This is a genomic window from Streptomyces sp. NPDC001568, assembly GCF_042893755.1.
In the GTDB taxonomy this organism is placed as follows: Bacteria; Actinomycetota; Actinomycetes; order Streptomycetales; family Streptomycetaceae; genus Streptomyces.
In genome coordinates, this window is sequence record NZ_JBIAVF010000004.1 from 396,507 (window position 1) to 452,724 (window position 56,218).

A 56,218-nucleotide genomic window follows, 5' to 3' on the forward strand; every position below is an offset into this window, starting at 1 on the left:
TGCGGCCCAACGATCGGCTCGGTCAGCCGGTCTTGCGACGCACCTTCTTGTTCTTGCCGCCGGCCCCGCTGCTGGACCCCTGCACCTTGGCCCGGCTCTGGTGGGACTGCTGGGACTGGGCATTGGAGGCGTTGCGCTCCAGGGCCTCGCGGAACTTCCGCTTCGCCTCCTCGGCCGGGGTCTCGTCCTGCGGTGCGTCGTTCTGCGCCGCATCGGCCTGCGGGGTGGCGTTCTCGTCTGACATGGCTGCCTCCTGGGGTGATCAAGTTGCCCCAGTCTGTCAGTCGGGCAGCGCTCAGGCCATCGCGTTGCCGCCCACCGCCCTCCCGGGCCGCCCGGCCGGGCCGGTGCGCCGGGCCGCTCAGGCGCCCGGACGGGGAGCTTCGGCCCCGTGGCCGGCGCGGATCGCGGCCAGCGCCGCGACGTGCAGCGCGGCCGGATCGCCCGCCGCGACCGGGCTGCCGGTCAGCGTGTACCACTCGTCCGCTTCCTGGTACTGGATCGCGAACCGGACCTCGCCGTCCGCGCCCGCGCCGGTCCGCAGGGTGAGCGGACCGGTGATCACCCCGACCTCGTCGGTCACGGCGCCGCCCGGTCCGGCCAGGACGTCGTCCTGCCGGCTCCACGGCTCGGGGGCCGTCATGCGGCGCAGGTGTCGATCATGGTGGTGAGGGTGGCCCTCTCGGCTTCGGTGACGGTCAGCCCGTAGTGGGACTTGACGGTCGTCCAGGCGCGCCCGTACTGGCACCAGCTCGACCGGTCCGTCGGCTGCCACTGGTCGGGGCTCTGGTCACCCTTGGAACGGTTGGAGGACGCGGAGACCGCCAGCAGTTGCGGGCGGGCCAGGTCGTTGGCGAACGCCTTGCGCTTGGCCGCGTCCCAGCCGGCGGCCCCCGAACGCCAGCCCTCCGCCAGCGGCACCATGTGGTCGATGTCGAGCTTCGAGGCCTCGGTGAAGGACGCCCCGTCGTACAGGCTCTTCCAATGGCCGGAGACGGCACGGCACTCGGCGTCCTGCGCGACATCCGTTCCGTCCCGCTTCAGGACGCTCTCGCGGGTGTCGCACTTGTTGCCCTGCTCGGCCCAGTGGGTGAACTTGTCACGGCTGTACCCGGCCATGGTGCCGGGCTTGCCGACCGTGAGCGCCGCCAGCTGCGTCCGGGCCACGGCCGCGCTGACCATGCCGGGCAGTACGTCGCCGGCGACCGGCTTCGCGTCGTCACCCGAGGGCGACGCCGGCGAGGCGGAGGGCGCGGCGCTCGGGGTCGCCGTCGCGCCCGGTCGGTCACCGCCCTTCCCGTCCCCGGGAACCTGTTCACCGCACCCGACGCTGCCGAGCAGCAGCACCGCGGTCACGACCGCGATGCCCGGACCTGTCTGACGCACCATGAAACCCCGCCCCGAGGAGACTCCGCCCACTGTCCGGTGCAGCCTACCCATAACCGGACATCCGACCCCCCCGACGGCGGCCCGGGTCGCGGCCCGATGCCGGCGGCCCGTCAACCCGGCCGGCGGGCGACCCCGTTCGGGGCGGTCCGGGCGCGGGTGCCGGGCCGCCGGTCAGCTCCAGGAGGCGGCGACCAGGGACCGTCGGGCCGCCTCCAGATGGGTGGCGGAGGCCAGCCAGGCGCGGGCGTACCCGTCGGCGGAGGGCTCGGTGAGGCGGCCGAAGGCGTTCCGGGGCCGCCGGTCCGCCTCCAGGACGAGCGCCCCCGCCAGGTCGGCCGCGGTGGCGAACCCGGCCCGGCGCAACGGCCCGTACGCGGGCAGCGGCTCCGGCCCACGGCCGGAGCCGGCCACCGCGCGGCGACCGCCCGCGACCCCCGCCTCCAGCAGTCGGCGCACCCGCCACAGGGGCGAGTCGGCCAGCGGGTCCGGGCCCGGCTCGCAGGCGCCGGGCAGCGCCACGGCGCCGCCGGCGTCCGGGAAGTGGCTTCCCTGGAGCCGGTCGTAGCCGAGGTCGGCCCGGTCCAGCCACTCCGGCGGCAGCCGCAGCGTGTGCTCCGCCCCCGGAACCGGCCCCACCGCCAGCGGGCGCAGCGTCGCCGCCCGGTCCAGGTCCGGGCGCCCGAGGACGCGTACGGCCAGACCCGGATGTCCGGCGAGACGGCGCAGGTTGGCGGTGTGCGCCAGCTCCGGATGCGGGTGGGCGGGGCGCAGCCGGAGCAGGGGCGCCTCCGGTCGTACGGCGCCGTCCGCGGACAGCTCCCGCACCAGGAGGTACTCGCCCGCCGCGCCGACCACCCGTACGTCACAGCCCAGCAGGGCCGTCCCCGACTCCGCGGCCCCGGCCGCCTGGTGTGCGGCGACGGCCTCGGCCGCCGGCCGGGCGAAGAGCGCCGCGAGGGGCTCCTGGCTCCAGGAGAGACCCGGCACCGGGGTGGCCCGGACGCCGCGCCCCGCGCCGAGCCGGCCGTCGGCGGAGACGGTCGCGCCGACGACGCGCAGGCCGCCGCGGGCGAGACCCGCGTGGTCCAGGACGCCTCCGCCCAGCGCGACGGACGCCGCCCCGGCACCCCGGGCCCGCGCGAGCCCGCCGGGGCGGACGTCGGACACCGAGTACAGGGCGCCGTCCGCGCCCAGCAGGTGGGTCACCACCCCGCCGTAGCCGGTGGCGCTGAGCACGGGCTCCCGGCACAGGCCCTGCACGCGCAGGCTGCCGCCGGCTCCGTACGCCCGCCGTCCGCCGTCGGTCACGCCCGGGCCGCCGGTCCCGGAGGCCAGCAGGGCGGCGACCCGCAGCAGCCCGGCGAAGGCCGCCGTCAGGTCGGTGAGTCCCTGCGCGGCGTCGCGGGCCCGGGCCGCGCGCAGCCCCCGTACGACGCGCAGCGCGGCGGCCTCGACCGCCGGCAGCCCCGCCACGCGCGCCGAGTGGGCGGCCCGCAGCAACTCGGCCTGGACCACCGCGCCCCCGGCCGTGACCCCGGCGGCGAGTGCTTCGGCCGACGCCGTCCACAGCGCGGCGCCGGCCGCCCGTGCGGCGGGCGTGAGCGGCTGCGCGACGCCGTCCGCGAGGGGCACCGCGCCGTCCGGCTCGGCTCCGCCGTCGGGATCCGGAGCCGCCCGCGGCTCTCCGGGCGGAGTTCCGGTTCCCAACCCCGGCGCGGCCGGGTCCGACGGCTCCGACGCGTCGGCCGGCTCCGACGCGTCGGCCGGGTCGGCGAGGGGAGCCGCGCCGAGCACGGCGGCCCGGTGCAGGCAGCGCGGCGCCAGCAGGCAGCCGCAGACGGCCTGCCCGGCCTCCGTGACCACCCCGGAGGCGCCCGGACGCAACGTCACCACCGCGTCCTCGCCGAACCGTACGGTGACGCTCCCGTCGGGCTCCGCCCGCGCCGAGCCGGCGCAGCCCGCCACGGCCGCGTCGAGCTTCTTGCGCAGGCGGGCGCTCAGGTCCTCCACGGCCTGCGCGAGGACCTCGGGGGCGACGGCCGGCAACGGCGCGGCGGTGCTGGTGGTGCTGCTCAACGGGGCTCTCCACGGAGTCGGTCGCCCACCCAGCGGGCGAGGGCGAGAGGGCTGAGGGCGGCCACCGGCATCCCGGCCGCCACGAGTTGCCGGGCCACCGGCACCGAGTACCGGGGCGCGCCCGCGTCGTCGAGCGCGGCGCAGCCCAACAGGTGGGCGCCGGAGGAGGCCAGGGCGCTCACCTCGGCGAGGAGCCCGCCGAGCGGCGCGCCCTCCTCGAAGTCGCTGACGACGACGACCAGGGTGCGGCTCGGCACGGTGATCAGCGAACGGGCGTGCGCGAGGCCCGCCGCGATGTGCGTCCCGCCGCCGACACGGACCTCCAGCAGCAGCGAGAGCGGATCCTCGACGCGGTCGGTGAGGTCGACCACCGAGGTGGAGAACGCGAGGAAGTGCGTGGACAGCGTCGGCACCCCGCCGAGGACCGCCGCCGTCAGCGCCGACCAGATGACGGACGCCTCCATCGAGCCGGAGACGTCGACCACCAGGATCAGCCGCCAGTCGCTCTCCCGGGACGCCCTCGTACGGAACACCGGACGCTCGGGGACGACGACCACCCGGCCGTCGTCCAACCGGCGGGTGTGCGCGAGGTTCGCCCGCAGCGTGCGGGCCAGGTCGAGCGCGCCGCCCGGACGGCTGGTCGGTCGCGGGGTCGACAGCCCGGAGAGCGTCGGTCGCAGCCGCGTCGCCAGCTCCTTGGCCAGCTCGTCGACCAACCGCCGCACCAGGGGCCGCAGCCGGGCCAGTTGCCCCTCAGGCATGCCGCCGGCCAGCGACAGCACCGAGCTGAGCAGCTCCACGGAGGGACGAACGGACGCCGGGTCGAGCTGCGCCAGCACGTCGGTGCGGCCCGCCCCGGCCGCGTCCGCGAGTACCTCCTCCCGCACGTCGGCGCCGAAGAGAGACTCCAGCTCGTGCGCCCATTCGCGGGCGGTGGGGAAGGAGGCCCCGTCCCCGCCGCCCCGACCGCCCCGGTCGAGATCGGTGGAGCCCTCGCCCCGACCCGCCCCGTACAGCTCGTCGAGGGCGCGGGCGTAGCGCCGCGCATCGGCCGGGAGCCGGTCGCGCTGCCGGCCGAGCAGCAGCCGCCACCGGTCGGCGGGGGCCAGGCGCCGTTCCGCCGGCGGCGCGGCACGCGGCGCGTCCGTCGCCTCCGGGCCCTGCGGCGGGACCTCGGCCGAAGGCGCGGGGAGCGGGAGCTCCTTGAGCGCGGCGGCGCCGGCGGCGTCGGCCGCCGCCCACAGGGCGAGCAGCGCGGGCGGCGCGTCCAGGGAGAGGTCGACCCGGTCGCCGAGCCGCTCCGTCACCGTTTCCAGCAGCCGCTCACGGGCGGCCGGCGCCAACGCGTCGAAACCACCGCGCAGCGCGGGCAGCCGCTCCAGGAACGCCTCGTCGCCGAGGCTGTCCACCCGGTCCAGGAGCGGGGTGAGGGCGGCAGGGGAGGAGTCCAGCAGCGGGCCGGCGGCGCTGAGCACCCCGGCGAGCCGTCGGGCCATCGCCCGGCGCCCCTCGGGGGCGGTCGCGGCGTCGACCCAGGCGGCGGTGCGCCGGCCGAGCTCCACCACCGGATCGAGGTCCAGCAGGACCCGTACGGCCAAGGCCGCGCCGCGCATCAGCGGCGACGCGGTGTCCGCCAGCTCGCTCAGGGCGGCGTCCATGCGCAGCCCCAGCCGGCGGGCCGCGGCCCGGTCGGCGAGGGCCACCAGCGCGCCGGCGTCCGCGAGGTCGTCGCTGCCGGCCAGCCCGGGCAGGGACCGTACGGCGGTCTCCAACAGATCCCCGACGAGCGTCCCGGCGGTGTCCCGGGCCTCGGCGCGGGCGCCGGGGAGGTGCCCGCGGCGCAGGGCCTCCAAAAGGTCGACGGCCTCCAGGAGCTCCGGTAGCCCGGCGGTGTCCGGGAGCACCTCCGCCGCCTCCGCGAGCCGTACGTCGACCAGCGCGGGCAGGTCGCAGCGCGCGGCGGCGGCCAGCCCGGCCAGCACCTGGGCGGCCGTCGGGCCGCCCGCGGCGGCTTCGCGGCGCGCGGTGTCCCGCAGCGTGCCGGCGGCGGCCTGGGCGGCGCTCACGCCGCGGACGCCCGCCAGGTCCAGGCGGGCCGGAACGGCAGGCGTCCAGGACAGCCGCCACTTGCTGCCCAGCGCGGTGCCGTCACCGGTCGCGGCGACGGCGACCGGCTCGCCGTAGGAGGCGCCGCAGACCAGCAGGCGCTGGAGCAGCACCTCGCGGCGCGCGTCCAGCGAGGAACGCAACGGGTCCAGGCGCACCTCGCGGGACGCGGGCTCCTCGGGCGACGGCAGCCGCAGCTCGGCCAGTTCCGCCTCCACGGACGGCCCGAGCCCCGAGCGGGGGGCGTGCGGGGTGGTCCGGCCGCGGCCCGCGCCGACGAGCACGGCCTCCAGGGCGCGGGCCAGCGCCCGCCCCCGACCCAGGGGTTCGCCCTGCCCGAGCACCGTGGTCACGGCCTCCAGCAACTCGCCCCGGCCGGGCGCGGGCAGCCCGCGCAACACCGCCAGGTCGCAGGCGAGGCGCAGGGTCTCCGACGCCTCCCCCGTGCCGGCCGTGTGCCCGGCGCGGCGCAGCTCCCGGCACACGCCGGTGACGGCGACCGACGCCGCCTCGCGCACCCGTACGGGGTCGCCGCCCGCTTCGAGGACGGCCTGCTGCCACAACGGGTCCCGGATCCCGGCCGGGTAGCCGGAACGGGAGTCGAGCAGGTCGTAGGAGTACGGCACGAAGGAGGTCACCACCTGCGCACTGCCCTCCCCGACGCCCGACGCCCCGCCCTTCGCGGACCGCCCGCCGACACCGACGGCCCGTCCCCCGGCCGCTCCGGAGCCCGTCGCGGGGGCCTGCGCGGCGGCGGTCGCGTCCACGGCCGCTCGGGGCGCGGGTAGCCCGGTGCCCGGTTCCGCGGGGAGCAGCGCGGGGGCGTGGAAGGCGCCGATCAGGGCGGCCACCCGGCGTCCTCCGGCGCCCGCCGCGGCGATCACCCCTCGCATGTGGGCCTCGCGGGCCAGGTCCGTCGCGGGTACCGTCCCCGCGTCGGACCGCAGGGCCCAGCCGACGCCGAGCGCGGCGCGCCGGACGGCCTCGGCGGAGCACCCGGGGGCCAGTACCTCGACGGCCCGGTCCCACAGGTCCTCACCCTCGCGCCCGGTGCCCGAGGCGACGAGGGCGTCCGCGAAGACCCGCCCAACGGCGACCGGGCGGCCGGCCCCCGCCCCCGGCAAGCGTCCGGCGTCCGCCGGCTCCGCGCCGGCGCCTGCCGCGCCGGCGCGGTCGGCTGCCACCGGCGCCGGTCCGGTCGGCCCGGTTCCCGGCGCCGCGGCTTCGGCGCGCCCGTCCCCGGGCGGCGCCGTCCCGTCGGGCCCCGGGCCGGCCTTCTGCGCGTCGCCGTGCTCGGCTGCCGGTCCCGGGGCCGCGTCGGACCAGCCCGGGTCGGTCAGCGGCAGGTCGCAGCAGACGACCTCCACGCCCCGCCCCCGCGCCCAGCGGATCGCCGCCAGCTCGGGGGAGAAGTCGGCGAACGGGTAGAAGGCCAGCCGCCCTTCGCGTCCCAGACCCGCCAGGGCGACCGGTGCCACGGTCTCCGGATCGGCGAGGTGCTCCAGCCACGGCTGGAAGTCGGCGGGCAGCTCCACGCACAGCACCTCGGGCTCCGCCGCCTCCAGCAGCGCCGGCACCACCGCCGCCAGGGCGGGGCTGTGGTGGCGTACGCCGAGCAGGTAGGGCGCGCGCGACGCGGCGAGGGCCTCCACCGCCGTCCGCGGTTCGGCCGCCGGACCGGCCGTCTGGTCGATGACCGTCAACGCAGGCTCCCGCGCAGGTCCCAGAGGCGGCGCCACATCGCCGAGCCGTCCTCGGCCCGGCGCCGGACCGGACCGTCCCAATACCCCAGCAGCCGACCGTGGTCGGCCGGATCGTCCTTGCGCACGACGCCCAACAGGTGCCCCGGCAGCAGGTCCAGCGCGTCACCGCCCGGCAGGTACGCGGCGGCCACCCCCAGCGACGCCGCCACCTGCACGGCCTCGGCGGTGGACATGACGGTGCCGGGCCGCTCCACGTCCCAGCCCTCGGCGGAACGGCCCGAGCGCAGGTCCCGGAACACGGTGACGAGTGCGTCGAGCACCGAGTCGTCCACCGCGAAGGCCGCTCCGGCCCGCTGGACGGCGGCGACGGCCTGGCGCCGGATCAGCGTGGCCTCCGCGTCGGCGTCCGCGATCGGATCGACCGTCTCGAAGTTGAAGCGGCGCTTGAGGGCGGCGGACATCTCGGAGACGCCCCGATCCCGCAGGTTGGCCGTCGCGATCACCGTGAAACCGGGGGCGGCCGAGACCAACGCGTCCTCCGTGGACGTCAGTTCGGGGACGGTGACCCGGCGGTCGGACAGGATCGACACGAGCGCGTCCTGTACCTCGGGCAGGCAGCGGGTGATCTCCTCGACCCGGACGACGCGTCCGGTGCGCATCGCCGAGAGCACCGGGGAGTCGACCAGGGCGCCGGCGGTCGGTCCCTGGGCGAGGAGCAGGGCGTAGTTCCAGCCGTACCGGAAGGCGTCCTCGGTGGTGCCCGCCGTGCCCTGCACGGTGAGCGCGCTGGTGCCGGACACCGCGGCCGCCAGCAGCTCGGACAGCATCGACTTGGCGGTACCGGGCTCGCCGGTGAGCAGCAGTCCGCGCTCACCGGCCAGGGTGACCACGCACCGCTCCACCAAGGCGCGTTCGCCGACGAACTTCGCCGCGATCACCAGCTTCGACGGCAGTCCGGCCCGACGCCCCGGCAGGGTGAGCTCGGCGCCCTCGCTGCCGCACACGAACGTGACGACGGCGCGCGGGGTCAGGGCCCAGCCCGGCGGCCGGGGGCCGGTGTCCTGCGCGGCGAGGAAGGCGAGTTCGGCGGCGTACCGCTCCTCGGCCGGCATGACCTGCCGGGCGGGGGCGGGCTGATCGGTGACGGTCATCGGGTCCTCTGTGTTCTGGAAGTCGAGAAGGGCGAAGAGGTGGAAAGAAGGAGGGGGAGGAGGTGGGAGAGAAAGACGAGGGCGGGGAGCAGGGCGAATCGAGGACGACACGGGGGCGCGCGCCGGCGCGCCCCCGTCCGGGCCGTCCGATCAGCGTCGGCGGCGGGCCGCCGTGCGCTTGACCTTCAGCTCCTCGAAGCGCGGTACGTCGCCCTCGCGGATCCGCGCCCACGCCCGCCGGTACAGGTCGGCGGCCGGTTCGGTCGGGGCCGGCAGGCCCAGCGTCGGGCGGCCCCCCGACACGACCGGGTACATCGGCAGTTTCCAGGTCTCCACCGGCAGCACCGGCGAGTCCATGTCGGACCAGCCGCCGGGCAGGAACAGGGTGCGGCCCGCCCGGCTACGGCCGGCCGTCACCACCAGCTCCGTGGCGGCCAGTTCGGCGCGGGCCGTCTTGAGTCGGGCCGGCTTCCAGCCCGTCCAGCGGGCCGTGTTGCGGTCCGTCGGGTCGGGCATCGCCAGCAGCGCCAGGTACAGCGCGGCGGCGTCGGCGCCCAGCCCGTGGGCCCCCTCCACCTCGGCCACCAGCTCGGGGACGGAGCGGCTCGGGTCCTGCGGCCACCACGTGCCGTCCTTGTCCCGGGCCCCGGCCGCCGGCGCCCCGGGGTCGGCGAGCAGCGCGGCGAAGCGCGGGTCGTGCGCCAGGCGCAGGGCCGTCTCGGCGGCCGAGGGCAGCTGCTCGGGCCCCCGGAGCAGCGGCAGGTACGGGTCGGAGCCGGTCGAGTCCAGCAGCGCCGGGCGCAGCGCGGGACGGGGCATCCCGTCCACGGTGGGCAGGACCACCGCGCCGTACCGTTCGTAGCCCTGCGCGGTCTCCGTCGGCGTGCCGGCCGCCTTCCGGAAGTCGTCCGCCCGGATGTAGTGGCCGATGCCCAGCAGTAGTTCGGGCGCGGCCAACCGCTGCCGTACGGCGGTGAGCGCCGGCGGCAGGCACGCCCGGAGCGGGTCACCCGCGGGCAACCGGTGCGCCAGCCACGCCGTGAGCGTGATCGCCCCCTGCAGCACGGAGGCGTCGAACGCGCCGTCGGTCGGCACGACGGGCTCCACGTGGTCGCCCTTGACGGCCCACGCGACATCGGCGGACAGCACCGGGGAGGCCGCCGGGTCGAGCAGCGCGGGCAGCGCCCGGTGCAGCGCCCAACTGCTGCGCACGTCCTTGCCGGCCTCGGCGGGCAGCCAGTCGGGCATCGGCGTACGACGCCCCACGCGGCGGATCCAGACCTGCGCGGCGGCCACCGCGTCCGGGCCCTCGGTCCACAGCAGCGCCGGATCGGCCGGCAGGAGCGCGGCGACCAGTTCCCGGCGTACGTCGAAGCCGAGTTCCTTCAGGTCGTTGCGGGCGTGCCCGGCGGCAGTGGCCTTGATCCCGAGAGCGGTCCGCAACTCGGCGGGCAGGAAGCCGCGGTCGTACGGGTCGAGGTGCGGCAGGCCCGCCAGCACCAGCCGGGCCGTCGTGGAGGAGACCCCGGTCAGCCGGGAGAACTCCTCGGCGGCCTCGGGGAACCAGGGGGCCGCGCCGCGGGCCCCGGCCTCCCGCAGGAACGCGGACAGCCAGCCCGCCCCGCGCTCCGGGTCGCCCGGGACCGTGGGGTCGCCGAAGGGCTCGTAGGGCTCGGGCACGGTGAACGCGCCGCTCGGATCGTGCAGGAGCGCGGCGAACTCGCGGTGCCCGGGCCTGCCGTCGATGGACTCGGCCATGCCGAGCGCGGCGCCGCCGCCGAGCGGCAGGACGCTGCGGTGTCGGCTGCCGCGGCCGCGCTCACGGCCGTCCGTCCCGTGCAGGCGACCCCGGTCGATGCGTACGCGGACCCGGCGCCACCGGGCCGCCGCCCGCTCGGTCGAGCCGAGACCCAGCGCGTCGACCTCGGCCAGCAGCGCGCACAGCGCGGTGCGCTGCGCGTCGGTGGTGCCGGTGACGACGGACCGGTAGGCGACGGCGGCGGGCCGTTCCAGGAAGGGACCGGTCCAGGGCAGCGGGGAGAAGGGGACGGCGGGCTCGTCGACGTGCAGGCGTCCGGGTACGGACTCGGCCGCGGTGTCGGCGGTGGCGGCCCGGAGCTGCCGCAGGAGCTGGAAGACCGTGTCGGACTCCTCGCCGTAGCGGTAGTGCCCGGAGCCGACGAGCCCGTTGAGCCCGTCGTCGAGGAGGCGGTCGGCCGGACCGCGTTCCACCGGCGTCCGGGGCTTGCGGGGCGCGGCCGGGGCCAGCGAGCGCGCCACCTGGTCCAGGGCCTTGCGCTGGGCGAGTGCGGCCCGCACCTGGTCGACGACGCCGCCGATCAGCACGGGGTCGGTGATCCGCGGCAGGGCCGCGGCGACCAGCGCCGGCACCTCGTCGGGCTTCGCGGCCTCGGCGGCGGCCTTCAGGAGGGTCGCCGCGGTGTCCCGGTCCATCGCGCGCAGCACGGCCGAGCCCTCGGGGTCGCGGGCGCGCAGGCAGTACCAGTAGGGCAGCGGAGGGAGTTCCACGCCCCGGGTGGCGAAGGTGCGGGTGCGGTGGTCGGCGCTGACCGAGGCGGTGACGACGCCCTCCGGGTCGATGAGCGACAGCGTCTGCCAATCGGTGGCCACGGCGCGTGGCCGCCCGTCGCCGGGCAGTTCCACGGCGTGCCGCGGGATGCGGTTGCCGACGGGGACGGTGACGGAACGCCCCGCGTTGTCGGAGCCGTGCCAGCCCTGGTCGGGGACGCGCACGGCGCGCCAGCCGAGCAGTCCGTCGACGGGAGCGCCGAGCACGGAGTCCTCGACGGTGGGCACCGGCCGCAGCCAGTTCTGACCGACGGCGTCGGGCAGGGTGCTGCCCCGGGGGTGCCCGTTCAGCGCGTCGGCGAGGAACCCGGGCGCGGAGCGCCTGCCGGTGGCGCCGGTGGCGGGGTCGTACTCGGCCCAGCCGGGCTCGGCCGGGTGCTGGGCGTGTTCCCACACCCAGTAGGAGGCGCCGTCGGAGATGACCTCCCGCTCCTCGGGGAGTCGGGTGTCCCCGGGGTGCAGGACGTTCGCGCCGGTGGCGCGGCCACCGCCGGGCAGTTGCACGGACACGTGCCCGGTGCGCGGGTTCCAGTAGTCGCCCTTGGACTCCAGCGTGAGGACGTCCCCGGGTTCGCTCAGCCAGTAGCCCTGGACGGGGCCGTCGTAGGAGGCCCAGAAGACCAACAGGTCGCCGTCGACGTAGTGGAAGCCGGTGACGTGGTTGTTCCCGGTGGGGACGCGCAGGTCGTGGGTCAGAACGGTCGAGTCGGCGTCGAGGACCCGGACCTGGCCGGCGTTGGCGACGATGAGGTGGGGCCAGGCGTCCATCACGACGCGGCGGTGGTGGCGGTGGTTGCCGGGCATGAGCTCGGCGACGGCCTCGTCCCAGGCGGGCCAACCCAGCTCGTCGAACAGGCCGCCGCGCAGCGTCCGGGCGAGGATCTCGCCCAGGTCGGTGGCGGCCGCGCGGGCCACCTCCTCCGGGGCCAGGGCCAGCGCCTCCGCGGGCAGCCAGGTCAGGCGCGAAATGGCGGCGGGCAGCTCCGGGAGCGCCGCGGCCCGCGACGAGTCGGCGACCCCGCGGACCCAGTCGGCGACCAGCGGCATGCTGCCCTCGGTGCGGGCGAGCAGACGTACGACCGTGCGCCCGACGGACATGTGCCCGTTGAAGCCGTCGAGGCCGCGCAGCAGGATCGGGCGCAGCCGTTCGTCGGCGCACAGCGCCCGCAGGTCACGGCGGTCGGGCGTGATCGCCCACTGCTCCAGGCCGAGGACGCCGCCGCGACCGCGGCGGCCGGGGTTGTCGTCCGTGGCGGGCACGGCGACGGGCACGTCCAGGGACAGCAGCAGGTCGACGAGGTCCACGTCCTGGAGGCCGATCCGCAGGCCGTCCTCCCGCTCCGGGGCGGCCAGTTCGGTACGCAACCGGTCGGCGCAGCGGGTCACCAGCGGCAGCAGCGACGGCAGGATCGGCGGGGTGCCCCAGCCGCTGTACCGGGCGGTGTGGAACCGCTCCAGCCAGCCGGCGGCGCCGTCGGCGCACCGCTCCTCCGCGGGCAGGTCGGCGTCGGTCAGCCCGGCGGTGGCCCCCGACTCCTCCAGCACCTCCAGCCACAGCGCGGCCAGCTCGCCGGCGTCGCCGCCGCCGGTCGGGGCCAGGCCCAGCAGGGTGCCCCGTACGGACGTAACGCGCCGGGCGAGTGCGACGAGGGCGGCGCGGTGGGACTTCCACCAGCCGGTCGCGGCGCGCATCGTGGCGGGCAGCGGCAGCAGCTCGGCCAGGTACTCCTGCTCGGCCTCGCCGCCCGTCACCCCGGCGGCGCGGGCCAGCCGGCGCAGTTCCACGGCGGCCTGCGCGGACGGCGGGAGCCCGCCCGCGGTACGGCGCACGCACAGCCGCCGGAACCGGTCGAGGGCCTCGGCGGGGGAGACCCGCAGCGCCAGTTCCTTCCCGTAGGCGGTGAGCACCTTCACGGGCAGGGCTCCGGCCAGGGCGAATTCGAGGAACACGGCGTCCAGCCGGTCCTCGTCGACGCTCAACCCGTACCGGCTCTCACTGGTCCGGGCGCGGCCGAACAGCTGGGCGGCGTACGTGGTGTTCTCGACGGCGAGGAACAGGCGGGCGGCCTGCTCGTGGAAGACGGGCAGGAAGTGCGGGACGGCGGCGGCGAGCCGGCCGGCCAGTTCGTGGCAGGCGTCCAGCGCGGCCTTGGGCTTCGTCTTCGCCTGCCGGGCGATCCGGTCCAGTTCGGGGACGACGGCCAGCGCGTGGTGGCCGTCGTCGGGGTGGTGCACCAGGACCCACTCGGGGAACCCGAGCGCCTGCCGGCGTCCGAGGCCCACGACCGGCGGCTCGGCGTCCTGCGGTACCAGGCCCAGGAACCCGGCCGCGAGGTCCTCGGCGGCGCCCAGCTCGGCCGCGGCGATCCGCACGACGACGCGCTCGTCGCCGAGCGCCGGGTGACGGTACGTCCGCGCCGTCAGCGGGACGGCGTCGGGACCCGCGCCGGTGGCGTCGGCGGGCAGCACGGCGCCCGCCCGCAGCAGTTCGGCGGCCCCGGTGCCGTTGGTGATGGTGGTGGTGTTCACGCGTCCCCGCCCTCTTCGATGTTGCGACCGGCGTACAGCGCCGCGGCCATCCTCATGCCCTCGGACCAGGCCACCGGCCCGACCTCCTCAAGCCGTACCGAACGGCCCTCCTCGTCGTGCCAGTTCAGTGATCCGGTGGCCGACTCGCTGTCCCAGTAGGGTTCGCCGATCCACACGGCCGCCTCGACGGCGCGTCCGGTGTCGCGGACCTTGCAGGTGGAGTAGCCGCCGGAGACCCGGTATCCCAGGGCGGTGGCCCGGGCGGCGAGGCTGAACCGGGAGGGGAACACGCCGCCCGCGTAGTCCCGCACCTCGGTCTCCGCAGCGGCGAGCCCTTCGGGCCTGACCCAGGTCGGCCGGTGGATCTGCTCGACCTTCTGCGTGATGCCGAGTTCGGCCGCGAAGTCCCGTACGTCGTCCAGGTCGGGCAGCAGCACCGGGTGCGGCAGGGTCACCGTGCGCGGCGAGAGGCGTACGGTCTCGCCGTCGAGGTTGACCACCTTCAGCTCGCCCGCGGCGGTGGCGTCGCGCAGGAACCCGACCTCGTCGGGATCGTCCCCGACGATCGCCAGGTCGCGCAGCGCCGCCTGCCAGGCCTCGTCGGGCCACACCCGGGCCAGCAGCGCGGTCGGCACCGGGAGCGAGGACACCATCCACGCGTCCACCTGCGCGACGCAGGACGCCTCGTGCCGGTCGAGCCACTCGGCGAGCCTCCGCAACCGGTCCACCTCGGGGTGATCGCGCAGCGCCTTCGGGAGCGCCTTCAACTGTCGCCCCGAGGGCCGCCGTGCGGTGACCCGCCCCTCCACGAGGGCGACCTCGTAGTCCTCGTCCACTGCCAACCAAGCCATCAGAACGTGCCCCTCCGCCTGTTCGCGTCCGTTTCCGCGCAGCCCTCATGACGGCGCCAACGCCTCTGAGCTGCGGTATGCGGGGAGACTAGCGAGAGCCACTGACAGCGCCCGCCACGGGTGCGGGGGCGGCGGGGGAGCGGGCGTGGACAATGAGGGCGGTTGAAGCGTCAAACGCACAGAACGGGGCGGGACAGTGACACAGGCACCTGTAGAACTCGACAAGGGCGGGAACGGCGAACTGCCCGCCGCACGGGTCACCGTGACCGTGCGGACGCCGGCGTCGGTGGACGTGTGCGCACTGCTGCTCACGGGTGAGGGCACGGTGCGCGACGACGCCGACCTGGTCTTCTTCAACCACCCCGAGCAGGACGGCGTTCGGGTCGCGGGGCAGGTCGTGGAGGCGGACCTGGACGCGGTCCCGGCCGACATCGAGACGGTGGTCTGCGTCGCGAGCATCGACACGGACGGTCCGGACGCCGCATTCGACGCGCACTCGACGCCGAGCGTGTCGGTGCACCACGGGACGCAGGACCTGGTCTTCGTCCCGCCGCCCCTGACGGACGGCGAGACGGTGTTGCTGCTCGTCGAGCTGTACCGCCGCGACGGCGGCTGGAAGGTCCGTGCGGTGGGGCAGGGTTACGCGAACGGCCTCGCCGGCCTCGCCGCGGACTTCGGCGTCGTGGTGGAGGGGGCGCGAGCGGCTGTGGGGCAGGCGGTCGCAGCCGTGCCCGAGCCCAGGTCCGAGCCCACGCCGGAACCCGATTCCCGGCCGGAGCCCGCGCCCGTTCCCGCGTCGGCGCTGGGCAGGATCGAGTTGGTCAAGAACGGTACGGCCACCATCGCGCTCGACAAGAGCGACCGGGGCGTCGTGGTGACCGCCTCCCTGGAGTGGGACGGCGCCGGCCGCCAGGAGGGTCTGGCCGACCTCGACCTGTACGCCCTCTTCGTGCCCGCCCGCGGGGTCCGCCGGGAGCTCACGCAGAAGGAACGCCGCGCGGCGGACCGGGAGTCGGGGAAGACGCCGGCGACCGGAGCCGTGTACTGGAACAACCGGGGTTCCCTGGCGGACGGGCCCCACCTGGCGCTCGACGGGGACGCCACGACGCCGGGCCGCGAGACGATCCGCATCCACCGCCCGGACACCCACGGATACGTGCTGATCTGCGCCTACAGCGCGTTGGACAACGGCACGGGCAGCTTCAAGAGCTTCGGCGCGAAGGCGGTGGTGACCGACGGACGGGGTTCGACCGTCGTCGTCCCGCTGTTCTCGGACCAGGAGAACGCCTACTGGGCGGCGATCGCCCTCATCGACTTCACCCATCCGGACGGCGTGATGATCAGCCAGGTGGAGAAGTACAGCGGGGCGAACGTCGAGAACCGTCCGATGCTCTACTCCGACGGCGTGTTCGAGATGGACCTGGGACCGGTGGAGTTCAAGGAAGAGGAGTGAGGCGAGGACGCCGCCCCCGGTCCGATGACCGGGGGCGGCGTCCTCGCGGGGCGTACGGGCTCAGACGGCCTCGGCCGGCTGCGCCTCCTTCACGGCGGCGGGGGCGGGCGCCGCAGCCGGGGCGACGCTGACGCGCGGGCCCTGCCCGCCGCGCAGGCCGAGCCAACTGATCAGGGCGACCAGCGCGAAGGCGACGGCCCCGATCGCGAAGGTCAGGGTGAAACCGGATTCCGCGGGCAGGGCGGGAACGCCCGGCGGGAGGTGCTCGATCGTCTGCGAGGCCAGGATCGTGGTGACGATGGCACTGCCGATCGCGCTGCCGGTCGAGCGCGAGATCGAGTTGATGCCGTTGGCGATGCCGCTCTGGTGGTGCGGGACGTTCGCCATGATGACGGCGGGCATGGCCGCGTAGCCGAAGCTGACGGCCGCGCCGACGACGAGACCGGCGCCGATCACCGAGGCGCTGTGGCCGTGGTCCAGGGCGAGCCAGCCGAAGCCGACGGCGCCGAGGGCGGCCGCCAGGCCGAGCGCGACGCGCGGCCCGCGGTGGCGCACCAACTGGCCGCCGATGGGGGAGGCCAGCAGCGAGACGATCGCGCCGGGCAGCAGGAACTGGACCGACGCGCGCAGGATGGACGCGTCGAAGCCGTAGCCGGTGATCGCCTTGGGCATCTGGACGAGGTAGGACACGCCCAGGAAGTTCGCGAACATCCCGAAGCCGACGAGGATGCCGGCCAGGTTGGCCATGAGCACCGGACGGTGGACGAACATCCGCATGTCGACCAGGGGTTCGCGCACCTTGAGCTCGGTCAGCACCCACACGGCCGTCATCACGGCGGCGCCGGCGAAGCTGCCCAGCGTACGGGCCGAGGCCCAGCCCCACTCGTGGCCCTGGGAGATGGGCAGCAGGAGCAGCAGCAGGGCGATGCCCAGGGTCAGCGCGCCCAGGAAGTCGGTGCGACCGCCCGTCTTGTGGCGGGTGGCGGGTACCAGGACGACGACGGCGAGCAGGGCCAGCGTCGCGAAGCCGGTGGCCATCCAGAAGGCGTTGCGGTAGTCCGCGTCGGCGCCCGAGGTCAGCAGACCGGTGGCGACGAGCGCCAGCCCGCTGCCGAACGCGAGGGTGCCGCTGACGAGTGCCATGGCGCCCGGCAGCTTCTGCGGCCGGACCTCCTCCCGGAGCACCGACAGGGCCAGCGGGAAGATCGCGGTCGCGGCGCCCTGGAGGACGCGTCCCAGGATCAGGAGGGGCAGCGAGGTCGCGAGGGCGGCCACGACGGATCCCGCGACCATGACGCCGAGGACGGCCACCAGGGTGGGCTTCTTGCCGTGCTGGTCACCGAAGCGCCCGAGCAGCGGGGTGAAGACGGCGGCGGAGAGCAGGGTGGCGGTGGTCACCCAACTGACGTTGGCGGTCGAGGTGCCGAGGTCGTTGCGGATCAGACCCAGGATCGGGACGGGCAGGGTCTGCATCATCGACACGACCATGGCGGCCAGGCTCAGGGCGAAGACGATGACCGTCTCGTTCCTCTTCCCGGCTTCGGCGGGGGCGGATGCGGCGGAGCTCATGAGGGGGAGGACCTACTTCAGGACGAAGATGTTTGATGTCATCAAGTACTTCGTCGAAGGTAGACGCGGATAGTTAAGGTGGTCAAGTAAACAATTGATAATGTCAACGATCCTGAGTAGGCTCCGGGGGTATGAGCGCCTCCATCACGCCCCGGCCCACCAAGCTCCAGCTGCTGGAGCTGCTCGCCGCGATCGGCACCGCGCAGTGGCGCGACTTCGCGGCCGCGGCCGCGCGTCACGGATTGACCTCCACCCAGGCCAAGGTGCTCGCGCAGCTGGAAGGACCCGTTCCGATGCGCGGCCTCGCCGCCCTGCTGGTGTGCGACGCCTCGAACGTCACCGGGATCGTCGACCGGCTGGAGGCGCGTGACCTCGTACGGCGCGAGCCGTCACCGGCCGACCGGCGGGTGAAGAACGTCGCCGCGACCGACGCCGGCCGCGAGGTCATCCGCCGGGTCCGCGAGGAGATGCAGGCCACGCACGGCGCCCTCGACGAGCTGGACGCCGAGGAGAGTGCGACCCTCCACGCCCTGCTGGAGCGGCTGCGCCCCACCCTGGAGCGCGACTCCGGAGCCTGAGGGGACGCCTGCGGCCCGGCGCCGGAGAGGTTCTGTCCGCCGGGGAGGTTCTGCTCCGGGTCGGTGTCCCGCCCTGGCGCTCAGTCCTGCGGCGCGGCGGCGTCGAGTGCGGCCGTCAGGCGGCCCAGGCGCGTCTGGAGATCACGGATCTCGGCCAGGTCGAACCCGGTGGCCGCCGCGATCCGGCGCGGCACCTCCACGGCGCGCGCCCGCAGCGCGGCGCCCTCGTCCGTGAGGACCGCGTGCACGGACCGCTCGTCCTCGGTGCTGCGCTCGCGCCGGATCAGACCGGCCGCTTCCAGGCGCTTGAGCAGGGGTGACAGCGTGCCCGAATCGAGGCGCAGGTGCTGTCCGAGCTGCTTGACCGGCATCGTGCCGTGCTCCCAGAGCACCAGCATGACCAGGTACTGCGGGTAGGTCAGCCCCAGATCCTTCAGGACCACCCGGTAGAGCCCGCCGAAGGCGCGGCTCGCGGCGTTGAGCGCGAAGCAGATCTGACCGTCCAGCCGCAGGAAGTCCTGATCGTGGACGCCTTGGTCCCGGACGTCCTGATCGCGAACGGGCTGGTGGCGAACGTCCTGGTCGCGGAGGGTGTCGGCGGGCTGCTCTGTCATGGGGCCAGTGTACCGGAGGGCTCCTTGTGAGCGATTGAGTTGTGCACAATTTAATTGTGTGCTCTAGTAGTGAGCGAGGGCCGGCCGCCGGCCCCGCCCCTGTGAAAGGACCTCCCGATGAACGCGCTGTACACCGCCGTCGCCACCGCCAACGGCCGTGAGGGCCGCGCCGTCAGCTCCGACGGCCAGATCGACCTCGCGCTCGCCATGCCGCCGGCGCTGGGCGGCAACGGGCAGGGCACCAACCCCGAGCAGCTGTTCGCCGCCGGCTACGCCGCGTGCTTCGCCAGCGCGCTCGGCCTGGTCGGCCGCCAGGCGAAGGTCGACACCGGCGACGTGTCCGTCACCGCGGAGACCTCCATCGGCCAGGACGACAGCGGCTTCGCGCTGGCCGTCACCCTGCGCATCGAGCTCCCCGAAGCCCTGGCGGGCGAGGTCGGCGCCCAGCTGGTCAAGCAGGCCCACGAGGTCTGCCCGTACTCCAAGGCCACCCGCGGCAACATCCCCGTCGAGCTCGTCATCGAGTAGTCACCAGCCGGGCCACGCCCTCGGCAGTCCGTCAGGCGGTGCGCCGCGCGGCCACCACCGCGCAGGCCACCGCCAGCGGCAGTTCCGCCCCGACCGCGAGGGTCAGCGCCGCGCCCTGGCCGCTCGTACCGGCCGAGGTCGTGACGTCGAACCAGGCGTCCATCGTGAGCAGCGCGGCCGTCGCCGCCGCCACCGGCGACACCCGCGGGTCGCCTTTGCGCAGCAACAGCCCCGTCGCCGTCAGACCGGCGGCCAGCGCCGCGTCCAGGCCGATCCACGCGGTGGACCAGTTCGACACCTGCGCGGTCTGCGGCACGGTCCGCGCCAGCACCACCATCCACGGCAGCAGCGCCAGCCCCGCGCCGGTGAACACCGTGGCGAGCCGCCGGGTACGCCGGTCCGCCCCGAGCGACTTCGTCGCCGACCGTCGGACGGCGGTCCCGCCTTGTGGACGGGCCGGGAACTGCGGGGTGAGGAGGGCCATGGCCGCGACTTCCTTCCTGCCCGGCGGGCCGTCCGCCGGGCACACCACCACCCTGGTTGCGCGCCCCGCGAAGATCACTGGCGCCCGGGCCCGATCCGGGGGTGGTGCCAGGTACACCCCCGACCGGGTGCCAGGGCGGTGGAAGCACCCCCCGCGTGTCCGATTACCGTACGGACCATGGCACTTCGCGGCGCACCGAGACGCACGTACAGCTGGATCGCGGCGCACACCCCCTGGTCGGCGTGGGCGCGGCGCAACACGGCCTTCTCCGTCTCGGCGATCCCGGCGGCCCTGCCCGTCGTCCTCGGCCTCGTGGCCCTGATCGCGACCCCGGCCCGCACCCCCGTCCCGCTGCTCCTCGCCCTCGCCTGCCGCCCGTTGCTGACGCTCCTCCAGCGCAACCGGCTGCGGACCCTCCTCGACGTGAACGTCCCGCCCGTCGTCCGGGATCACCCCTGGAACTCCGCCCGCGGTCAGGGCGAGCGGCTGCGTTCCGAAGCGACGTGGCGCCAGTACGGCTACCACCTGCTGGTCGGCCCGTTCGCCGCGGCCGCGGGCGCGCTGGTCGTCCTCGGCTGGACCGTCGGCGTCGTGGCGAGCACCGTGTACGCGTGGGAGTGGATGTTCCCCGCCGACGGATGGATCACCGGCTCCGGGGCGTCCCCGTACTACGACCTGATCACCGCGACCGGCCTGCTGGCCCTGCTCGTCACGCCGTGGGTGGCCGCACTCACGACCCGGCTGGACGCCGCCGCCGCGATCGCCCTCCTCGGCCCCAACCGGGCCCGCGAGTTGGAGCGCCGCGTGGAGGACCTCGCCGAAAGCCGGGCCGGCGTGCTGGACGCCGCCGACCTGGAACGCCGCCGCATCGAACGGGATTTGCACGACGGCGCCCAACAGCGCCTGGTCTCCCTCGCGATGAACCTCGGCATCGCCCGCGCCACCCTGCGCGACCTGCCGCCCGAGGCGAAGGCCGTCATCGACGAGGCGCACCGCGAGGCCAAGGAAGCCATCGAGGAACTCAACGACCTGGTAAGGGGCCTGCATCCGGCCGTACTGGAGGACCGCGGACTGGACGCGGCCCTGTCCGGCATCGCAGCACGCGCCCCGCTGCCCGTCGAGTTGACCGTGGAACCGAGCCGCCGGCCGGGCCCCACCGTGGAAGCCGTCGCCTACTTCGTGGTCTCCGAGGCCCTCGCGAACGTCGCCAAACACGCGCGCGCCGCACGCTGTCGCGTTCACGTCGCGCCCGTCACGGGCCCCCGCGGCGACCTGCTGCGGGTGGTCGTCACCGACGACGGCGCGGGCGGCGCGGACCCGGCCGGCGGCACCGGACTGGTCGGCCTGCGCAAACGCGTAGGGTCGGTCGACGGAACGCTGTCGATCAACAGCCCCCTCGGGGGCCCTACCGTCATCACCGTGGAGCTGCCGTGCGGGCCGTGATCGCCGAGGACTCCGTCCTCCTGCGCATAGGGCTGGTCAAAGTCCTCGAAATGGCCGGGTTCGAGGTGGCCGCCGAGACCGGCGACGCCGAAGGGCTGCTCGCCGCCGTCGAGGAACACCGGCCCGACCTCGCCCTGATCGACGTCCGGATGCCGCCCGCCTTCACCGACGAGGGCGTCCGCGCCGCCCTGATGATCCGGGCCCAGAGCCCCGGGACGGCCGTCCTGTTGCTCTCGCAGTACGTGGAGGAGCGCTACGCCGCCGACCTGCTGGCCGCGCCGAGCCGCGCGGGCATCGGCTACCTCCTCAAGCAACGCGTCGCCGACGTGGAGGAGTTCGTCGACGCCCTGCGCCGTGTCGCGGCGGGCGGCACCGCCCTCGACCCGCAGGTCGTCGCGCAGCTCCTGTTGCGCCGCGGCGGCCCGGACCCGTTGGAGCGGCTGACGCCCCGCGAGCGGGAAGTCCTCGCGCTGATGGCCGAGGGCCGCTCCAACGCGGGCATCGCGGCCGGGCTCTTCGTGAGCGAGAGCGCGGTCGCCAAGCACATCAACAACATCTTCACCAAGCTCGACCTGCCCCCGGCCGCGGAGGCCCACCGCCGGGTCCTCGCGGTGCTCCGCTTCCTGGACGGCGCGGCGTGACGGCCCCACGACCCGCGCGCCCCGGGCAGGACCGCTCCGTGCAGCGGCTCGCCTGGCTCGCGGCCTCGGCGCTGTGCGCCGTCCTCGTGGTGGCCGGGGTCGTACGGGAGCTACCGGCGCGCGCGGGCCTGCGCCCGGCCACCCAGTACGGCGGCAGTGAGGGCCGGCCGGTGACGGCGCTGGAGATCCTCGGTGGCGCCGCGGTCGTCACGGTGACCCCCGCCGGGGACCGTGACGTGGCCTATCGGGCCCGGTTCACCGACGCGCGGACGGCCCCGTCCGTCGAGGAGAGCCTGCTCGGCGGCACCTTGCGGCTGACCCCGCGTTGTCCGGGGGACCGGCAGGACGCGGGGGACGGCTCCCGCTGCTCGGTGGAACTGAGCGTCACCGTCCCCCGGGACGTACCCGTGAAGGTGTCGGCCGGGTCCGGCCGGGTCTCCCTCAGCGGCCTGGACGGCGCCGTCGACGCCGACGTCACCTCCGGCGCCCTCACCCTGGCCGGGCTGCGCGGCCCCCTGCGCGCCGCCGTCGGTTCGGGCACCCTGCGCGCCACCGCGCTGGGCTCCGCGCGGGCGGAGATCCGTACGGGTTCCGGGCGCGGGGAGGTCGAGTTCCTGGTCCCCCCGGAGCGGGTCACCGGGTACGCGGGCTCCGGGCGCCTGGACATCACCGTCCCGGCGGCCTCCCGGTTCCGCGTCGAGTGCCGCAGCGGCGCCGGACGGTGCGAGACGGACGCCACCCTCGCCGATCCGGCGTCCCCGCACTCCCTGGACCTCACCACCGGCTCCGGCCGCGTCCACGCGGGCCTGTCCGCTCCCTGACCGCGTAGAGGACGAGTTCGCCCGCCCGCCCGGCATCGCCGTGCCGTCCGGCTCCGCGTCGGCGGCGAGGTCGTCGCGGCGGACGCCGTCGGTGTTCAGGGTCAGGCGCCAGGAGCGGCCCTCGGTCGTGTGCAGGTCGATGGTCGCCGCCTCGGACGGCCGGGGGACGGGCGTCGCCGAGACGGTCATCAGGAACTCGTCGACGCCCTCGACCGCGACGTCCGCCGGCAGCGGCTGTGCGGTCCCCCGGGTGAGCCGGCCGCCGTAGGCGTGGACGGCGAACTCCTGGATCCGGCGCCGGGCCACGACTCCGCCGCTCTCCGGGGCCTGAGAGCGGCCCCACCAGCTCCAGCAGCCGCGGTCGGGCCGGCCTCGCGCCTCACGCATCGCATCGCGCATCGCGCATCGCGCATGGCACCTCGCGCATCGCGTCGAGCATGAGCTCGGTCGACTCGGCGGGCCGGGCGTCCAGGGCTCCGCGGTCGCGGGCGCTGTCGGGGCGCCCGTCGGGGCCGTCCTCGCGGGGGCCCGGTGCCCGGCCCCGCCGCGACGATGGCGGCCTGGCGGCGGCGGCCGTCGCCGAGGTGCTGCGCCGGCTCGCCCAGCCGTCCTGAGACTCCGCGCACCGCTCAACCGGGTTCCGCGCCCCGGTGGTGTCAGCGGCGTTGGACGGCTCCGCGGACGAAGGCGGCCTGGCCCGCGTGTTGGAGGTCGTCGGACAGGACGCTGACCAGCCGGACCGCCAGGGTGACCGGAGGGTCCCAGCGGTCGTCGACCACCCGGTCCAGATCGGCCGCGGCCAATCCGCGCAGGTGGCTCAGGGTCCGCTCGTGGACGGCGTCGTGATAGCCGAGCAGGAGCTCACCGGAGTCCACCCGGACCGCCGACACCTCCTGCGGGCCGTGCCCGTAGCCGGTCGCGTCGGCGGGCAGGTCGAGCGAGAACCGGTCGGCCCAGCCCCCGGTCGACCACACCTGGTCGGTGCCCGCCGCGTCGGCCACGTGGTCGTCCTGGACCCGGGTCAGGTGCCAGACCAACCAGGTGACCGAGTTCGCCTCCGGGTCGAGCCGGGCGTTGAGTTCCTCGGCGGACAGCCCCTCGACCACCTCGTGCACCACTTCGCGGACCCGACCGAAGCCGTCCGCGAGTACCTCGGTTGCCTTCATGCGCCGTCCTCCGCCGTGTCGCGTCGAGACGACCGCCGGGCCGGCGGCCGCCGCCGGGACCACCATGCAAGGCCGGCGGGCGGCGACGTCGCAGACACTCCGTCAGCGCAGTGAGCGGCGTCGGCGACGCAGCAGGACACCGGCGGCGGCGCCGGCCAGGGCGATGCCCGCGACACCCGCCGTGGTCCACCAACCGGTGTTGTCACCGGCGGAGTCGGACCGCGCCGCGGAAGGCGCGGGCGCGGACGGCCCGGGGGACACAGGCACGGCGGACCCGGCGGACCCGGCGACCGCCGGAGCCGGTACCGAGGCCGGCGCGGGCGCCGTCGTCGGGGCCGGGTCCACCACCGGTACGCCGACCTCCGCCTGGCCGTGTCCGAGCGCGGGGAAGCCCGCGTCGACGCTCACCGTCCAGGTGCCGGGCGGGAGCGATTCGGCCGTCGTCCAGCCGGCCGGCCTGCCCGGATCGCGGACCAGCCGCCAGGGCCCCTCGGTACGGGTGCCGTCGGCACTGACCGAGTTCACGGTGGCGGCGACCTGCTCGTCGACCGGGTCCCCGTCGTTCTCCCAGGTGACGTCGGCGGTGACGTGGCCGTCGCGTTGCCCCGTGACCACCACCTTCAGGGTGTCGCCGTGGGCGTGGGCGGGCCCGGCGAGGGCCACGCCCTGGACGAGGACCAGCAGGGCGAGGCCGAATCCGGCCAGGGTCGGGGAAACGGCGGCGCGCAGTCGCATCGGCACGGTGCTCCAGGTGATGAGGAGAGCGGGAGGGGAGCGGAACGTGTGGGGGGAGGAAGGCAAGGGGGACGCGGGGAGGTGAGGCATGGGGGGAGGAGTGGCGGGCGGCCGCAGGGGAGTACGGCCGCCCGCCCGTTCAGGAGGCGGTCAGCCCGCCTTGCGGGTCGTCCAGACCTGCGCCGGACGACCGTCCGCGCGCTGCAGTTCGAGCAGCCAGTCCCCGTAGTACGGGCGGTTGCTCACGGCCAGCGCGAAGCCGCCGCTCGGGTCGGAGACCGTCACCGCGCCGTCGCGCGAGGACACCTTCCAGCGCTGCGCGCCGGCGCTGCCGCAGGGCTGCTGCGCGACCCACATCCCGGCGGCGGGGGCGCCGCCCGGCTGGAGGCACTTGCCGGAGACCGCGGACCGGATGCGGACCAGCCCGTCACCGGCGTCGTCGAAGTACCACTGCTGCTGCGCGTAGCCGTTGCTGCGCCCGGCGACGAGGACGGTGCCGTCGGCGGTCCGACCGCCCCACAGCTCGGCGGCCATGCCGGTGCTGCCGTTGCCGAGCACGTAGCGGGTGCCCGGCGTGGTGGTGGCCCCACCGTTCTTGTCCGCCGTACGGAACGAGGCGGCCTTGCCGGCCCCGCTGTCGCGCCCGGCGGTGTCACGGACGGAGACGGCGGCCGTGTACGCCGTTCCCGGCCGGAGGTTGTAGACGCGCAGCGACGTCGACTGGACCCAGGTGAGGTGCTTGCCGTTCAGCATGACCTGGTACCAGGCCGCGCCCTCGGTCCTCGGCCAGCTCAGCACCACCGAATCTGACTGGATCTGGCCGGCCGTCACGGTCGGTCCGCCGGTGGGCTTCCCGGTCTGCGTCGGGCTCGGCGACGGCTTCTGCGTCGGTGTGGGCTTGCCGGTCTGCGTCGGCGTCGGCGTCGGCTTCGGGCCGGGGTCCGTGCCGCCGCCCCCGCCGCCGGCCGCGCGCATCAGGAACTGGTTGTCGGCGATGTTCCAGTGGGTGGCGAGGTAGCTGCCCGCCTTCGGACTGGTGTGGAAGTAGTCGTCGTGGTTGCAGTCCAGGATGTTCTCGGCCGCCTGGTTGGTGCAGACGTTGCGCATCTTCGGGTAGTACGGGGTGTCCGAGTAGCACATGACGTCCCACTCGTCGGTGCAGTGCGCGCCGCGGCTGGTGTTCGGGGCGCTGTTGTTGACCGCGCCCAAATTGTGGCCCAGCTCGTGGGCGGCGGTGTGGCCGCCCCAGCAGCCCGAGTCGGTGCGCCCGTAGGAGGGACCGAAGTTGCTCAGGTTGTTCTGGCCGGGGCGCTCGTCACCGTTGAAGGTGCCGATGCCGCAGTAGACCTTGGCGTCCGCGAAGATCATGTACTTGCGGTCGCGGCGGTCCAGCCCCTTGGCGGCGAGCGCCTTGTTGGTGGCGCTGAACTCGGCGAGCGCGGACTGCGGCAGCTCGATGCTGAGCACCGAGGGCGTGCAGTCGGCGGCCGTCACGTAGCGGATGTGACGGACACCGCCCGTCTCCTTGGCGCTCGCGGAGTAGATGACGTCGGCGTCGGCGGCCCACTTGCGGAACGAGGCGAGGTATTCGGCGTACCGGTCCTGGCCCGGGGCGTGCACGTACACGACCTGGACGCGGTTGCCGGTGGTGCCGTCCCCGTCGCACTGGACGGTCTGTCCCGCCGGTCCGGCGGCGACCGCCTGGCTTCCTGCGGCGGGCGGCGCGGGCGCCGCGGCGGCCTGGGCGCTGCCGGCGTCGGCGGCAGCGGGCGCGTCCTGAGGACGCCCGCCGCCTTCCGTGGCGGCCGGGTCGCCCGCGGCCGGGGCGGCGGGGTCCGCGGCCGGGGCCTTCGCCTTGACGGCGGGCTGGATGTCCTTCTTGATGTCGACGCCGCCGGGAGGGGCGTCGGGGCCGTGGGTGCAGTGTCCGGCGCCCGTGCGGTAGACACCGGCGCAGGTGTCGCCCTTGGGCGCCGCCTCCAGGCCGTCGTAGACCATTCCGCGTGTGCCCTCGTTCGCGGGTTTGGCCGCGATGGGGGCGGGTTCCGCGTCCCGGGCCGGCGCGGAGGCCGGTTCGGGGGAGTCCGTGCCGGGTCCCGCGGCCATGGCGGGCGGGACCGCTTCGGCCTGGTCGCCGAACCCGGAGTAGGCGAGGCCTCCCGCGATCACCGCCGCCGCGGCAACGGCGGCGGTGACGAGTATGAGTCGCCGGGGTTTGGGCCGGTCCTCACGGGGTCTGCGGCGTCGGCCGCCCGTGCGTCTGGCTGTCATGCGCACCTCAAATCGATGTGAGGGGGGTGGGTGCGCGGAAGCTTGCCAGAAGGACGCCGAGAAGAATTCGGACAAACGGGAATGGGGGCCGAGAAATCTATCCGTTACCTGGTGGTTGAATCTGATGAACAGTCAACGTGCTTAAAAATAAACGAAGTTACGCGCGTTGAGCCCAATTGGTCCAGGCCAATAAAGGGATCTCGTTATCAAATCGAGATATGAGGCGGAATCTTGTTGACGGGAATTCAGTCAGGTATTCATGCAAAAACTACCTGCCGAATCTCCACGGTCACGAGCGGTGAACCACGGCACCGGTCCTGGGTGCCCAGGCCGCCCGATCGTTCCGGCGGCGGCAAGGGCACCCGTACGGACTACCTGCTCGCGTCCCGCTCCCAGCGGTAGAACCGGTGCGCCATCGCGTCCTTGGGGCCCCGCCAGGTCTGCGGGTCGTGCGGACTGATGAACGCCGAGAGCCGGTCGCTGAGATCGCGGAACTCCGGGTGCCCGGTGACCTGGGCGATGGCCGGACCGGGATCCGTCTCGGACTCGATCAGGTGCAGGTACACGTCCCCGAACTGGAACAGACTGCGGCGCCTGACCCCCACCAGCTGGGGGAGTTCACCCGCGTCCGAGGCGGCGAACAGGCCGGCGATGTCGGGTGCCGAACCGGGCGCCATACGGGCCACGATGAGGGCTTGGTGCATCGGGAGGGTTGCCTTTCGTCTCGGGAGAGAAGAGGTGGTGCGGGGCGGGCGCGGCGCGCCCGCCGGCTCAGCGCCGGTCGGCGGCGGGGGTGCGTGCCGCGCGCCGGCCCTGCTCGATCTTGTCCCGGATCAGTTCCATCTGGATCCGGGAGTTGTGGTTGATCCGCTTGGTCATGCCGTCGTCGTCGATGGGCGCGTCCGGCTTCATCGCGAAGTCCTGCACCCAGCGCATCCGGGTGCCGCCGCCGGGCACCTCGCCGTACTCCCAGTGGATGTTCATGTGGGCGAACGGTCCGGTCTCCACCCGGCGGGCCTTCACGGTCAGACCCGCGCGGTCGACGGTGCGCTCGGAGACCCAGCTCCACACCACGCCGTTCTCGTCCGGGTGCATGGCGAGGCGGAACCGCGTGGTGTTCCCCGCGTTCTCGAGGATCTCGATCGACGCGTACTCGCTGAAGAGCTCCGGCCAGTTCGGCAGGTCGTTCGTCACGTCCCACACGACGTCGACGGGCGCGTTGACGTGGATCTCGTTGTCGGTGTGTCCAGGCATGTCAGGCTCCGGTCATGAGGCTGTTGTTCACGAGGTCGAGGAACTCGTGGGGGCTCTTGCAGCGGTCGGCGTCGGTGGGCAGTGCCCGCCCGCGCCGGTTCTCCAGCTCGCCGACGATGCCGAGCAGGCCCAGCGAGTCGAGTCCGTACTCGTCGAACCGCGACTCCGGACGGTTGGCCATCTCGGAGGGGTCGACGGTGATGCCCGCGGTCTTCATCAGGGCCGCGAGCTCTTCCATGGTCAGTCGGTCGGACATGGGTGCCTTCTCTCTTTCCTGCTTCCGGAGTGCCGCGCCGAGGAGGCCGCGGCCCTGACGAGCGGGTCCCGATCCCTACGCGGGCGATTCGGGCCCTTTGCGGAGGACGACCGCCGCGTTCGAACCCATGAGGCCCCGGCTCAGTACGAGCGCGGTCCGCACGGGTGCGACCCGGGCGTCGCCGGTCACGACGTCGAGGTCGTGGCAGACCTCGAAGACGTTCGGCGTGGGGGGTACGACGCCGTGCTCCAAGGCCATCACGGCCGCGGCGACGTCGAGGGTGCCGGCCGCGCAGTACGCCCGTCCGGTACCGGTCTTGGGGGCGGTCACGGCCACCCGGGCCCCGTGGGGGCCGAGCGCGTCGTGGATCGCCCGGACCTCGGCGGCGTCCGCCTCCGGCGTGCCCAGGGCGTCCGCGAAGACGACGTCCACCTCCTCGGGAGCCACGCCGGCCTCCGCCAGCGCGCCGCGGATCGCGTGGGCGAGGCCCTCGGCGGACGCCTCCCAGCGCCCCGGCCCGGTGAACGTCGCGGCGTGGCCGGCCAGTACGGCCCGCACCGTCGCGCCCCGGGCGGCGGCCGCGGCCGCCTCCTCGACGACGAACATCGCGCCGCCCTCGGCCGGGGCGAACCCGCACGCCTTCGAGGTGAAGGGGCGGTAGGCGCGCTCCGGTTCCTCCCGGGTGCTCAGGCCCGGGTACCCGAGCTGGCACACCATCGAGTACGGGGCGAGCGGCGCCTCCGTCGCGCCGACCAACATCGCCCGGCTGCCCCGGCGGATCTGTCGGGCGGCGTGGGCGAAGGCGTCGAGCCCGCCCGCCTCGTCGGAGGCGACGACCCCGCACGGGCCCTTGAACCCGCGCCGGATGGACACCTGGCCGGTGCTGGCCGCGTAGAACCAGGCGATGGACTGGTACGGGCCGACGTAGCGGGGGCCCTGCCCCCACAGCCGTTGCAGCTCGCGCTGCCCGAACTCGCCGCCGCCCGAACCCGCGGCGGTGACGACGCCCACCGCGTACGGATCGTCCTCGTAGTCGGCCCGGCCGAGCCGGGCGTGCTCCAGGGCGAGGTCGGCCGCGGCCAGGGCGTAGTGACTGAAGCGGTCGGTCTGCACCAGGAACCGGTCCTCGACGAGGGACCCGGGCTCGAAACCCCGGACCTCGCCGGCGACCCGCAGCGGCAGGTGCTCGCACCCCTTGCGGGTCACCCGGTCGAGGACGCTGACGCCCGACTGCGTGGCCTTCCAGAAGGAGTCGGCGCCGATCCCGTTGGGCGCGACGACTCCGATGCCCGTGACGACCACCGACGTACCGGCTTTGGCAGTACGGCTGTTCACGCGCGCACCTCCTTGGGCTGGGTCAGGACCACGGCGGACTGGAAGCCGCCGAAGCCGCTGCCGACCGACAGCACGTTGCGCAGGGTGTGGTTGCGGGCCGTGCGCGGCACGTAGTCCAGATCGCACTCCGGATCCGGGGTCTCGTAGTTCGCCGTCGGCGGCACCACGTGATGGGTCATCGCCAGTACGCAGGCCGCCAGTTCGATCGCGCCGATCGCGCCGAGGGAGTGCCCCACCATCGACTTGATGGAGCTCATCGGCGTCTCGTAGGCGTGCCCGCCCAGGACCCGCTTGACGGCCGCCGTCTCGTGCCGGTCGTTCTGCTTGGTGCCGGAACCGTGCGCGTTGACGTAATCGATCTCCGCGGAGTCGACCTCGGCCTCGTCCAGGGCCGTCCGGATCGCCCGGGCCATCTCCAGGCCCTCCGGGGTCAGACCCGTCATGTGGTGGGCGTTGCCGAAGGTGGCGTAACCGCCGACCTCGCAGTACACGGTCGCACCGCGGGCCCGGGCGTGCTCCAGCTCCTCCAGCACCAATATCGCGCCGCCCTCGCCGAGCACGAAACCGTCGCGGTCCGCGTCGAACGGCCGCGACGCGTGCGCCGGGTCGTCGTTGTTCGCCGAGGTCGCCTTGATCGCGTCGAAGCAGGCCACGGTGATCGGGGAGACGGGGGAGTCGGAGGCGCCGGCGATGCACACGTCCATCCGGCCCTCCTGGATGGCGTGCACGGCGTACCCGATGGCGTCGAGCCCGGACGTGCACCCGGTGGAGACGGTCTGCACCGGCCCGCGCGCCCCGGTCTGTTCCGCCACCGCCGAAGCGAGCGTGGCGGGAGTGAACGCGCGGTGCAGGAACGGCGAGGCGAGCCGGTGGTCCACGTCCCACCAGTCGCCCTTCTGGCTGACGGCGACGTAGTCGTGCTCCAGACGGGTGGTCCCGCCCACGGCGGTGCCCAGGGAGACCCCGGTGCGCCACGCGGCCTCGCCGTCGAGGGTCAGTCCGGCATCGGCCATCGCCTCACGGGCGGCGACCAGCGCGAACTGGATGTACCGGTCCGCCCGGGCCGCGTCATCGGGGCCCAGGCCGTGTGCGGTCGGCTCGAAGTCGACCTCGGCGGCTATCCGGGAGCGGAACCCGGCCGGGTCGAAGAGGGTGATGCCCCGCGTCGCCGTCCGGCCGTTGGACAGCAGGTCCCAGAACGCGGCGGTGCCGATCCCGCCGGGCGCCACGACACCGACGCCCGTGACGGCCACCCGTCGGCGGGTCAAGAGACCACGCCCGTACGCTCGGGCGGGCGCTCCGCCCACCCCGAGGCCTCCGGGTTCGGAGCCTCCTCGGTGTCCACGTGCCCGAGCTCCGGGCGCGGTGCGAGCGGACCGAGGTGGAACACCATCCGGGCCTCGGTGCTGCCGACGTTGCGGAAGCGGTGCCGCACGTTCAGCGGGACCAGGAGCCCCTGGTCCGTGCGCAGCGGGTGCGGTTCCCCGTCGAGGTCGACCTCCAGGGAGCCACTGACCACGTACACGAACTCCTCGGAGTACGGGTGGTAGTGCTCGGCGATCGACTCCCCGGGGGAGATCAGGGCCAGCCCCATGAATCCGCTCGTCGAACCCACCGAGGTCGGCGTGAGCACGGCGCGCAGGTCACCTCCGCGCCTGGTGTTGGGCTGCGTCTCGCTGAGATCGACGATGCGCGGGTGATGTTGCGTCATGACTGACTTCCTCCTGGCGGTGCGGAGCCCGACCGTGGGCTGCCGTGGGTGGGAAAGTGCTGCTCGGAGCCGCGCGGCGGACGCCGCGGCCCGTCCGGATCAGGACTGCGCCGGAGCCCGACGGTCGGTGATCAGGTCCATGGGGTGGGGAGCGCCGTCCGGTACCGCGCCGGGCTCCCCGGCCAGCAGCCGGCGGAGCACCGCGGCCTTGCGGGGCCCGTCGATGCCGAACCCGGCCGCGAACCGGCCGTCCGAGGGCCCGGAGACGTCCAGGAGCCGGACCACGACGTCGTCGCGCTGGAAGACGCTGCTGCTCACCACCGGGCTGGTGGGGCGCTGCGCCGCGGCCTCGTCCTGCCGGGCCAGGAAACGGGCCAGCAGCGGACCGCAGCCCGCCTTGGCGGGGTAGAACAACGCGTGCCGGCGCACCTCCTGCGGCTCCCGCCGGAGAGCGGCCACGTGGTGGACCGCCGGCAGCGCCGCCCGCATGAAGAACATCCGGGCCGACTCCGGGTCGGTCAGGTCCCGCTCCTGCTCCAGGTAGGGGTCCATCTGCTGCTCGACGGCGCGGATCTCGGGCTGCTTCGCCACGTGGCGCAGCGCCGCCGTCAGGTCGCCCTGCACCTCCACCGCGCGGACCACCCGGTTGCCGTACATGAACAGGGACGTGCGCAGCAGCCGGGTGTGCTCGTCGACCTGCGCGGCCGGCGAGGAGTAGGAGGAAAGGATCTCGGCGACCTTCGCCTCGGTGCCCGGCTTCACCGTGAAGGTCAGCGCGTGGCGCACGACGCCCGTGCCCAGCCGGGGGGTGGTCTGGAGCCGGCCGCCGAAGCCCTTGGCGGGGGCGTCGTAGCGTCGGCCGGTCTCCTTCAGGACGGTGAACTGCATCGGCCGCATCGTCCGTACGCAGGCGCCCAACGGGCGGACCTGCTCGGTGTGCTCCTCGCTGTTCACCCAGGCGAGGTACTGCGGGGCGCTCTCCCACTCGCTGGTGATCAGCCACTGCTCGGGGTTCTCGAACGACTGGCAGAGCTGGTCGCCGAGATGGCCGGGGACCGAGGCGATGTCGTGCCGCAGTTGCTCGTAGGCCTCGAAGAACTGCTGCTGGACCCCCTCGTGCAGGTCCATCAACAGGACGACCCGGAGCATGGAGCCGTCGAAGGCCGACTGCGACACCCGTTCGGACAGTGTGGTTGTCATCTGCTCACTCCTTCGTGAGGGCCCGGAGTCCGGCGCGAACGCGCTCAGGTGCGTCATCGGCGGCAACTGCCCGGGTCGATGGGGCCGGCGCCCCGCGCGATCGGGGACGGCGGGGCCGGGGGGCCACCGCTGTCGCTCATCGTCATCCGGCCGGGTACGGATCGCTACATCTCCGGATCAAGCGGGTGACAACCGGCGAATCTCCAGGGCATCGGGGCTCATCGGGGGCATAAGGCGACCACTGCCCCCAAGACGAAACAGGAGCCCGCAGCTGATGGAAGAGCATGCCGATGTTCGCGTTCCGGTCCTGGTCGTGGGCGGCTCCCTCGTGGGCCTGTCCACCTCGCTTTTCCTGAGCCGTCACGGCATCAGGCACCTGCTGGTCGAGAAGCATTCCGGTACCTCGGTCCACCCCCGCGGACGAGGGATCAACGCGCGCACGATGGAACTGTTCCGGACGGCGGGCGCCGAGCCCGCCATCCGCAAGGAGGCCTCCGCGCTGGAGGCCAACCAGGGAATCCTGCAGACGCACGCGCTGATCGGCGGAGAGCACAAGTGGCTGATCAAGGCGGTCGACCCCTCCGGGGCCCTCGCCCGCTTCAGCCCGACCGGCTGGTGCCTGTGCAGCCAGAACAACATCGAGCCCGTCCTCGCCGCCCAGAGCCGCGCACAGGGCGCCGACGTGCGCTTCTCCACCGAACTGATGAATTTCGACCAGGACGCCACCGGAGTGACCGCCCTGGTCAAGAACCGCGAGACCGGTGAGCACCTCACCGTCCGGGCCGACTACCTGATCGCCGCGGACGGCCCGCGCAGCCCCGTCCGCGAGGCCCTCGGCATCCGCCAGACGGGCAACGGCGAGCTGTTCCACAACGTCAGCATCGTCTTCCGGTCCGAGAACCTCGCCGGTCTCCTCGGAGACCTGCGCTTCATCGTCTGCTACCTGATGCGCCCCGGCGCGGACGGCGCCCTGCTGCCGGTCGACAACGCGACCCAGTGGGTCTTCCACGCCCCCTGGCACCCGGAGACGGGCGAGACCCTGGAGGACTTCACGGAGGAGCGCTGCGTGGCGCAGATCCGCGAGGCCATCGGGGTACCCGACCTGGACGTCGAGATCGGCGGAAAGGCCCCCTGGCACGCCGCCGAACGGGTCGCCGAGCAGTACCGCGTCGGCCGCGTCTTCGTGGTCGGCGACGCGGCGCACGAGATGTCCCCGACCGGCGCTTTCGGCTCCAACACGGGCATCCAGGACGCGCACAACCTCGCCTGGAAGGTCGCGGCGGTGCTGAACGGCTCCGCCGGCCCCGACCTCCTCGACACGTACGAGGCCGAGCGACTGCCGGTCGCCAAGGCCACCAGTGAGCGGGCCTCCGCCCGTTCGGCCGAGCACAGCCACCCCGGCTACGTACCGCCCCCCACCATGGGCGGCGGCCCCGGCAGCGGCGTCCTCACCACCGCCATGGGCTACGCCTACCCGGAGGGCGCCGTCATCGGCGGCGACCGGGATCGTCCGATCATTCCCGAGAAGATGCGCCTCGCCGGCGACGTCGGCACCCGCGCACCGCACATGTGGCTGACGCGGGCGGGGGAGCGGATCTCCACGCTCGACCTGTACGAGACCTCGTTCGTGCTGCTCAGCTCCCCGGGCACGCCCTGGCAGGAGGCGGCCGGGAAGGTGGCGCGCGAGCTGTCCGCCCGCCTGGACGCCTGGACGATCGGCTCGGCGCCCGACGCCGACCTCGTCCAGGCGGCGGAGGCCGACTGGGCCGCGCTGCACGAGCTGCCGGCCGACGGGGCCGTCCTCGTACGCCCGGACGGGTTCGTGGCCTGGCGGGCGGAGGGCGCCGCGGCGGACCCGCGGGCGGCGCTGCTCGAGGCGATGACGCACCTGCTCGCGCGGTCCTGACCGACGGCGGGAGTCAGGCGCAGGCCCAGCACCCCGACCAGCAACCGTGGCCCGTGGGCCGCGGACGCGGGCGGCGGTGCCGGGCCTTGCCGGTGTCGGCGGTCGGCGTGGCGGCCCGCCCCGCGAGGCAGGCGAACACGACCGCGATCGCGGCCAGTTCCTCGGGTTCGGCGGTTCCCCGGTGGACCCGGAGCAGGCTGGATATGGGGGCGTCGTTTCGCATCGACACGGCCTCTCAGCAGGAGAGTTCACCTGGGCCGGGGCCCTCGGGGCCCCGACGCTCACGACGCTACGAGCCCCCCGCCGGCCTGTCGTGCCGGGGGGCTCCGTCCACACCCATCCGTGCGACACGCCAGGGCCGCCGGGCCGTGGCGGACCGCCGCCACGGGGGTCAGCGCCGGGGGTTTTGGCGCACGCCGAGTTTCACCCACTTGGCGGCGCTGGGAACGCCCCGCCCGTCGAGCAGGAACAGCATGTAGTAGCCGGGCGGGGCGTCCGCGGCCGACGGCGGGGTCCGCAGCCCCAGGACTTCGCCCCGCACCCCGGTGAGGCGCAGTTCGAGGTGGCGCTGGCTGGTGTTCACCGCGTGGGTCACCGTCGTCGGGGCCAGCAGCACGGCCCGCCGGACCGTGGCGGCGTTCGCGCTGCGCACCTCGAACGCCGTGTCGTGGGCCAGTTCGCCGCCGGGAACCCGGTCGAGGGAAGGGCGGGGGCCCCGGTGCAGGTAGGCGGGTTCGTAGAGTTCGACGCTGCCGTCCATCGCGTCCCCGATGTCGGGGTCGTTGGCGATCTGCTGGAGCTCGTCGCCCGTCACCATGACCCGGCCGTCGGGCATGACCAGGGCGTTCGAATGGTAGCCGCGGGGCAGCCGTTGGGCCGGGCCGAGCCGCCAGTGGCCCCTCGCGTCGCGCAGTTCCGTCTGCCGGTACTTGAGGTCGGCCTTCGGGTTGAACGGCCCGTTGCCGTAGTCCCGCGTGCTCAGGGCGCCGTTGACCGTGAGCAGCGTGGCGTCCGGGAGGATCAGCGTGTCGTCCTGGGTACGGCCGAACGCCCTCGGTTCCTCGGTGGTCCACCGGCCTCCCGCGAGCCGGTAGGTGTGGGGGTCGTGCGGGTCGCCGCCGAGGACGAGCACGGAGTCCGGACCGCGGAACCCGGCCGGGAGCGGTACGGCGGACCCGTAGCCGCGGAAGTCCGCCGGACGCCGCGGCAGGTCCCGGCGGGTCTCGGCGACGGGGTCGAACAGCCACTGCTGGTCGGCGTCACGGCCCAGGCCGTAGACCATGCCGTCCCGCAGCGAGAACAGGTGGGGATAGTCGTTGCGGAAGGGTGCGTCGACGCCGAACCGCTCGGCGGCGACGTCCAGCGGGATGTCGTACGGGCGCCAGGGCACGGGCAGGCGCTTCGCCGGGAAGCGCTCCACGACGGGCGTGGGGGTGCCCGTACCGCGCTCGGACTGGCCCGACATGATGAGCTGGCGGCCGTCCGCCCCGGTGACCACCGAGGGGTACCAGCGCCCCGCGGCCATGTCGCGGTTGCGGTACCAGGTCTCCGTCCACGGGTCGAAGACGAAGGACAGCTTCGCGCCGCTGCCCCCCTTGCCGCCCGTGTTGCCGCCGAACACCGCGAGCATGCCGTTCGGCAGGAAGGCGTGCCCGGCGCAGAAGAACGGCGCGGGGCGCGGGACGTGCGTGCCGTCGGGCATCAGGACGGTCGGCGGCCGGACCTCCTTGAAGGCGCGGGCTCCCGTCCCCCGGGCCGGGTCCCACAGGAACGCGCGGCCCGCGTTCGTCGGACCGATCCGGTCGGTGGGGCCGGTCTCCTTGGTGGGGTCGGTCTCGACGCGCTCGAAGGAGAACAGCAGTACCTTGCCGGTCGGCAACTGGGCGAGGTGGACGCCGAAGTCGGGGGAGGGGAAGAAGTCCGTGAACCGGCCCGCCTCCGACGGCTCGAACGAGGCGTTGGCCCGCGCCTGCGACTCCCGCAGGGACTCCAGGCTCGCGGTGCGGGTGGCCTGCGGATACCCGACGGCGCCCCGGGCCGCCGCACGCCGGCCGGCGTGGGCGCGGGCGTGTTCCTCGCCGAGCAGCGCGACCTCGTCGGCCGCGGGCTCGGCCGCAGCCGCCGCAGCCGCCGCAGCCTCCGAGGTGCCGAGGGGCCGGCCGGGGGAGCGGTCGTGCGGATGCGCGTGGGCCGGGGTGCGCCGGTGGTCGCCGGGGTCGGCCGAGGCCGGGAGGGCCGGCGTCGCCGCGAGCGCCAGAGCCGAGAGGAACACGCCTGCGGATCGTGTGGCGGACCGTGTGGCGGACCGGTGTGCTCGGGACATGCCTCTCCTCGGTGCGACAGCCGGGACGGGACGCCCATGCTAGAAGAACCGGGGCAAACCACCCCATCCGACGCGAGGTCACTTCGCCGGGGACGTCCGGCCGGAGGGTCGGGTGTCCGCTCCTGCCGGGACCCGAACGCCGCTCGCTAGGCCTGTCGACCCTCCCGCGCGTCCCGGATCGCGTTCACCAGCCCGGCGACGAGGCGGGCCCGTTCGGGCATGGCGTCGACGACGAGGTACTCGTGGTCGGCGTGGGCGCCGCCCCCGACCGCGCCGAGGCCGTCGAGCGTCGGCACTCCGAGCGCCGCCGTGAAGTTGCCGTCGCTTCCGCCGCCGACGGCCATGCCCTCGATCCCGGGCAGCAACGTCCGCGCCAGCGCGAAGAGTTCGACCGAGGCGGACTCGGGCATCGGGGGCCGGCCGATACCGCCGTCGACGGCGATCAGCGCCCCGTCGAGGTGGGGTGCCAGTGCGGCGAAGGCCGACTCGACCCGCTCCTTCTCGCCCTGCGACTCGACCCGTACGTCGACGATGACACTCGCCTCGGCGGGTACGACGTTGTCCAGGGTCCCGGCGGCGGCGACGGTCGGGGTGACGGTCGTACCGACCTCGGGCCGGCCGAACGCCGAGATCTCCAGGACCTGATGGGCCGCTTCGACGAGGGCGTTGATCCCCGCGGCGGGTTCCAGGCCGGCGTGCGAGGCGCGGCCGGTGACGGAGACCCGGAAGGTGCCGCAGCCCTTGCGTCCGGTCTTGAGGCCCCCGCCGTCGGCGGCGCCCTCGAACACGAGCACGGCCCCACAGGCCAGGGCCCGTTCCTCGATGAGTGCGCGGGAGGAGTGGGAGCCGACCTCCTCGTCGGCGGTCACCAGGACCTCGACGCCCGAGAGGTCGTTCAGCGCGGCCAGTCCGTGCACGGCCTGTACGAGGCCGCCCAGCATGTCGAATACCCCGGGGCCGGTGGCGTGTCCGTCCACGACGGTGAACGGGCGGCGCGCGAGGGTGCCGTGCGGGAACACCGTGTCGTGGTGGCCGAGGACCAGCACGCGGGGCGCGCCGCCGCCCGACCAGTGGACGTGGGGGCCGGCTTCGCTCTCGACGAGGACGGCGTGCCCGCCCAGGCGGCGCTCGAGGAGGCCGGCGACCGCTTTGGCCGACGCCGCAAGCGCCTCGGTGTCGCGGGAGGGGGACTCGATCTCGACCAGTGTCCTGAGGTCCTCGAGCATCGCGTCAACGTTCACATCGACGGGGTTCTGCGTCGTCATCCCGCAAGAGTACTGCGGCCCGTGCGGAGCCCGGTGGGCTCGCGGCGCAAAAAAATAGCCCCGGACGAATTGACGTCCGGGGTATGCGCCTGCGTATATTCGTTGTTTCACGTCTCGCTCGCGCGGTGTTTATGGCGAAGGCGTGAAGAAGCTTTGCAGTGGCATCGTATCGCGTCGGGAGTGGAATTGTCAAACGTGGAACTTGAAAATGAGCAGCAATTCATCACCCGGCTGTACGCGCGTCTCGAAGACCTCCGGGACCAGGCCGAACGGGCCGTTCGGGCGGCCCTGAAGGAGGGCGGCAACGGGTTCCAGGCCCGTATGGAGCGCGATGTCGTCGTCGCCGAACAATCCGGGGCGCTTTCCGCACTGAACTCGGCCGAACATGGTCTCTGTTTCGGTCGGCTGGAGTTCACCGACGGCCGCGACCACCACATCGGCCGTATCGGAATCAGGCAGGACGACGCCGAACGCACGCCGCTGGTAATCGACTGGCGGGCCGAAAGAGCACGCCCGTTCTACCTGGCGACGGGGCACGTCCCCATGGGGCTGCGCCGCCGCCGTCACCTCACCACCAGGGGGCGCGAGGTCACCGCCCTGCACGACGAGATCCTCGACCTCTCCGACACCGAGCGCACCGGCCACGAGGGCGCCGACGCGGACGCCGTCCTGCTCGCGGCCCTCGACGCCGCCCGGACCGGCCGCATGCACGACATCGTGCGGACCATCCAGGCCGAGCAGGACCGCGTCATCCGCTCGCCCCACCAGGGGGTCCTCGTGGTGGAGGGCGGCCCCGGTACCGGGAAAACGGCCGTCGCCCTGCACCGCGCCGCCTACCTCCTCTACGCGTACCGGGACCTCCTCGCCAAGCGCGGCGTGCTCATCGTCGGGCCGAACCCCGCCTTCCTCGGCTACATCGGGGAGGTGCTGCCCTCCCTCGGCGAGACGGGCGTGCTCCTCGCCTCGCCCGGCGACCTGTTCCCCGGGATCCGCGCCACCGGGACCGACCGCCCCGGCGCCGCGGCCGTCAAGGGCCGCGCGGCCATGGCGGAGGTCCTCGCCCGGGTCGTCGCGGACCACCAGACCCTGCCCGAGGGAATCCCGGCGGGCAGCGGCGAGGACAACGACGTGGTCCCCGAGCCCGCCCTGGAGATCGACCACGACGACTACGGCACCCTCCTGCTGGACCGCGCCATCGCCCACGAAGCCCGCGACCGGGCCCGCGACACGGGCCTGCCGCACAACCTCGCCCGCCCCTACTTCGCCTTCTCCGTCATCGACGCCCTCACCGCGCAGCTCACCGACCGGCTCGGCGCCGACCCCTACGGCGGCCCCAACCTCCTCGGTCCGGACGACATCGCGCAGCTCGGCAAGGAGATCGCCACCAGTACCGAGGTGCACGCGGCCATCGACAGCCTCTGGCCCCCGCTCACCCCCCTCGGCCTGATCGCCGACTTCCTCGCCGACCCGACGCACCTCCCGACGGACGAGGCCGAGCTGATCCGACGCACCGGCGGCGACTGGACCCCCGCCGACGTCCCGCTCCTGGACGAGGCCGCCGAACTCCTCGGATTCGACGACACCGCCCAGCGGGCCGCCGAGGACCGCGACCGGCTGGAACGCATCGCCTACGCCCAGGGCGTCCTCGACCTCTCCCAGGGCTCGGACTCCTACGAGTTCGAGGACGCCGAGAACGAGTACCTCGCCGCCCACGACATCATCGACGCCCGGCGCATGGCGGAACGCCAGGAGGAGGCCGACCACCGCACCACGGCCGAACGCGCCGCCGCCGACCGGACGTGGGCCTTCGGCCATGTCATCGTCGACGAGGCGCAGGAACTCTCCGAGATGGCGTGGCGCCTGCTCATGCGCCGCTGCCCCACCCGGTCCATGACCCTCGTCGGCGACCCGGCCCAGACCGGCGACGAAGCGGGCTGCGGCTCCTGGCGACGGATCCTGGAGCCGTACGTGGGCGACCGGTGGGAGCGCGTGCGCCTGGGGGTCAACTACCGCACGCCCGCCGAGATCATGGAGGTCGCCGCCGACGTGCTCCGCGCCCACCGGCCCGACTTCGAGCCGCCGCGCTCGGTGCGGTCCACGGGAACGCCGCCCCGGATCCGGTCGACGGACGACCTCGCCGCCGGCGTCGCCGAGGCCCTGCGCACGGCCGCCCCCGCCGAAGGGCGCCTCGCGGTGATCGCGCCGCGCCCGCTGCACGCCGCGCTGACCGCGGCTCTGCCCGGCGTACGGGCGGGGGAGGAGCCGGATCTGACCCGCCCGGTGGTCCTGCTCGACCCGCGCCAGGCCAAGGGGTTGGAGTTCGACACCGTGATCGTGGTCGAGCCCGGCGACTTCCAGCCGAGCGACCTGTACGTCGCCCTCACCCGCGCCACCCAGCACCTCGACGTGGTCCACACCGGCCGCCTTCCGCAGGGTCTGCCCGCTCCGGAAGCAACGGTGTAGGCGTCAACCGGCCACCGCCATCCGGGGCAGTGGCCGGTTTCCCGCGGCTTCGGAGGCCCGTGCTCTCGTAGTGTGGCGTGATGGTTGTAGTAGACATCAGGACCGCCGCGCGGGACTTCGACGCCGACCCCCACTCCTTCTACGCCGAGTTGCGTGCCGCCGGGCCCGTGCACCAGGTCAGTGGCATGGCCATGGTGGCCGACACGAACTGGCTGGTCGTCGGCTACGAGGAGGCCCGCCAGGCGCTGAACCACCCCGACCTCCTCAAGGACTGGCGGACCTCCGGGATGTACCCGGAGCTCGTGGCCACGAGCGCGGGCACCAACATGTTGGAGTCCGACCCGCCCCACCACACCCGCCTGCGCCGCCTGGTGGCAAGGGAGTTCACCGCCCGCCGGGTCGAGGCGATGCGCCCGCGCGTCCAGCAGATCACCGACGAACTGCTGGACGCGATGGCCGCCCGCCCCGAACGGTCCGCCGACCTGATCGAGGCGCTCGCCTTCCCGCTGCCGATGACGGTGATCTGCGAACTGCTCGGCGTACCGGACCTCGACCGCGAGCGCTTCCGCCAGTGGTCCAACGCCGTCGTGGCGCCCGTCGCCCCCGACCTGAACTCGACCGTCCAGCAGCAACTCGGCGCCTACCTCGCGGACCTCATCGAGGCCAAGGCCAAGGCGCCGGGGGACGACCTCCTCAGCGCCCTGATCCGCACCCGCGACGAGGACGGCGACGCGCTCTCCCCCGACGAACTGATCGGCATGGCCTTCCTGCTGCTGATCGCGGGCCACGAGACCACCGTCAACCTGATCTCCAACGGTCTGCGGGCCCTGCTGGACCACCCCGCCCAACTGGACGCGCTCCGCGCCGACTACGACGGGCTGCTGGGCGGCGCCGTCGAGGAGATGCTCCGCTACGACGGTCCGGTGCAGAACGCCACCTACCGCCATGCCGCGCGGGACGTGGAGCTCGGCGGGGCGGTCATCCCCGCCGGCGCCGTGGTGTTCGTCTCCCTGGCCGGAGCCGACCGGGACCCCGCCCGGTACCCGGAGCCCGACGGATTCGACATCCACCGCGCCCCGCAGGGCCACTTGGCGTTCGGCCACGGCCTGCACTTCTGCATCGGCGCCCCGCTGGCCCGCATGGAGGGGCGCATCGCCCTGCGCGGCCTGTTGGAACGCTTCCCGGACCTGGCCCGTGACACCCGCGCCGACCCCCTGGACTGGCTCCCCGGCATCCTGATGCACGGGACGACCCGTCTCCCGGTGCGCTGGTAGTCCGGACCCGACCCACCACCCCCCGCAGGGTGAACGGCGGCCGCCGCGGACCGTTTTGGATTGGTGCGGGATCCTCACTACGATCCGGCGATGATCACAACAAAACGGCTGGCGGCCGCGGCCTGCGGCCTGCTCGTCGCCCTCAGCGCGGGTCTCCTCCCGTCGACCGCGGCCGCGGCCGACGGACCGCGGAAGGAACCGCCCAAGGTCGAACTCGTCCTCGACGTCAGCGGTTCGATGCGGGCGACCGACATCGACGGACAGTCCCGGATGGCCGCCGCGAAACAGGCCTTCAACGAGGTCCTCGACGCGGTGCCCGAGGACGTGCGGCTCGGCATACGGACCCTGGGCGCCGGCTACGCGGGCGAGGACAAGGCGCTCGGCTGCAAGGACACCGCGCAGCTCTACCCCGTCGGACCGCTGAACCGCACCGAGGCCAAGACCGCCGTCGCCACCCTCGCCCCCACCGGGTGGACCCCCATCGGCCCCGCCCTCCTCGGAGCGGCCCAGGACCTGGAGGGCGGCGACGCCACCCGCCGGATCGTCCTCATCACCGACGGCGAGGACACCTGCGCCCCGCTCGACCCCTGCGAAGTGGCCCGGGAGATCGCCGCGAAGGGCATCCACCTCGTCGTGGACACCCTCGGCCTCGTCCCGGACGCCAAGACCCGCGCCCAGCTGACCTGCATCGCCGAGGCCACCGGCGGCACCTACACCTCGGTGCAGCACACCGCCGAACTCTCCGGCAGGGTCAGACAACTCGTCGACCGCGCCGCCGACCCCGTCGTCACCCCGGTGGCAACCGAAGGTGCCAAGGAGTGCGCGAACGCCCCGAAGCTCGGGGCCGGCCTGTACTCCGACCGGGAGACCTTCGGCGAACACCGCTGGTACCGGGTCGACGTCCGTCCCGGCCAGGAACTGCGCGCCTCCGTGAGCATCGGGGCCGACCGCGCCGTCAACCGCGACTACGGGATCCTGCTGCGCGCGACGACCGTCCACGGTCGGGAGATCGTCCGCGGATCGGAGTCCGGGGACGGCCGCACCGACGTCATCTCGACGGGCCTGCGCCACCCCAAGGCACCCCTGGAGAACACCGACGGGGACGCCGGGACGGCACCCGAGACCGTATGCCTCCAGGTCAGCAACTCCTTCTCCGCGGGTCCGGCCGTCAAGACCGCCCCGGGCATGCCCGTCGAGCTGACCATCGACGTGGTCGACGGTCCCGACGACGCGTCCGACGTGGCGTCCTTCGGGCTCGGCCGCGGCTGGTGGCTGCTGGCCGTGCTCGCCCTCACCGGCCTGCTGGCGGGCCTGGTCTGGGGCTGGATCTCGCGCTGGCGCATCTCCGTCTGGAGGACCAACTGATGCGTACTGCAAGGACAACGACCGCCGCGCTGCTGGCCGCGCTGGCCCTCGCCGGGGCCGCGGGCCCGGCCACCGCGGCCCCGAGCCCGACCCCCACCCCGAGCGCGTCCGGCGACTCCGCCGGCCCGACCGAGGCCGGCACCGGCTTCCGCACCGCGACCGCCTTCCGGCCGGGGGAACGGGCCACCGCCGCCGCCTCCACCGGGGACTACCTCTACTGGGTGCTCCCGATCGACGCCGGCCAACGGGTCACCGTACGGGCGACGGTGACCCTGCCCGAGCCGGCCCTGCGGCACGGCCCGGCCACCTGGCAGCTGGACGTGTACGACGGACTGCGCCGCCGCCAGGCCTGCACCTACGGGACGCAGACGAAGGCGGCGGCCAAGGAGGCCGGGACCGCCGAACTCTCCTGCACCCTGCGCACGGTGCGTTCCGGCGCCGAGCCCTGGGCCAACGACCCCCTCCCGGGCAGCTACTACGTACGCCTGACGGTCGTCGGACTGCCCGAGGAGGACCTGGGCCTGCCGGTCAAGGCGCAGGTGGAGGCCGACGTCAAGGACGTGGGCGGGGCCGTGGCCGTGGACGCGGCGCTGTCCGAGCCCCTGGTACCCGGCATCGCGGGCGCGTCGCAGGAGCAGCGGGCGGCGCGCGCGCCCGAGGGCGGGTGGTCCGGTGGCTGGTGGTCCGACCGCTGGATCTGGACGGCCGTCGGCGGGGTGCTCGCGGCCCTCGCGGGGGTCTTCGGGTACACCCTCACCCGGGGCCGGGGACGCCCCGCGGACTCCCGGCCCGCCGCCTGAGCGGATGCCGCCGCGCCCCCGGGCGCGGCGGCGTGCGACCAGGGAGTTGATCACCGGACACGGAGCGTGGGCTATGTTGGAACACGAGTGACGTGAGAAGGAGGCCCGCCGGTGTCATCGGGGCAGCAGGCACGCGCCCAGGCGGCTGCGATCACGCCGGGCGGACGGGCGCCGGAGCAGGTCAGGCCGCCGGCCGACCGACTCCTCGCGCTCTTCGACGGGCACCGGCTCTCCCCGGGCCAGCGGCGGATCGCCCAGTACCTGATCGACCACCTCACCGAGGCGGCGTTCCTGTCGATCACCGAGCTCGCCGAGCGGGTCGGCGTGAGCCAGCCCTCCGTGACGCGCTTCGCCGCCTCCCTCGGCTTCAGCGGCTACCCGGCCCTGCGCGACGTCCTCCAGCCGATCGCGCTCAGCGCCGTCGCGGGCACCCCGGACAGCCGGGAACAGATCCGCCAGAACGAACTCCAGGCGGCCGTGGACGCGGAGATCGAGAACCTGGAGAACGTGCGCCGGCTGCTCGCCGACACCAACCAGGTCCTCGACATCGGCCGTGAGCTGGCCCGCTCCGTCCCGCTGACCGTGCTCGGGCTGCGGATCTCCGTCTCCCTGGCCGAGTACTTCGCGTACGCGGCCCGCCGCATCCACCCCGACGTCCGCCTGGTCACCCGGGGCGGCAGCGTCGCCTACGACGCCCTCCTGCAATCCCGGGCGGCGGGCGGCACCTGGGTGCTGGCCTTCGCGATGCCCCGGCACGCGAACGAGACCCTCGCGGCCCTGCGGGCGGCCCGCAGCACCGGCCTGCGCGTGGTCCTGATCACGGATCCGACCCTGGGTCCCCTGGTCGACGAGGCCGACGTGGTCCTGAAGGCCGGTACGGGTTCGCGGCTGGTCTTCGACTCGTACGCCGCCCCCGGCATGCTGTCGGCCGCCCTGCTCCAGGCGATGGCCGACGCCGATCCCGAGCGGACCCAGGCCCGGCTGGAACAGTACGAGCAGGTCGCCGACCAGCACGGCTTCTTCCTCTAGGCGCCCGTCCGACCGGAAATATTCAATGTCGGTAGGTGCATGAAATTTTTCATACCCTTGCTTACTCGACGGTATATATGTTTACTGACGGCGGCGCTCCGGATCCATCAGATGCCAAGGGTGACGTCCCCACGTCCCCCTCGAACGGACACCCGGTACACCGCTCCTCCTCACGGTGCGACCGGGTGTCGAGTCAGGCTTTCGGATCCCGCAGGGCGCCCCTGGCGGCCTCGGTCAACCCCTGGGCCGAGGCCGCCCCCAGCACTGTCTCGATCAGAGTTCGACACCCCTCGGAAGTGACGAGAATGTCCCAGACGGCCACCCTCACGCGCAGCCCGGACTGGCCCCTGCAGGTCAAGAGCCCCGGTACGCACGACTGGGAACGCACCGCCACCCGATGGCTGCGCGACCTCCTTCCGGCCCGCTACGGCGGCTATCTGACCCTGACCCGTCACCACGCCCTCCTCGCCCGCCACGTGCAGCTCCAGCTCCAGCACGAGATGCGTGCCGTGCGCGTCGCCCTCCACACCAGCCGGGCGGAGCTGCCCATGATGGGCATGGCCGAGGCGGTCATCGAGAACACGATCCGGATGTACGCGATCGAACTCGAACAGCTCAGCCGGCTGGCCCGGGGCGTGCGCCTGGTCTCCGAGGCGCTCCTCGTGAACACCCCCGCCCAGCGCAAGCGCTAGCCGGTCGCCCACCCCGGGCCGCCGTCGGTCAGGCCTGGCAGACGCCGCGCGCCCAGTCGTACGTCGCCGTGGCCTGCGAGTAGCGCCACTGGGGTGCCAGCAGTCCGCTCGCCAGCCGGCGCGCCGCCGCCGGGCTCTCCACGACGTAGCCGAAGTCCTGCAGCCATGACGGGTACAGGTTCTTCGAACCGATGTAGAAGGCCGAGTCGTCCACCGAGACCAGCTTGTGGTGCTGGGCGTACGGCTTGCCGTCCGCCCAGGTCGGGCTGTCCGAGGAGCGGAACGTCGCCAGCTGGAGGTTCTGGCACATCGCGGCCTTCGCCCGGCCCTCGTCGCCGGTCAGCGCGGTCAGTCGGCCGCGCAGGGCGTCGCTCACCTCGTTCAGGGACTTGATCTGGGAGTAGCCGTTGCTGCCGACCGGCCCCCGGTTCGCGGGGTCGCTGACGACGATGCGGACCTTGACGCCCGACGTCAGTTTCCGCGCGAGCGCGTCGTAGAGCCGGACGTCGTAGCGGGGCAGCGGCGGGCAGGTCGCGTGCACGTCCTGCTGGGAGATCTCGATGTGCTCGGTGGCGCTCGCCACCAGCGCGCGCAGGGCGCTCTCCTCCGGGTTGACCGTGTCGTAGTCCCGGTCGGCGTTGGTCCGGTCGGGCAGGCCGATGCCGCACCTGGTGTCGGGCGCGATCGGCAGGACGGGGCGGAACGTCGAGGACGGGTCGTTCTGCCGGATGCCCACGCCGAGACCGCCGACGGCGAGGACGGGTACGTCGCCACCCGCGGGCGGCGAGGCGGGCCGGGGCAGCGTGGTGAGGCACCCGGCGTTGTTCGACGAGGCGAACCAGGCGGCGCTCCATCCCCAGTTGCCCTTGTTGCGGCAGGTCCAGTCCCACAGGGTGTCCAGGTATCGACCGGCCGAGCCCGCGGCGGGACCGGACAGGGCGAGGTCGACGTCGCTCACGGGGTGGGCGGTGTCGAGGTAGGCGTCCTTCCAGCTGTTGATGCCGCCGGTGATGACCGACTCGCCGTCCACGACGAGCAGCTTCGAGTGGTTCCAGGAGAACGCCGTCTTCGAGGTCGTCATCGACGCCACGTTCAGGGTGATGTTCGCGGCGTCCGGACCGAGCCGGCCCACCAGCTCGTCGCGGTACGCGGACGGCAGCACGGTGGCGTGGTAGATCGGCGCGGCGCCGACCATGACGCGGACCTGGAGCCGGTTGCCCTTCCGCGAGGCCTCCTTCAGTCCGGCCACGATCGCGTCCTGGAAACCGCCGTCGGGGAAGGGCGCCAGGGTTGATATGTCGACGCTCTGGCGGGCCTGGGAGATGTCCTCCCGCGTCTTGTCGAGCAACCTGCGGGTGCCGGAGCGGTCGGCGCAGGACGGATCGCCCCAGCAGCCGGGCGTCTGGAGCAGCCAGTCGGCGCCGTCGGGTGCGGAGGAGCCCAGCCGGTTGCCGGAGGTGCGCTCCCACACGGAGCCCTCCAGGCCGGGGGACACCTGGCGCAGGGTCTGCTCGATGGAGTCCAGGTGGGGTGTGGGCGCGTCGGAGGCGAAGGCCGGGGCCGCGGGGAGGAGGGCGGCTGACAGGACGAAGGCGAGGGCCGTCGTGCGGACGGTGCGGGCCAATGTGGTTCCTTGCTCGGGGGGTGGCTCTGCCGGGCGGCAGGGTGCAACCGGGCCCCCCGGCCTTGATCAACTCGCGCAAGTTACCAGCCCGTAGCCGAGCGTTCACACGGATGGGTCTGCTTCCGGCCACCCTCGCCGGGCGGCCTCCGCCGGGCTGGTCCATTCGGATGGGACTCGCTGCCACGCGGTCGGGCGCCGGGACAGCCGGGCCGCGGTTGCCTACCTTCTGTCCTTGTTCCCTCCCTTTCGAAAGGTGGATCCATGCGATCTGTCCGTACCGCCCTCACGGTCCTCGCCACCGGCGCCCTCCTCTTCGCCGGTGCCTCCGCCGCGAGCGCCGACGTGACCGTGACCGTTCCGGAAGGCCCCAGCTACAACCTCGTCTTCGGCGACTGGCTCCAGTTCGCCGCGGACGACGTCTTCAACGCCGGTCACGACAACACCGTGGGCTCGAACAACTGACGAGGCCGCACCGGCTCCGGCCGGTCCCGCACCCCGGGTGACCGGGGCGCGGGACCGGCCGGCGGCCTTTCACAGCCACGGGATCTGCTCGGCCCCGTACCGGTAGGCGCGGAACACCGAGTTCTGGGCGCCGCGCGAGGACTCCAGACCGGTGCCCCGGCTGAACGCACCGAACTCCGGGACGACGAACTCCCACACCACGTCCCCCTCCGGGGTCACCTCGAAGAGCCGCCCGAAGGAACCCTCGGCGATGAACGTGTTCCCGTTCGGCAGCCGCTGCGCACTGGACATGTACGGGCTGTAGAAGTTCTGCGGCGGGTTGTCCTCGTACGCCCACACCTCCTCGCCCGTGACCGGATCCAGCTCCAGCACTCGCGAGTACGGCACGGACGTCGTGTCGCGGTACGTCCCGTTGTCGAAGACCAGGATGGTGCCGCCGGGCAGCTCGTGCGGATGGTGCTGCTGCGCCAGGACGTCGGGCCCGATCCGCCAGCGCACGGAACCGTCGGCCCGGTCGACGGCCACCGTCGTGGACGCGCTGCGGAAACCGATCACGACGCCACCGTCGGCGAGTTCGTTGACGGTGTTGGCCATCGGCCAGTGCTCACGCGCGAAGTGCGGGTTGAGCGGCACCTCCTCGGGGTCGAGGTGCTCGATGGCGGCCCAGCGCCACACTGTCTCCCCGTCCCACGTCAGTTCGTACACCACGTCCCCGTAGATCACTCCGCCGGCGGCCTCCGAGCCGGGGATGCCGCCGCGGACGCGGGCGGCGTCCGCCGGGGTCAGCGGCTCCACCACGGTGATGAGCAGGTTGCCGTTGCGCAGCACGGAGGCGTCGTGGTGGTGGAAGGGGTGCCTCACCTCGCGCACCACGGTGGAGTCGGGGGCGAGCTCCTGGAAGATCCCGCCGTGGTACACGTCCCAGATCGGGAAGAGCGTCGGGCCCGAGGTGTCCTTGGCCGCGTAGAAGAGGTTGCCGTTCGGCAGCAACTGGGCCTGCCGGCCGGGCGGGTGGGGGGACTTCCAGGTGTGCGCCGTGCGGCCCTCGATGTCGACGAGGTGGATCTCGCCGTCCCCCGTGATCGGGGTGTAGAGGGTGTAGCCGCCGTGGCTGCGCTCGGGGTCGTGGGCGCGCAGCCCGGTACCGCGCCGGCGCAGGGTGTTCTGGTCGACGGTCATGGGGGAGCTCCTGTGGTCGGTGGTGGGTGGTGGGTGGTGGGTGGTCGGTGGTCGGTGGTCGGTGTGCGGGATGGTGCGGAGGTGGTGCGGTCAGCCGACGGTGACGGCCGTCGGGTCGGCGGTCCTGAGCGGGCCCGGGCGCAGCCTCCCCAGCAGGGCGTTCCGGTCGGCGTCGCCGGGCAGGGACTGGGTGGCCTTGGCCCAGGCGGCCTCGTCCGTCAGCTGCGTCAGCAACTCGGCGGACAGGCTCGCGCCGTAGGTGTAGCGGGGCTGGAAGGCATCGACGTACGCCGCCTGGAGGGCGCCCTTCGACTGGGCCACCACGGCCGCCCGGGCGGCCGCCGGGTCGGCGGCCGACGCCTGCTGCGCGCGCAGCACCGTACGCAGGACCGCCGTCACGGCCTCGTCGCTCGCGGCGGGGCCCGCGATGAGCAGGGTCCGCGCGGTGTAGCCGGTGAAGGGGAGTTCGGCGTAGCGACCGCCGAGCGCGGTGCGCGCAGTCGTAGAAGCTGGGGAAGGTGACGCCGGCGTCGATGTCACCGCGGGCCAGCGCCGCCGCGACCTGGTTGGGGGCCAGGTTGACGACGGTCACGTCGGCCGCGGTCAGCTGCGCCGAGGCGAGCATCCGGCTCAGGGCGTACTCGACGTTCGTGCCCCGGGGGACCCCCACCTTGCGGCCCTTCAGCGAGGCGAAACCGGCGATACCGCGGTCGGTGGCGGACAGCAGCCGCCAGTCGGAGAACCGCGACAGGTCGGCGACGATCCGCACGTCGCGCCCGCTCAACGCGGCCGTCACGGCGGGCAGGTCGCCCACGATCCCGAGCTGCGCCTGGCCGCCGAGCACGGCGTTCAGGGCGTCGCGGCCGGTGGGCAGGGTGGTGACGGTGGCGTCGACGCCCTCGGCGGCCCACAGGGCGCGCTCCTCGGCGATGTGGACGGGGGCGCCGCCCAGGTGGTCGCTGCCGGCCACGGTCACCGCGAGCCGGCCGCCGGGCGTCGAGGGGGCATCGGCTCCGCCGCCGCAGGCGGTGGCGAGCACGCACAGCAGGGAGGCCAGGAATGCGGCGGCCACCGCGCGGGGTCTGGGCATGGATCGGGCTGCGGGCATGGTGCGGGTCCTTCCGAGCGGAGTGGGGAGGGGGTGGAGCGGGGGAGCGGGGGGTGGCGCGGGCGCTCAGCCGGCGCCGAGGTGGCGGGCGATCAGGGCGCGCAGGTCAGGGTCGGGCGGGCCCGGCGTCACCGTGTGGTCGGCCAGGACCCGACCGGGGGATCCGCCGAGGACGATGACCCGTTCGGCGAGGGCGAGCGCCTCGTCGATGTCGTGCGTCACGAACAGCACGGTGGTGCCGCTGCGTCGCCACAGCTCCCGCAACAGGCCCTGCATCCGGGCCCGGGTCAGCGCGTCCAGCGCGCCGAACGGCTCGTCCATCAGCAGGACCTCGGGACGCGCGGCCAGGGCGCGGGCGAGCGCCACGCGCTGCTGCATGCCCCCCGACAGTTGCGCCGGATATTTCTGGGCGCCGTCGGCCAGTCCGACCTCCTCCAGCGCCGCCAAGGCCCGCTCGCGGCGCTCCGGGCGACTCAACCCGAGCCGTTTGAGGGCGAATTCGACGTTGCCGCGGGCCGTGCGCCACGGGAACAGCGCGTAGTGCTGGAAGACCACGCCCCGGTCCGGGCCCGGCCCCCGCACGGTTTCCGGTCCGGCCGTCACCCGTCCCGCCGCCGGGCGGACGAACCCGGCCACCGTGTTCAGCACCGTGGACTTCCCGCAACCGCTGGGCCCCAGCAGCGCGGTGAACGAGCCCGCCGGGAACTCCATGTCGGTGGGCTCCATCACGGGGGCGTCGCCGTACCCGACCGACAGCCCCTCCAGTCGCACCGTCAGGCTCATGACGCGCTCCAGTGCACGAAGCGACGGCCCACCGCGGCGAGTACGAGGTCGGCGGCCACCCCGAGCAACCCGAGGACGAGCAGGCCCGCGAACATCCGGTCCACCCGCAGGAACTGTCCGTCCACCTGGAGCCGGTACGCCAACCCGGCGTCCGCCCCGCCCAGTTCGGCGGCCACCAGTGCCAGCAGCGCGACGGACGCGCCGTAGCGCAGCGCGGCGAGCAGGGCGGGAGCGGCGGCCGGGAGCAGCACCTCGGTGAAACGCCGGTGCAGCGGGGCCCCCAGTGAACGGGCCGCCCGCAGGTGCGAGACCGGGACGCGCGAGACCCCGTCGTGGACGTACAGCCAGACTGCGAGCAGGACGGCGTAGGCGATCAGCAGCCGCTTCGCGCTCTCGCCGATCCCGAACCAGGCCGTCGCCAACGGTACGAGCGCGATGGCCGGGATCGGGCGGAGGAAGGAGACCACCGGGGTCACGGCCGCCGACAGCCTGGGCAGGTAGCCCGTCGCGAAGCCGAGCGCGCCCCCGATCACCGCTCCGAGGGCGAAGCCCTGACCGGCCCGGGCCAGACTGGCGCTCAGGTCGGTGGCCAGCACCCCGCTGCGGGCGCTGTCGACGAGCGCCGCGACCGTCTCGACGGGGGTGGGCAGCAGCCCCGGAGCCACGGCGCCGGACCAGGCGGCCAGTGACCACAGGGCGAGCACCGCACCGGCCGCGCCCAGGGCGGGCCCGAGCCGGCCGAGGGCCCGGCCCACGGGTGAGGGGGTGGCTTGCACGCGAGGACTCCTTCGTTGATAAGTGAGGTCAATAATTGACCACGCTTATGAACGGGGTGTTGCAGCGGTGCGAAACCTCCCGGGGCCTCCCGGGCGAAGATCGACGATGGGGTACGTTCACCAGCGTGTCTCGACCCGAACCCACGCCCGAAGCGATCGAGGTCGGGCGGGCGATCCGCGGCTGCCGCACCGCCCGCCGCGTCTCCATGGCCGTACTGGCCACCCGCTCGGGCCTCTCGCAGCCCTTCCTCAGTCAGCTGGAACGCGGACTCGCCGCGCCCAGCCTCAGTTCGATCTACCGCATCGCCGAGGCCCTCGACGTGGCGCCGGGAACCTTCCTGCGCCGCCCCGACCGGCCCGGCGTCGTCAGTCACGAGAGCGATCCGCAGGTCATCCGCGTGAGCGAGGCCGCCGGGCAGGTCGCGAGGGTGCTCATCCCCGGCGGGAGCAGCGGGCTGATGGAGGCCTACGAGCACCACTTCGAACCCGGCCGGGGCGAGCGCGGCTGGTTCGAGCATCCGGGCGAGGACTTCCTCTACGTCCTGGAGGGGGAGATCGTCCTGGAGGTGGAGGGCGAGGAACCGCTCGTCCTGCGCGCCGGCCGGAGCGCCCACCACCGGGGCGAGATCCCGCACCGCTGCGGACTCGGCGGACGTACGGCGCCGGCCCGCACCCTGCTGGTCATCGCGAACGGATAGGCGGGCAGGCGGGTTCGGCCGTCCGGACGGGCGCGTTGCGCGCCGTCCGAACGGTCTCGTGGGGCAACGAAGCGGGGTCACGATCCGAATCGGGGCCCCATCGCGTCGCTTCAGGACAGGCGCGTCACCCGCGCTCCGAACGACGGCCCGTCCAGCGCGCTCCCCACCGCGACCGGCACGGACTTCGCTCCCTCGCCCTCGCCCACGGTGAGCACGCCGACCTCGGTGCCCGCCTTGGCCTCGTGCGGAACGGCCTTCGAACCCGGGGCGAGCGACAGCCGCAGCTCCTGCCCCGGCACACCGATGACGTTGACGTCCTGCGTGGCCACCAGCGGCGTCGACCCACCGAGGCCGTCCGACAGGTGACCGACGAGCTCGCCCTTGCGGATGACCGTCGTCGACGACAGCGCCGTACGGACCGCCTCGATGACCTTCCGGCTGTTCTCCTTCACCAGTGACAGCGCCTTGGTGGCGTTGGGGTCCGGGCCGTCCACCCGCTGCTCCATCATCGCGCCGAGTATCAGCTGCGTCTCGCTGCCGACCGTCTTGTACGCGGCCCAGAGCAGGGTGCCGCCGGCGGGCGTGCTCGACCCGGTCTTGATGCCCTTGATGCTCAGGCCGTTGGCCAGCAACAGGTTGTCGTTGTTGTTGTTGATCGGCTTCGGCAGGCCCTCGATGGTCGCGTTGGGCATCGCGACGACCGCGCGGAACGCCTCCTCCTTCATCACCGCCTCGCCGAGCTTGATCTGGTCGGCGGCCGTGCTGACGGTGCCGGCGTCCAGGCCGCTGGGATCGGTGTACGTGGTGTCGTTCATCCCGAGCTCCTTCGCGGCCGCGTTCATCTTCGCGACGAAGGCGTCCGTGGAGTCGGTGCCGGTGTCCCAACGGGCCAGCAAGCGGGCGATGTTGTTGCCCGAGGGGATCATCAACATCTTGAGCATGTCCTGCTGGCTGAAGGTCGTACCGGCCTTCAGCCCCTCGATGCGCGACTCGTCCTCGGCGGTACCGTCGGCCACCGCCGCCGCGTCGACCTCGATGCGCGGACCGGGTTCGTTCTTCCGCAGCGGATGCCCCTTGAGGATGACGTATGCGGTCATGACCTTCGCGACGCTGGCCGTCGGTACGGGCTTCTGCTCGCCGAACGAGCCGACGTCGCCGCTGCCCGGCACCCGGACCGCCGCCTGACCCTTGGCGGGCCAGGGGATCTGCGTGCTGCCCTCCAGGGCGTACGTGGTCGAATCCGCGACGAGCTGCGGCGCCGGCAGGGGGCGCAGCAACTGCCCCCCGATGGCGGCGGCGCCGAGCAACAGCACGATCGGCGTCCACACCTTGACGCGGCGCGTGATCGTGCGGCGCGGGGTTTCCGGCGGGGGAGCGGTGTTGGTCAGCTCGGCCAGCAGGTCGAGCGGGGGAAGCGGCGCCTCCCGCGTCCGTTCGGCCGCCAGTAGCGCCTGGGGTTCGGCGACGGGCGGAGCGGGGGCTGCGGGTGCGCGTCCCGAGCGGTGGTCCTTGAGCGCGACGAACGTACTGGTGCGCTCGGGGTCGTCGGCCGGCTCGGGTGCCGTGCGCTCGGCGGCGGGCTCCGGCTCGCGGGCTTCGGCGTCGGTGTCGGCCGCGTCGGGGTCGGCTTCCGGGTCGCCGTCGCCGTCGCCGTCGCCGTCGTCGGGGCCGGCGTCGGCGTCGGCGTCGGTGGCGTCGGGGTCCGCGCCCTCGGGGTCGGCCTGCGGTTCCTGTCCCGGGGCGTCGGACTCGGCTGCCCGGGGTTCGGCTGCGGGGTTCGAGTCGGGGGCGTCGTCCTGGCCGCGGAGGGTTGTGCGGGGATCGCTGGGGGAGTCGGCGCCGGCCGCATGCGGTACTGCGGTGTCGTCGCGCTCGGCATCCCGCCCGGCGGCGTCCGGCTCGGCGTCGGCGTCGGTGTCGGCGGCAGTCGCCGGGCCCGGTTCGGCGTCGGGGTCCGGGTCGGAATCCGCGTTCCGGCCTGCGTCGGCGCCTGCGCCGTCGCTCGCGGCGGTGTCGGCTTCCGCGTGCGCGTCGGTCCCCGCGTCGCCGCTCGCGTCCGTGTCGGTACCCGGTTCGGCACTCGGGTCCGCGTCCGTGTCGGTACCCGCGTCCGTGCCCGCGTCCGTGCCCGCACCCGCACCCGTCTCCGCGTCGGCGGTGGGGGAGTCCGTGTGCGCGTCGTCCGGCTCGGCGCGGGCCTCCGCGGCGACCGCCCGCGCGGTCTCGTCATCGGGACCCGGGGTGGTGTCCTGCGCGTCGTCGTCGGCGGCCGGCTGCTCGGAAGCTTCGGTCGGGCTCGAAACCGGAGCGGGTTCCCCCGAGCCCGCTGCCGGGGTCGGGTTCCGTGCCGGTTCCCTGGAACCTTCCTCCTGGGGCGGGGTCTTCGCCCGGTCCGCGGAACTCTCGGCCCGGCCGGGGGCGTTCGCCCCGTCCTCGGTGTTCTCCGGCGGGCTCGGAGTCTTCGCCCGGTCCTCGGTGTGCTTGTCGTCCCCGCCGTTCTCCCGGACCGGGGTGTCCCGTGGGGCGCGGTCCGGGGCCGGAGCGGCCGTTCCGTTCCCCGAACCCGACGCTCCGTCGCCACCGGCCGCCGTCGCCTCGCCCGCCACCGATTCCGCCTTCATCTCCAGCGCCCACCTTGCTGCTCACACCCGGTCCGGCCGCTCGTGCGGCGCCGAACCGGCCGGTTCTTGCCGACACGTCGGCGCGCCCCTTCCGGAGCCCGCCGCATCCCTAGATGTGCGTTGCGGGCCCCGCGTTCCCCGCGCCGAAAGCTGTGACCGTTCGGTCATACTCCGCCGCCGCGGTTTGACGAGCACGATCCCACCCTGCACTATTCCACTAACGTGTTAGTGGAATGAGGTGGAGCTGATGGAATTCCGAGTCGACCGTCGTAGTGGCGTCGCCACCTATCTGCAGCTCGTCACCCAGGTCAAGCAGGCGCTGCGACTGGGTGTGCTCGAACCGGGTGACCGGCTGCCGACGGCCCGCGAAGTGGTCGCGGCGACCGCCATCAACCCGAACACCGTCCTCAAGGCCTACCGGGAGCTGGAGCGCGAAGGGCTCGTCGAGCCGCGCCCCGGCGCCGGAACCTTCGTGCGCCGGTCCCTGTCCCACCCCGGGGCGGCGGCCGATTCGCCGCTGCGCCTGGCCCTGGCCGCCTGGATGCACCGGGCGCGCGAGGCGGGCCTCGGTCGGGAGGACATCACGGCGCTCGTCGCGGCGGCCGTGGACGACAGCTTCAGCACATCCGGGCCCGAGGGGTCCGGTACGTCGAGAGAGGAAACGGCGTGAGCGATCCGACCCACGCGCCGGCACTACGGGCGACGGGCCTCGGCAAGGAGTTCCGCGGCCGGCCGGCCCTGCACGGGTGCGACGTGGAACTGCCCCCCGGGCGCGTCACCGCGCTCGTCGGGCCCAACGGTGCGGGCAAGAGCACACTGCTCCAACTCGCCGCGGGGCTGATGCGCCCGACCGGCGGGCGCATACGTGTCTTCGGCGCCGCCCCCGGCACCCGCGAGGCCCGCCGGCGCACGGCCTACCTCGCACAGGAGAAGCCGCTCCACACGGGCTTCACCGTCGAGGAGACCCTCGGTCTGGGCCGCAGGCTCAACCCCGGCCAGTGGGACCGGGCCGCCGCGGAACGGCTCGTGCGTCAGGGGGACATACCCTTCGGCGCCCGCATCGGCTCCCTCTCCGGGGGCAACCGGACCCGGGTCGCCCTGGCGCTGGTCCTCGGCAAGCGCGCCGATCTGCTCCTGCTGGACGAGCCGCTCGCCGACCTCGACCCGCTCGCCCGGCACGAGGTCATGTCCCTGCTCATGACGGAAGCCGCCGAACGCGGCACCGGCATCCTGCTGTCCTCGCACGTCCTGGCCGAGATGGAGGACGTCTGCGACCACGTGGTCCTGCTGCAGGGCGGCGTCGTCCGGCTCGCCGGGGACGTGATGGAGCTCTGCGACGCGCACACCTGGCTCACCGGCCGGGCCGACCCGATGGAATCCGACGGACTGCCGCGCGG

The 56,218-nt window shown here is 74.0% G+C and carries 48 protein-coding genes and 1 pseudogene (1 of these 49 running past the window's edge); 18 read left to right on the forward strand and 31 right to left on the reverse strand.

Translation table 11 applies throughout. The features are described 5' to 3' along the window. Positions 1 to 22: 22 nt before the first annotated feature. From ACFY0I_RS09910 to ACFY0I_RS09945, 8 genes are all read right to left on the reverse strand, one after another. Positions 23 to 244 carry a DUF5302 domain-containing protein gene (locus ACFY0I_RS09910; protein WP_388892625.1) on the reverse strand — a complete coding sequence of 74 codons (222 nt, stop codon included), beginning with the start codon at positions 242 to 244 and terminating at the stop codon, positions 23 to 25. A gap of 117 nt (positions 245 to 361) precedes the next feature. After that, entirely contained in the window at positions 362 to 643 is a 282-nt protein-coding gene (locus ACFY0I_RS09915) for a hypothetical protein (protein WP_388892627.1), read from the reverse strand. Continuing rightward, complete coding sequence (locus ACFY0I_RS09920) at positions 640 to 1,389, reverse strand: DUF1524 domain-containing protein (RefSeq protein WP_388892629.1); 750 nt, start codon at positions 1,387 to 1,389, stop codon at positions 640 to 642. The genes ACFY0I_RS09915 and ACFY0I_RS09920 overlap by 4 nt, the downstream gene beginning before the upstream one ends. A 171-nt stretch (positions 1,390 to 1,560) precedes the next feature. Further along, positions 1,561 to 3,465, reverse strand: coding sequence for a hypothetical protein (locus tag ACFY0I_RS09925; RefSeq protein WP_388892631.1), 1,905 nt, complete (start codon positions 3,463 to 3,465; stop codon positions 1,561 to 1,563). Then, positions 3,462 to 7,265 carry a DUF5682 family protein gene (locus tag ACFY0I_RS09930; protein ID WP_388892816.1) on the reverse strand — a complete coding sequence of 1,268 codons (3,804 nt, stop codon included), beginning with the start codon at positions 7,263 to 7,265 and terminating at the stop codon, positions 3,462 to 3,464. The genes ACFY0I_RS09925 and ACFY0I_RS09930 overlap by 4 nt, the downstream gene beginning before the upstream one ends. A 5-nt stretch (positions 7,266 to 7,270) precedes the next feature. Then, positions 7,271 to 8,425 carry an AAA family ATPase gene (locus ACFY0I_RS09935; RefSeq protein ID WP_388892633.1) on the reverse strand — a complete coding sequence of 385 codons (1,155 nt, stop codon included), beginning with the start codon at positions 8,423 to 8,425 and terminating at the stop codon, positions 7,271 to 7,273. A 150-nt stretch (positions 8,426 to 8,575) separates the two neighbouring features. After that, a complete protein-coding gene (locus ACFY0I_RS09940; RefSeq protein WP_388892635.1) occupies positions 8,576 to 13,543 on the reverse strand; it encodes a DNA-binding protein in 4,968 nt (1,655 codons plus the stop codon). After that, entirely contained in the window at positions 13,540 to 14,394 is an 855-nt protein-coding gene (locus tag ACFY0I_RS09945; protein ID WP_388892637.1) for a DUF4132 domain-containing protein, read from the reverse strand. The genes ACFY0I_RS09940 and ACFY0I_RS09945 overlap by 4 nt, the downstream gene beginning before the upstream one ends. A 196-nt stretch (positions 14,395 to 14,590) precedes the next feature. Between ACFY0I_RS09945 and ACFY0I_RS09950 the strand changes: the two genes are divergently transcribed. After that, entirely contained in the window at positions 14,591 to 15,847 is a 1,257-nt protein-coding gene (locus ACFY0I_RS09950) for a TerD family protein (protein WP_388892639.1), read from the forward strand. A 60-nt stretch (positions 15,848 to 15,907) separates the two neighbouring features. On the opposite strand, the gene ACFY0I_RS09955 is transcribed toward ACFY0I_RS09950, so the two are convergent. Beyond that, positions 15,908 to 17,416 carry an MFS transporter gene (locus tag ACFY0I_RS09955; protein WP_388892641.1) on the reverse strand — a complete coding sequence of 503 codons (1,509 nt, stop codon included), beginning with the start codon at positions 17,414 to 17,416 and terminating at the stop codon, positions 15,908 to 15,910. Between the two features lie 131 nt (positions 17,417 to 17,547). Between ACFY0I_RS09955 and ACFY0I_RS09960 the strand changes: the two genes are divergently transcribed. Next, positions 17,548 to 17,994 (forward strand): MarR family winged helix-turn-helix transcriptional regulator, encoded by a 447-nt coding sequence (locus ACFY0I_RS09960; RefSeq protein ID WP_388892643.1) that lies wholly within the window; start codon positions 17,548 to 17,550, stop codon positions 17,992 to 17,994. A gap of 80 nt (positions 17,995 to 18,074) precedes the next feature. On the opposite strand, the gene ACFY0I_RS09965 is transcribed toward ACFY0I_RS09960, so the two are convergent. Beyond that, entirely contained in the window at positions 18,075 to 18,608 is a 534-nt protein-coding gene (locus tag ACFY0I_RS09965; RefSeq protein WP_388892645.1) for a MarR family winged helix-turn-helix transcriptional regulator, read from the reverse strand. A 117-nt stretch (positions 18,609 to 18,725) separates the two neighbouring features. Between ACFY0I_RS09965 and ACFY0I_RS09970 the strand changes: the two genes are divergently transcribed. Beyond that, the gene (locus tag ACFY0I_RS09970; RefSeq protein WP_388892647.1) at positions 18,726 to 19,136 is read left to right on the forward strand and encodes an organic hydroperoxide resistance protein; all 411 of its coding nucleotides are present in this window, start codon (positions 18,726 to 18,728) and stop codon (positions 19,134 to 19,136) included. Between the two features lie 31 nt (positions 19,137 to 19,167). Here the strand turns inward: ACFY0I_RS09970 and ACFY0I_RS09975 are convergent, their stop codons facing one another. Beyond that, positions 19,168 to 19,620 (reverse strand): hypothetical protein, encoded by a 453-nt coding sequence (locus ACFY0I_RS09975; RefSeq protein WP_388892649.1) that lies wholly within the window; start codon positions 19,618 to 19,620, stop codon positions 19,168 to 19,170. A gap of 177 nt (positions 19,621 to 19,797) precedes the next feature. Here ACFY0I_RS09975 and ACFY0I_RS09980 point away from each other — a divergent pair, with 177 nt between their 5' ends. From ACFY0I_RS09980 to ACFY0I_RS09995, 4 genes are all read left to right on the forward strand, one after another. Further along, on the forward strand, positions 19,798 to 21,063 hold the full coding sequence (locus ACFY0I_RS09980) for a histidine kinase (protein ID WP_388892650.1): 1,266 nt from the start codon (positions 19,798 to 19,800) through the stop codon (positions 21,061 to 21,063). After that, positions 21,051 to 21,704 carry a LuxR C-terminal-related transcriptional regulator gene (locus ACFY0I_RS09985; protein WP_388892652.1) on the forward strand — a complete coding sequence of 218 codons (654 nt, stop codon included), beginning with the start codon at positions 21,051 to 21,053 and terminating at the stop codon, positions 21,702 to 21,704. Before ACFY0I_RS09980 ends, ACFY0I_RS09985 begins: the two co-directional genes overlap by 13 nt. Beyond that, a complete protein-coding gene (locus tag ACFY0I_RS09990) occupies positions 21,701 to 22,525 on the forward strand; it encodes a hypothetical protein (RefSeq protein ID WP_388892654.1) in 825 nt (274 codons plus the stop codon). Before ACFY0I_RS09985 ends, ACFY0I_RS09990 begins: the two co-directional genes overlap by 4 nt. A gap of 437 nt (positions 22,526 to 22,962) precedes the next feature. Beyond that, on the forward strand, positions 22,963 to 23,139 hold the full coding sequence (locus tag ACFY0I_RS09995; protein ID WP_388892656.1) for a hypothetical protein: 177 nt from the start codon (positions 22,963 to 22,965) through the stop codon (positions 23,137 to 23,139). A 42-nt stretch (positions 23,140 to 23,181) separates the two neighbouring features. On the opposite strand, the gene ACFY0I_RS10000 is transcribed toward ACFY0I_RS09995, so the two are convergent. The 10 genes from ACFY0I_RS10000 to ACFY0I_RS10045 form a co-directional block, all read right to left on the reverse strand. Continuing rightward, positions 23,182 to 23,691 carry a DinB family protein gene (locus tag ACFY0I_RS10000; protein WP_388892658.1) on the reverse strand — a complete coding sequence of 170 codons (510 nt, stop codon included), beginning with the start codon at positions 23,689 to 23,691 and terminating at the stop codon, positions 23,182 to 23,184. 102 nt (positions 23,692 to 23,793) lie between these two features. After that, positions 23,794 to 24,426, reverse strand: coding sequence for an LPXTG cell wall anchor domain-containing protein (locus ACFY0I_RS10005; protein WP_388892660.1), 633 nt, complete (start codon positions 24,424 to 24,426; stop codon positions 23,794 to 23,796). A 150-nt stretch (positions 24,427 to 24,576) separates the two neighbouring features. Then, positions 24,577 to 26,697, reverse strand: a complete 2,121-nt coding sequence (locus ACFY0I_RS10010) for an RICIN domain-containing protein (RefSeq protein ID WP_388892662.1) — start codon at positions 26,695 to 26,697, stop codon at positions 24,577 to 24,579. A gap of 371 nt (positions 26,698 to 27,068) precedes the next feature. Then, positions 27,069 to 27,401, reverse strand: coding sequence for a TcmI family type II polyketide cyclase (locus tag ACFY0I_RS10015; RefSeq protein WP_388892664.1), 333 nt, complete (start codon positions 27,399 to 27,401; stop codon positions 27,069 to 27,071). Between the two features lie 67 nt (positions 27,402 to 27,468). Next, positions 27,469 to 27,951 (reverse strand): SRPBCC family protein, encoded by a 483-nt coding sequence (locus ACFY0I_RS10020; RefSeq protein WP_388892665.1) that lies wholly within the window; start codon positions 27,949 to 27,951, stop codon positions 27,469 to 27,471. A gap of 1 nt (position 27,952) precedes the next feature. Beyond that, positions 27,953 to 28,207, reverse strand: a complete 255-nt coding sequence (locus tag ACFY0I_RS10025; protein WP_388892667.1) for an acyl carrier protein — start codon at positions 28,205 to 28,207, stop codon at positions 27,953 to 27,955. A gap of 75 nt (positions 28,208 to 28,282) precedes the next feature. Then, positions 28,283 to 29,542 carry a beta-ketoacyl synthase N-terminal-like domain-containing protein gene (locus tag ACFY0I_RS10030; protein ID WP_388892669.1) on the reverse strand — a complete coding sequence of 420 codons (1,260 nt, stop codon included), beginning with the start codon at positions 29,540 to 29,542 and terminating at the stop codon, positions 28,283 to 28,285. Further along, positions 29,539 to 30,810, reverse strand: a complete 1,272-nt coding sequence (locus ACFY0I_RS10035) for a beta-ketoacyl-[acyl-carrier-protein] synthase family protein (protein WP_388892671.1) — start codon at positions 30,808 to 30,810, stop codon at positions 29,539 to 29,541. Before ACFY0I_RS10035 ends, ACFY0I_RS10030 begins: the two co-directional genes overlap by 4 nt. Continuing rightward, positions 30,807 to 31,253 (reverse strand): cupin domain-containing protein, encoded by a 447-nt coding sequence (locus ACFY0I_RS10040; RefSeq protein ID WP_388892674.1) that lies wholly within the window; start codon positions 31,251 to 31,253, stop codon positions 30,807 to 30,809. Before ACFY0I_RS10040 ends, ACFY0I_RS10035 begins: the two co-directional genes overlap by 4 nt. 99 nt (positions 31,254 to 31,352) lie before the next feature. Beyond that, on the reverse strand, positions 31,353 to 32,453 hold the full coding sequence (locus ACFY0I_RS10045) for a SchA/CurD-like domain-containing protein (RefSeq protein ID WP_388892676.1): 1,101 nt from the start codon (positions 32,451 to 32,453) through the stop codon (positions 31,353 to 31,355). A 274-nt stretch (positions 32,454 to 32,727) separates the two neighbouring features. Here ACFY0I_RS10045 and ACFY0I_RS10050 point away from each other — a divergent pair, with 274 nt between their 5' ends. Beyond that, positions 32,728 to 34,359: an FAD-dependent oxidoreductase gene (locus ACFY0I_RS10050; protein WP_388892678.1), complete on the forward strand. Its 1,632-nt coding sequence runs from the start codon at positions 32,728 to 32,730 to the stop codon at positions 34,357 to 34,359. Positions 34,360 to 34,372: 13 nt separating this feature from the next. Here ACFY0I_RS10050 and ACFY0I_RS10055 read toward each other — a convergent pair whose 3' ends face one another. The 3 genes from ACFY0I_RS10055 to ACFY0I_RS10065 form a co-directional block, all read right to left on the reverse strand. After that, entirely contained in the window at positions 34,373 to 34,582 is a 210-nt protein-coding gene (locus ACFY0I_RS10055) for an acyl-CoA carboxylase subunit epsilon (RefSeq protein ID WP_388892818.1), read from the reverse strand. A 168-nt stretch (positions 34,583 to 34,750) separates the two neighbouring features. Next, positions 34,751 to 36,631: a galactose oxidase-like domain-containing protein gene (locus ACFY0I_RS10060; protein WP_388892680.1), complete on the reverse strand. Its 1,881-nt coding sequence runs from the start codon at positions 36,629 to 36,631 to the stop codon at positions 34,751 to 34,753. A gap of 197 nt (positions 36,632 to 36,828) precedes the next feature. Beyond that, positions 36,829 to 37,947, reverse strand: coding sequence for a M20 family metallopeptidase (locus ACFY0I_RS10065; protein ID WP_388892682.1), 1,119 nt, complete (start codon positions 37,945 to 37,947; stop codon positions 36,829 to 36,831). Between the two features lie 186 nt (positions 37,948 to 38,133). Between ACFY0I_RS10065 and ACFY0I_RS10070 the strand changes: the two genes are divergently transcribed. The 6 genes from ACFY0I_RS10070 to ACFY0I_RS10095 all read left to right on the forward strand — a co-directional run bounded on the left by ACFY0I_RS10070 (position 38,134) and on the right by ACFY0I_RS10095 (position 45,570). Then, a complete protein-coding gene (locus ACFY0I_RS10070; protein ID WP_388892820.1) occupies positions 38,134 to 40,410 on the forward strand; it encodes a HelD family protein in 2,277 nt (758 codons plus the stop codon). A gap of 80 nt (positions 40,411 to 40,490) precedes the next feature. Next, complete coding sequence (locus ACFY0I_RS10075) at positions 40,491 to 41,684, forward strand: cytochrome P450 (protein ID WP_388892684.1); 1,194 nt, start codon at positions 40,491 to 40,493, stop codon at positions 41,682 to 41,684. A 90-nt stretch (positions 41,685 to 41,774) separates the two neighbouring features. Beyond that, positions 41,775 to 43,049, forward strand: coding sequence for a VWA domain-containing protein (locus ACFY0I_RS10080; RefSeq protein WP_388892686.1), 1,275 nt, complete (start codon positions 41,775 to 41,777; stop codon positions 43,047 to 43,049). Beyond that, entirely contained in the window at positions 43,049 to 43,849 is an 801-nt protein-coding gene (locus ACFY0I_RS10085; protein ID WP_388892688.1) for a hypothetical protein, read from the forward strand. The genes ACFY0I_RS10080 and ACFY0I_RS10085 overlap by 1 nt, the downstream gene beginning before the upstream one ends. Before the next feature lie 111 nt (positions 43,850 to 43,960). Further along, positions 43,961 to 44,878 carry a MurR/RpiR family transcriptional regulator gene (locus ACFY0I_RS10090; RefSeq protein WP_388892690.1) on the forward strand — a complete coding sequence of 306 codons (918 nt, stop codon included), beginning with the start codon at positions 43,961 to 43,963 and terminating at the stop codon, positions 44,876 to 44,878. Between the two features lie 305 nt (positions 44,879 to 45,183). Further along, a complete protein-coding gene (locus ACFY0I_RS10095; protein ID WP_388892692.1) occupies positions 45,184 to 45,570 on the forward strand; it encodes a hypothetical protein in 387 nt (128 codons plus the stop codon). A gap of 28 nt (positions 45,571 to 45,598) precedes the next feature. On the opposite strand, the gene ACFY0I_RS10100 is transcribed toward ACFY0I_RS10095, so the two are convergent. Continuing rightward, complete coding sequence (locus tag ACFY0I_RS10100) at positions 45,599 to 47,194, reverse strand: phospholipase (protein ID WP_388892694.1); 1,596 nt, start codon at positions 47,192 to 47,194, stop codon at positions 45,599 to 45,601. A 261-nt stretch (positions 47,195 to 47,455) separates the two neighbouring features. Between ACFY0I_RS10100 and ACFY0I_RS10105 the strand changes: the two genes are divergently transcribed. Continuing rightward, a complete protein-coding gene (locus tag ACFY0I_RS10105) occupies positions 47,456 to 47,656 on the forward strand; it encodes a hypothetical protein (RefSeq protein WP_388892696.1) in 201 nt (66 codons plus the stop codon). 69 nt (positions 47,657 to 47,725) lie between these two features. On the opposite strand, the gene ACFY0I_RS10110 is transcribed toward ACFY0I_RS10105, so the two are convergent. The 5 genes and pseudogenes from ACFY0I_RS10110 to ACFY0I_RS10130 all read right to left on the reverse strand — a co-directional run bounded on the left by ACFY0I_RS10110 (position 47,726) and on the right by ACFY0I_RS10130 (position 51,502). Beyond that, positions 47,726 to 48,835 (reverse strand): aryl-sulfate sulfotransferase, encoded by a 1,110-nt coding sequence (locus ACFY0I_RS10110; RefSeq protein WP_388892697.1) that lies wholly within the window; start codon positions 48,833 to 48,835, stop codon positions 47,726 to 47,728. A gap of 90 nt (positions 48,836 to 48,925) precedes the next feature. Continuing rightward, entirely contained in the window at positions 48,926 to 49,375 is a 450-nt protein-coding gene (locus ACFY0I_RS10115) for a hypothetical protein (protein WP_388892699.1), read from the reverse strand. Then, positions 49,371 to 49,943 (reverse strand): annotated as a pseudogene (locus tag ACFY0I_RS10120) (ABC transporter substrate-binding protein); the annotation flags it as partial. The pseudogene ACFY0I_RS10120 and the gene ACFY0I_RS10115, both read right to left, overlap by 5 nt. Positions 49,944 to 50,009: 66 nt before the next feature. Beyond that, positions 50,010 to 50,726 carry an ABC transporter ATP-binding protein gene (locus ACFY0I_RS10125; RefSeq protein ID WP_388892700.1) on the reverse strand — a complete coding sequence of 239 codons (717 nt, stop codon included), beginning with the start codon at positions 50,724 to 50,726 and terminating at the stop codon, positions 50,010 to 50,012. Beyond that, positions 50,723 to 51,502 carry an ABC transporter permease gene (locus tag ACFY0I_RS10130; protein WP_383988091.1) on the reverse strand — a complete coding sequence of 260 codons (780 nt, stop codon included), beginning with the start codon at positions 51,500 to 51,502 and terminating at the stop codon, positions 50,723 to 50,725. Before ACFY0I_RS10130 ends, ACFY0I_RS10125 begins: the two co-directional genes overlap by 4 nt. A 125-nt stretch (positions 51,503 to 51,627) precedes the next feature. Here ACFY0I_RS10130 and ACFY0I_RS10135 point away from each other — a divergent pair, with 125 nt between their 5' ends. Continuing rightward, positions 51,628 to 52,200 carry a helix-turn-helix domain-containing protein gene (locus ACFY0I_RS10135; protein WP_388892702.1) on the forward strand — a complete coding sequence of 191 codons (573 nt, stop codon included), beginning with the start codon at positions 51,628 to 51,630 and terminating at the stop codon, positions 52,198 to 52,200. Between the two features lie 110 nt (positions 52,201 to 52,310). Here the strand turns inward: ACFY0I_RS10135 and ACFY0I_RS10140 are convergent, their stop codons facing one another. Beyond that, positions 52,311 to 54,821 carry a serine hydrolase gene (locus ACFY0I_RS10140; protein ID WP_388892704.1) on the reverse strand — a complete coding sequence of 837 codons (2,511 nt, stop codon included), beginning with the start codon at positions 54,819 to 54,821 and terminating at the stop codon, positions 52,311 to 52,313. Between the two features lie 247 nt (positions 54,822 to 55,068). Here ACFY0I_RS10140 and ACFY0I_RS10145 point away from each other — a divergent pair, with 247 nt between their 5' ends. Together ACFY0I_RS10145 and ACFY0I_RS10150 are read left to right on the forward strand one after the other, a co-directional pair. Further along, entirely contained in the window at positions 55,069 to 55,491 is a 423-nt protein-coding gene (locus ACFY0I_RS10145) for a GntR family transcriptional regulator (RefSeq protein WP_388892706.1), read from the forward strand. After that, positions 55,488 to 56,218, forward strand: the 5' portion of a protein-coding gene (locus tag ACFY0I_RS10150) for an ABC transporter ATP-binding protein (protein WP_388892708.1). Its footprint extends 199 nt past the window's final position; 731 of the gene's 930 nt are visible here — the first part of the coding sequence; the start codon lies at positions 55,488 to 55,490; its stop codon lies beyond the right edge, outside the window. Before ACFY0I_RS10145 ends, ACFY0I_RS10150 begins: the two co-directional genes overlap by 4 nt.

What these genes read in the sequence shown, in the direction of transcription:
- ACFY0I_RS09910 (WP_388892625.1), bottom strand. Translation starts at nt 244, where the DNA reads ATGTCAGACGAGAACGCCACCCCGCAGGCCGATGCGGCGCAGAACGAC.
- ACFY0I_RS09915 (WP_388892627.1), bottom strand. Translation starts at nt 643, where the DNA reads ATGACGGCCCCCGAGCCGTGGAGCCGGCAGGACGACGTCCTGGCCGGA.
- ACFY0I_RS09920 (WP_388892629.1), bottom strand. Translation starts at nt 1,389, where the DNA reads ATGGTGCGTCAGACAGGTCCGGGCATCGCGGTCGTGACCGCGGTGCTG.
- ACFY0I_RS09935 (WP_388892633.1), bottom strand. Translation starts at nt 8,425, where the DNA reads ATGACCGTCACCGATCAGCCCGCCCCCGCCCGGCAGGTCATGCCGGCC.
- ACFY0I_RS09945 (WP_388892637.1), bottom strand. Translation starts at nt 14,394, where the DNA reads ATGGCTTGGTTGGCAGTGGACGAGGACTACGAGGTCGCCCTCGTGGAG.
- ACFY0I_RS09955 (WP_388892641.1), bottom strand. Translation starts at nt 17,416, where the DNA reads ATGAGCTCCGCCGCATCCGCCCCCGCCGAAGCCGGGAAGAGGAACGAG.
- ACFY0I_RS09960 (WP_388892643.1), top strand. Translation starts at nt 17,548, where the DNA reads ATGAGCGCCTCCATCACGCCCCGGCCCACCAAGCTCCAGCTGCTGGAG.
- ACFY0I_RS09965 (WP_388892645.1), bottom strand. Translation starts at nt 18,608, where the DNA reads ATGACAGAGCAGCCCGCCGACACCCTCCGCGACCAGGACGTTCGCCAC.
- ACFY0I_RS09970 (WP_388892647.1), top strand. Translation starts at nt 18,726, where the DNA reads ATGAACGCGCTGTACACCGCCGTCGCCACCGCCAACGGCCGTGAGGGC.
- ACFY0I_RS09975 (WP_388892649.1), bottom strand. Translation starts at nt 19,620, where the DNA reads ATGGCCCTCCTCACCCCGCAGTTCCCGGCCCGTCCACAAGGCGGGACC.
- ACFY0I_RS09980 (WP_388892650.1), top strand. Translation starts at nt 19,798, where the DNA reads ATGGCACTTCGCGGCGCACCGAGACGCACGTACAGCTGGATCGCGGCG.
- ACFY0I_RS09995 (WP_388892656.1), top strand. Translation starts at nt 22,963, where the DNA reads ATGAGCTCGGTCGACTCGGCGGGCCGGGCGTCCAGGGCTCCGCGGTCG.
- ACFY0I_RS10000 (WP_388892658.1), bottom strand. Translation starts at nt 23,691, where the DNA reads ATGAAGGCAACCGAGGTACTCGCGGACGGCTTCGGTCGGGTCCGCGAA.
- ACFY0I_RS10005 (WP_388892660.1), bottom strand. Translation starts at nt 24,426, where the DNA reads ATGCGACTGCGCGCCGCCGTTTCCCCGACCCTGGCCGGATTCGGCCTC.
- ACFY0I_RS10010 (WP_388892662.1), bottom strand. Translation starts at nt 26,697, where the DNA reads ATGACAGCCAGACGCACGGGCGGCCGACGCCGCAGACCCCGTGAGGAC.
- ACFY0I_RS10015 (WP_388892664.1), bottom strand. Translation starts at nt 27,401, where the DNA reads ATGCACCAAGCCCTCATCGTGGCCCGTATGGCGCCCGGTTCGGCACCC.
- ACFY0I_RS10020 (WP_388892665.1), bottom strand. Translation starts at nt 27,951, where the DNA reads ATGCCTGGACACACCGACAACGAGATCCACGTCAACGCGCCCGTCGAC.
- ACFY0I_RS10025 (WP_388892667.1), bottom strand. Translation starts at nt 28,207, where the DNA reads ATGTCCGACCGACTGACCATGGAAGAGCTCGCGGCCCTGATGAAGACC.
- ACFY0I_RS10040 (WP_388892674.1), bottom strand. Translation starts at nt 31,253, where the DNA reads ATGACGCAACATCACCCGCGCATCGTCGATCTCAGCGAGACGCAGCCC.
- ACFY0I_RS10045 (WP_388892676.1), bottom strand. Translation starts at nt 32,453, where the DNA reads ATGACAACCACACTGTCCGAACGGGTGTCGCAGTCGGCCTTCGACGGC.
- ACFY0I_RS10050 (WP_388892678.1), top strand. Translation starts at nt 32,728, where the DNA reads ATGGAAGAGCATGCCGATGTTCGCGTTCCGGTCCTGGTCGTGGGCGGC.
- ACFY0I_RS10055 (WP_388892818.1), bottom strand. Translation starts at nt 34,582, where the DNA reads ATGCGAAACGACGCCCCCATATCCAGCCTGCTCCGGGTCCACCGGGGA.
- ACFY0I_RS10065 (WP_388892682.1), bottom strand. Translation starts at nt 37,947, where the DNA reads ATGACGACGCAGAACCCCGTCGATGTGAACGTTGACGCGATGCTCGAG.
- ACFY0I_RS10075 (WP_388892684.1), top strand. Translation starts at nt 40,491, where the DNA reads ATGGTTGTAGTAGACATCAGGACCGCCGCGCGGGACTTCGACGCCGAC.
- ACFY0I_RS10080 (WP_388892686.1), top strand. Translation starts at nt 41,775, where the DNA reads ATGATCACAACAAAACGGCTGGCGGCCGCGGCCTGCGGCCTGCTCGTC.
- ACFY0I_RS10085 (WP_388892688.1), top strand. Translation starts at nt 43,049, where the DNA reads ATGCGTACTGCAAGGACAACGACCGCCGCGCTGCTGGCCGCGCTGGCC.
- ACFY0I_RS10095 (WP_388892692.1), top strand. Translation starts at nt 45,184, where the DNA reads ATGTCCCAGACGGCCACCCTCACGCGCAGCCCGGACTGGCCCCTGCAG.
- ACFY0I_RS10105 (WP_388892696.1), top strand. Translation starts at nt 47,456, where the DNA reads ATGCGATCTGTCCGTACCGCCCTCACGGTCCTCGCCACCGGCGCCCTC.
- ACFY0I_RS10110 (WP_388892697.1), bottom strand. Translation starts at nt 48,835, where the DNA reads ATGACCGTCGACCAGAACACCCTGCGCCGGCGCGGTACCGGGCTGCGC.
- ACFY0I_RS10125 (WP_388892700.1), bottom strand. Translation starts at nt 50,726, where the DNA reads ATGAGCCTGACGGTGCGACTGGAGGGGCTGTCGGTCGGGTACGGCGAC.
- ACFY0I_RS10140 (WP_388892704.1), bottom strand. Translation starts at nt 54,821, where the DNA reads ATGAAGGCGGAATCGGTGGCGGGCGAGGCGACGGCGGCCGGTGGCGAC.
- ACFY0I_RS10145 (WP_388892706.1), top strand. Translation starts at nt 55,069, where the DNA reads ATGGAATTCCGAGTCGACCGTCGTAGTGGCGTCGCCACCTATCTGCAG.